This window comes from Streptomyces sp. NPDC058674 (assembly GCF_042716505.1).
Taxonomy (GTDB): domain Bacteria; phylum Actinomycetota; class Actinomycetes; order Streptomycetales; family Streptomycetaceae; genus Streptomyces.
On the sequence record NZ_JBHXSC010000020.1, the window covers coordinates 1 to 55649 of the forward strand.

Below are 55649 nucleotides of genomic sequence, written 5' to 3' on the forward strand. Positions count from 1 at the left end.
TCCCCCGCAGTGCGGGGGACGCGGCCTTCGCCGTTCACCGGCCCCGAGGGGCCGGGCGGTGACCCCGGCCGTCGGGGCCGGGCCACCGCCGGTGCGCCTAGTACTGCGGGCGGTTGAAGTACTGGCTGGCGTCGCTCTTCGCGAGGAAGACGATGATGAGGATGCCGAGCACCAGGCTGACGAGCGCGAAGACGTTCGCACCCAGCAGGCTGATGAGGCTGAAGAGCGTGATGACCGAGCCGTAGACGATGCCCGAGATGCGGATGCCGTTGCGGCCCTTCGGCAGCTTGACGGCGGTGAGGATGCCCCACAGCGCGAAGAGCAGGATGAGCACGCCCACGCCGATCATGACACCGGCGCCGAGGGCGGCGGCCTTGTCGGTGTCGGCGCTGCTGAGCGAGCCCGAGGTGTCGGCGCCCGAGATCATGTCGGCGACCCACGCGGAGGCGATGATGGCGAAGAGCGCACCCACGGCCTGCAGGCCGCCCAGGATGTAGAGCATGATGCGGGCGCCCTTGACGCCGCCCGGCATCTCGACGGGCGCGCCCGGGAAGCCGCCGGGGCCGGCCGGGTAGCCGGCGGGGGCGCCCTGCTGCGGGTAGCCGTAGCCGCCCTGCGGCGGGACGCCCTGGGGGGCCTGCTGGGGGTAGCCGTAGCCGGGCTGGCCCTGCGGGGCCTGGGGCTGCTGTCCGTACGGGTTGTTCGGGTCGCCGAAGCTCATCTTGGGGTGTTCCTCCGTGGAAGTGCGGGGACGCACGGCATACGCACGGAGGAATACGGGATGTTGCGGTCCGCCCCCCGGCCCTGCCCGCGGCACTCATTAGGCTGCATCGTCGTCGGCCGGAAGACGACTTGTCCAGCCGGTTCCCGCCCGCCCCGTGACTTGTTGTGCAAGTGCAATGAACCGTGCGCGCCGGTGGACGCCTTGAGTGGAACCGGGACCGCTCCATCCGGGAGTATGGGTTCATGACTGCCCAGATTCTCGATGGCAAGGCCACCGCCGCCGCGATCAAGTCCGAACTGACCGGCCGCGTGGCGGCACTGAAGGCCCGGGGCGTCACGCCCGGCCTCGGCACCCTGCTGGTCGGTGACGATCCGGGCAGCCGCTGGTACGTCAACGGCAAGCACAAGGACTGCGCCGAGGTCGGCATCGCCTCCATCCAGCGCGAACTGCCCGCGACGGCCTCCCAGGAGGACATCGAGGCCGTGGTGCGCGAGCTCAACGCGAACCCGGACTGCACGGGCTACATCGTCCAACTCCCGCTCCCCAAGGGCATCGACACCAACCGGGTGCTGGAGCTGATGGATCCGGCCAAGGACGCCGACGGCCTGCACCCCATGTCGCTGGGCCGGCTGGTCCTGAACGAGCCCGGACCGCTGCCCTGCACCCCGTACGGGATCGTCGAACTGCTGCGCCACCACGGAGTCGAGATCAACGGCGCGCACGTCGTCGTCCTGGGACGCGGCATCACCGTCGGCCGCTCCATCGGGCTGCTGCTCACCCGCAAGTCCGAGAACGCGACCGTGACCCTCTGCCACACCGGCACCCGGGACCTCCCCGGCCTGCTGCGCCGGGCCGACATCGTGGTGGCGGCGGCCGGAGTCCCGCACCTGGTCAAGCCGCAGGACGTGAAGCCGGGCGCGGCCGTGCTCGACGTCGGCGTCAGCCGCGACGAGAACGGCAAGATCGTCGGTGACGTGCACCCCGGTGTCGCCGACGTGGCCGGCTGGATCTCCCCGAACCCGGGCGGCGTCGGCCCCATGACCCGCGCACAGCTGCTGGTCAACGTCGTCGAGGCGGCGGAGCGGACCACCGATGAAGGCTGATCGCGGAACGGACCCCTCGGCCGGGCCGGAGCCGACCCCGGAGCCGACCCCGGAGCCGGGGCCGGCTACCGCTCCGGCCCTGGAGCCCAGGCCGGAGCCCGCCCCGGCGCCCGCGGCGGAGCCCGCGCCGGCCCCGGCCGCCGCGCCCGCCCCCACGTCCGCCGCCGCGCCCGCGTCCGTGACGGCGCCCACGCACGCCCGTGCCTCCGCGTCCCGGCCCGCGCCCGCGCCCGCCCGGTCCCGCCGGTTCCCGTCCGTCACCCGGGACACCGCGCGCCCCGAGGGCAGCGGCCGGGCCGTCCCCGGGGCCGTCTCCGCACCCGCCCGCCAGTGGCCGATGCTCGCCGTGCTCGCCGCCACCGCGACCGGCCTGCTGGGCACGGCGATGGGTCACCCGCGGGTCGGCTGCCTGATGATCGGCGCCGCACTGATCGCCGCCGCGGTGCTGCGGCGGGTCCTGCCGTCGGTGGGGATGCTCGCGGTCCGCTCCCGCTTCACCGACATGATCACGTACGGGCTGCTGGGCGTGGCGATCACGCTGCTCGCGCTGGTGATCGCCACGCCCAGGCCGTGGCTGGAAGTCCCCTTCCTGGAGACCGCCGTCCGGTTCACCGTCCGCTGACGACGTCCCCCGGCGCCGCGAGCGTCGCCGCGACCGCCGGCCGGGCCGCGATCCCCGCCCGGACCCCAGGGCCCGGGGCATCGCCGGGCGCAGCGGGTCGGCGAAGAGCGGCGCCGCGGCCGTCCCGGGCGCCGGCGTGCGCCCCGAGCAGCGGGTACGCGTACGTGACCACCGGGTCCAGGCGCCGCCGGCGCAGCAGCGGCACCGCCTCCTCCGGGCCCGCCCGCACGGACGGCATGGGCCGGGCGTGACGATCGCTGTGGCCGAAGCTGCTGGACTGCACGGTCCGGCGACGCGATGCTCGGACCATGAACGCGAAGAAGAAGGTCGTACTCGTCGGAGCCCGCGGCACCCTCGGCCGGGCGGTCCACAGCGCCCTGCGCGAGCGCGGCCACGAGGTCCTCACCGCCTCCCGCAAGGACGCCGACGTCCTCCTCGACATCACCGACCCCGAGTCGATCCGGGCGATGTACGAGACGGTGGGCGAGGTCGACGCGGTGGCCTGCGCCGCGGGCAGCGTCCCGTGGCGGCCGCTGGCCGAACTCACCACCGCGGACGTCCGCGCCGGGCTCGAAGGCAAGGCCGTCAGCCAGATCGAGCTGGTCCGCCAGGGCGCCCTGCACCTGCCCGCGCACGCCTCCTACACCCTGATCACCGGAATCCTGGCCCGCGAGCCGCTGCTCACGGGCTCGGTCGCCGCCCTCGTCAACGGCGCGGTCGAGGCCTTCGTCAAGGCCGCCGCCATCGAACTCCCCGGCCGCCAGCGGGTCAACGCCGTCAGCCCCACCGTCTTCGAGGAGTCCCTCGACGCCTACGGGGACACTTTCGCGGGATTCGACGCCGTACCGGTGGCCCGCGCGGCCCACGCCTACGTCAAGTCCGTCGAGGGCCACCAGACGGGTCAGGTATTCGCCGTCTGACGGCCCCGCCGACGGCGGCCCGAACACCCGCCGCGAGGCCCGGAATCCGGGGTGTGGCGCCCTCTTCGGCCTTCGAACCCCCGGTTCGTGTGCCACGGACCACAGGGACCGGGGGGTCGACCCCCTCCCGGGTCGGATAGCCTGACGGCGGATGTCTCTTCACGTCAAGATTCACAGGGCCGGGGAGCGGCGTCCTCCCAGCACATGGGGCAGGGACGCCCCACCGCCAGCTGTCTAACGGAGAAGGCCATGACCCGCACTCCCGTGAATGTCACCGTCACCGGCGCCGCCGGCCAGATCGGCTACGCGCTGCTCTTCCGCATCGCGTCCGGTCACCTGCTCGGCGCGGACGTGCCGGTCAAGCTCCGCCTCCTGGAGATTCCCCAGGGCATGAAGGCGGCCGAGGGCACCGCCATGGAGCTCGACGACTGCGCCTTCCCGCTCCTCAAGGGCATCGACATCTTCGACGACCCGAACCAGGGCTTCGAGGGTGCGAACGTCGCCCTGCTCGTGGGCGCCCGCCCGCGCACCAAGGGCATGGAGCGCGGCGACCTGCTCTCCGCCAACGGCGGCATCTTCAAGCCGCAGGGCAAGGCCATCAACGACCACGCCGCGGACGACATCAAGGTCCTCGTCGTCGGCAACCCGGCCAACACCAACGCGCTCATCGCGCAGGCCGCGGCTCCGGACGTACCGGCCGAGCGCTTCACCGCGATGACCCGCCTGGACCACAACCGGGCGATCTCGCAGCTCGCCAAGAAGACCGGCGCCGACGTCACCGACATCAAGCGCCTGACCATCTGGGGCAACCACTCGGCCACCCAGTACCCGGACGTCTTCCACGCGGAGATCGCCGGCAAGAACGCCGCCGAGGTCGTCAGCGACGAGCTGTGGCTGGCCGACACCTTCATCCCGACCGTCGCCAAGCGCGGCGCCGCGATCATCGAGGCCCGTGGCGCGTCCTCGGCCGCCTCCGCCGCGAACGCCGCCATCGACCACGTCCACACCTGGGTCAACGGCACCGCCGCGGGCGACTGGACGTCCATGGGCATCCCGTCGGACGGCTCCTACGGCGTCCCCGAGGGCATCATCTCCTCCTTCCCCGTCACCACCAAGGACGGGAAGTACGAGATCGTCCAGGGGCTGGACATCAACGAGTTCTCCCGTGCGCGCATCGACGCGTCCGTGCAGGAGCTCGTCGAGGAGCGCGACGCGGTCCGCGAGCTCGGCCTGATCTGACGGCCCCGCTCCACCGCTGAACCGCTCCACCGCTCCACCCGCTCCTTCCGAAAGGCCCCGGCGCTCGCGCGCCGGGGCTTTTTTGGCTCGATACCGCCTGGTGTGACACCGCGCGGTCACCTACCGTTACCCTCCGCACACCGCAGGGGGATTCGGTGACCACCAGCACGACCACGGGGACGGGCTCGACCTCGGACGACCGGCCACCGGTGCATCCGTCGCTCAGCGAGGCAGGACGCCTGCTGTGCGCCGGCACCTACCTCGACTCGGCCTACCGCGACCGCGTGATCGAGGAGCTGTACGTCCACGAAGAGCGCATCGTCGCGCCCTCCTACGGCTTCGACGCCGCCCGTGTCCTCGCCCACGCCCTGCGCGCCCGCCGCGCCGAGCTGGGCTGGGCCGCCGGCGTGGTCTTCACCTGGTTCGCGGGCACCCTGCTCACCGGCGGAGCGCTCCTCGTCGTGGCGGTGCCGTTCCTGCTGCTCGGCATCGCCGCCTGGCTCGCCTCGCGCGGCCGGGGCGCCGTCGGCGTCCTGAGCCGCGTCCTCGCCGCGCTGATCCGGCTGTGGGCCGGGCTGCTGCTGCTCACCCTGGCCGTCGTCGCCCTCGGCAGCGGCATCCAGATCCTGTCCTTCCTGCGCCCGCTGTTCGAGCTGCTGAGCATGCTGGGCCTCGACCCGTTCCTCTTCGCGAGCGGCGGCGGCCTGCGGGAAGGCGGGGCCGTCCTGTGGGTGTTGGCGGCGCTCGCCGCCGTGGTCACCGTCGTCGGCCTCCAGCGCGGCCACGTCGCCCGGGTGATCCTGCACGACCTCAACCGGGAGGCGTACGCCCGCCCGGAGGCCGACCCCGCCGAACAGGCGGCCGGCGTCCGCTTCGCCGTTGCCCGGGAGCGCATCCGGCGCGAACAGCACGCCCAGCTGATCATGTACGGCGTCGACGACCCCTTCTGCGGGGCGGGCCTGGCCTACCGGCCCTGGCACCTGGCCGTGGAGCTGCGCCCGCGCGGCGACCGAGCCGCCGCCGAGCCGCCGGAGCTCATCAACAACGCGCAGATCCTGGAACGGATCCGGCCGAGGCTCGAGGCCCTGCGGGTGCCGACGCCGCACGGGTCCCCGCAGGCGCAGGCCTCCGTACGGGACCGGCTGCGCGAACTCGTCATCGACGAGTGCGTGTTCCTGCCGGCCGTCGGACTCCCCGGACGGATTCCGCAGCTGTTCGGGCCCGACGTGTACGAGGAGCAGCGCGCGGACGCCGTCGAGGAGGGCGGCGAGCACCGGCGCCACTTCCTGCGCATCCGGGTCGGCGGCTGGGACGAGAACCTCGTCGTCACCGTGTTCGTACGCGTCCACACGCAGGGGCGGATGCTGATGCTGGAGGTGGCACCGCACGTGCTGCTGCCGGTCAGCGAGCGGTTCCAGGGAGCCGACGACTTCGCCCACCGCCACCGGAACAACAACCGCTTCGCCAAGGCGGTCTCGGCCGTGGGGCGCACGCCCCGCTCGCTCGGCTCCTCGCTGGCGACCCTGTTCGGCGGCGCGGCCAGCGTGTGGCGCGTGGCCACGGCCGGCCACCGGGGCGCGCTGCCGGCCGGGCCGGGGCTGTCCGTACGGGAGATCGCCGCACAGTCCGACGGGTCCCTGTTCCACCTCATGGACCTCGACCGGTACCTGAAGACCATCCAGGAGCGCGTGGTGGTCGGGGTCAAGGAGACCCTGCACGAAGCGGGCTGGCACACCGACGAGTTCGACCAGCGCATGGTCCACGTCGCGGAGGGCGGGGTGTTCATCCAGTCGATGAACCATAGCGCCTTCAGCGTCGGCGGCAGCGGGAACAGCAACCGCGTCAGCCATCACACGAACGGGAGCAACGGCAGTGGCAGATGAGGCAACCGGCGCGACGGCCGGCGACACCGGCTCCGGCTCCGGCTCCGGCCAGGTCCGCATCGGCACCGTGCAGAGCAGCAGCTTCAGCATCGGCGGAAGCAACAACACCAACACCGTCCACACCGGCGGTACGGGGGCGGACACCCCGGGCGCGGAGGAGTTGCTGGAGGCCGTACGGGAGCTGCGCGCCGCCCTCGTGCGCCTGCCCCGCGGCGCCGACCGCACGGCGCTCGACGCCGAGCTCGACGAGGCGGCCGGGGAGCTGGAGGAGACCGGGGAGATCCGTCCCGGCCTGCCCGCCCGGCTGCGCGGCACGCTGGAGCGCTGGGCCCCGCTCGTGGAGTCGGTGAACGCGGCCGCCGCCCTCGGCGGACTGCTCGCCTCGCTGGGGGGCTGACCGGTGGCCTCGGGCGGCGCGCGCTGGAATGCGGAGGCCCAGCGGTGGGAGTGGACGCAGGAGTCCCCGGCGTCCCCTCCGCCCCCGCCTCCGCTTCCGCCCTCCCTCCCGCCGCGATGGCCGCCGGACGGCCCCTTCCAGGACGGCCCCTTCCAGGACGGCCCCTTCCAGGACGGTCCCGTCCTGGACGGCGCGGGCGGTTCCGGCGGCCCCGGACCCCGCCCGTACCGGCCGTGGCGCACCCCGCTGCTGGTGGCCCTCGGGTCCGCGCTGGTGGGCGCTTCGGCCGTGGCGGGCTGGCTCGCCCTCGACAAGGGCGACCCGAAGGCCCCGGCGCCGCCCCCGACGGCGTCCGGTGCCACCGACGCGCAGCCCGGTCCGACCGGCGCGTCGGCGAGCCCGTCCGGGAGTTCTGGTCCGAGCCCGTCGCCGACCGCCGCCCCGGCGACCGGCACGCCGGACCCGGCCTACACGGTGCTCCACAACGAGAAGGGCTTCTCGGTCGCCGTGCCCGCGGGCTGGCGGGCCAGTACCGACGAGACCGGCAGCGGCTCCTTCTACCGGCCGCCCGGCGACCGCACCGCGCTGCTCCAGGTCTTCCGGGTCACCGAGCCCGACAGCAGCGGCGCGTGCGAGCTGCTGCGGCTCTCCTCGCGCGGCCTGGACGACGGCAACCCCGGCTACCGGGAGCTCTCCGTCGACCCGCTGCCGGCCGGCGCCTGCGAGCTGGTCTACGAGTACGACAGCGCGGAGGCGGGGGGCCGTCGCCGGGGCATCGAGCGGATCGTCGTCGCCCCGGACGGCCGGCGCTGGGCGCTGCTGGCGGCCGGCCCGGCCGCCGATCCCGCGGCGGTCCGCGCGCGCCTGACGGCCGCCCTGGATTCCTTCAGGACCGACTGATCAGCCCTTGGTGCTGTACATGCCCGGCGTGTAGTGGCCCGGCACCATGCGGGTGGTGACGGCGAAGCGGTTCCAGACGTTGATCGTCGTGATGACGGCGATCAGCTGGGCGAGCTCCCGCTCCTCGAACAGCTTCGCCGCCCTCCCGTACACCTCGTCCGGCACGAAGCCGTCGGTGAGGACCGTGACCGCCTCCGTCAGCTCGATCGCGGCGAGCTCTCGCTCCGTGTAGAAGTGCTTCGACTCCTCCCAGGCGCTGAGCTGGACGATCCGCTCGACGCTCTCGCCGGCCGCGAGGGCGTCCTTGGTGTGCATGTCGAGGCAGAAAGCGCAGTGGTTGAGCTGCGAGGCACGAATTTTGACGAGCTCGACGAGGACCGGGTCCAGGCCCTTCTTCGAGGCGATCTCCAGAGCGGCGACCGCCTTGTAGACCTCCGGGGCGAGCTTCGCCCACGGGAGGCGGGGGGTGTGCTCGGGGGCGTGGTCGTGGGCGTGGTCGCGGGGGTGCGGGTGTTCCGCCGTGGTTGCCATGCGCTTCAGCCTAGGAGCCCAGTAGCCCACCGATATGGTCCATGTCCATGACGAAATCGTGGGCCACTTTCGGCGCGGACCTCCATGTGGACCTCGCCTCCGGGCGCGGTCTGCGGGCCGGCCTCACCGAGGCGCTGCGCGAGGCCGCGCGCAGCGGGCGGCTCCCGGCCGGGACCCGGCTGCCGTCGTCGCGCTCGTTCGCCGCCGACCTCGGGGTCGCGCGGAACACGGTGGCGCAGGCGTACGCCGAACTCGTCGCCGAGGGCTGGCTGACGGCCCGGCAGGGCTCCGGGACCCGGGTGGCCGAACGGGCCCGGCCGCTGCGCCCCGCTGCTGCGCCCCGCGTACGGCACCCCGCGCGGCGGGGGCTCGCCTACAGCCTGCTGCCCGGCTCCCCGGACGTGGGCGGCTTCCCCCGCACGGCCTGGTTGGCGGCGGCCCGGCGGGCGCTGACCGAGGCGCCGGGCGAGGCCTTCGGCTACGGCGACGGGCGCGGCCGGATCGAACTGCGGGAGGCGCTGGCCGGTTACCTGGCCCGGGCGCGCGGTGTGTACGCGGACCCGGAGCGGATCGTGCTGTGCGGGGGCTTCGCGCACGCCCTGGCGCTGCTCGCGCGCGTGTTGCCGGCGCGGCGCGTGCGGGAGGTGGCGGTCGAGGGGTACGGCCTGGACATCCACCGGGGCCTGCTGGAACGGGCGGGCCTGCGGACGCGGCCGCTGGGGGTGGACGGCGAAGGGGCCCGCACGGGCGAGCTGGCCGCGGGGCCCGGCGCGGTGCTGCTCACCCCGGCGCACCAGTTCCCCACCGGGGCGGCCCTGACCCCGGCCCGGCGGGCGGCGGCGGTCGACTGGGCCCGGTCCACGGGCGGGCTGGTCCTGGAGGACGACTACGACGGGGAGTTCCGCTACGACCGCCAGCAGGTGGGGGCGCTCCAGGGGCTGGACCCCGACCGGGTGGTGTACCTCGGCACGGCCAGCAAGTCCCTCGCCCCGGGGCTGCGGATGGGCTGGATGGTGCTCCCGCCGGGACTGCTGGACGAGGTGCTGGCGGTACGGGGCCCGGGCGACGGGACCTCCAGCGCGCTGGACCAGCTCACGCTGGCCCAGTTCATCACCTCGGGCGCGTACGACCGGCACGTGCGCGGGATGCGGCTGCGCTACCGGCGCCGCCGCGACGAGCTCGTCGCGGCCGTGGCCGGCCGGGTCGGGGTCTCCGGCATCGCGGCGGGGCTGCACGCGGTGCTGGACCTCCCGGAGGGGACGGAGCGTGCGGTGGTCCGGTCCGCGGCGTGGCAGGACCTGGCCGTGGAGGGTCTCGCCTCGTTCCGGCACCCGCAGGCGGAGTTGCCGGCGCGCGACGCGCTGGTCGTCAGCTACGGCAGCCCGGCCGCGAGCGCGTGGTCCCCGACCCTGGAGGCGCTCACGGCCGCACTGCCGTAGCGGCCGCCCGGGTGGCCACTTCCGCCCACACGGTCTTGCCGACGACCCGGCCGGAGACGCCCCAGGCGACGCACAGCGCCTCGACGATCCGCATGCCGTGGCCGTGCTCGGCGGGGTGGTCCGGCACCCCCGGACGCACCCGGGGCCCCTCCCCGGCCCGCGCGTCGGAGACCTCCACCCGCAGGACGCCGCCCAGTTCCCGCAGCCCGAGCTCGAAGTCCCGCCCGGGCACGCAGCCGTGTGCCACGGCGTTGGCCGCCAGCTCGGCGACGACCTGCGCGACCCGCTCGCTGTCGCCCGTGCCCAACGGGTAGCCCCACCGGGCCAGTTCCAGCAGCGCCAGCTCCCGCGCCAACCGCGCGCCCCGCCGGGTACTGCTGAACCGCTGCCGCCATTCGTTGCACGCGTGGGGCATGGCGCCGCTCCTCTGTGTAGTCGTTCCGCTACCGGGGAGGTTCAGCGTGGCCGCACGCAGGGAAGCATTCAACGTGTCAGGGGAGGACGAAAGGTTGGTGCGACCCGCGTGAACGTCAAGGAGTTGAATCCGGAGAGCTCTCCGCAGGCCGCGTTCGGCGCCCGCCTGCGCAGCTCGCGCAAGGCGCAGGGGTGGACCCAGGACGAGCTGGGCGAGCGGATGGGGTATTCGAGCACGCACATCTCGTCGGTGGAAACTGGTCGGAAGGTGCCGACCTTGCCGTTTTCGCGCAGTGCCGACCGGGCCTTCGCGACCGGAGACGCGTTCGAGCGCGAGTGGCGCGAGATCCGGCACGGCAGCCTGTTGGAGGGCTTCCCGGAGTTCCTGGGACACGAGGGCCGGGCAGCGGAGATCAGACTGTACGAGGTGGGCGTCATGCCCGGCCTGTTGCAGACCCAGGAGTACGCGTCCGTACTCGCCGAGTCCGCCGTCAGGCGCGGGGCGATCACGCCCGGCCAGGCGAACGAGCGGGTCTCGCTGGTGGCGGAGCGGCAGGCATCGCTGATCCGGCTGTCCAGCCCCTTGGTCTTCGTGGTGCTGGACGAGAGCTGCATTCGCAGGCCCATCGGCGGACCCGGCGTCATGGACGCGCAGTTGGAGCGCCTGGAAGAGTTCGCCGAGCTGCCGAACACCGTGCTTCAGATTGCGGAATTCGCCTTGGGGGAGCGCCGTCCATTCGACCTGCCCATCACTCTCCTCACTCTGCCGGACCGCTCACTTATGTCGTATGCCGAGTCTGCCCAGCGGGGCTATCTTGAGCGGGAAAGTACAGCCGTCCTACCGGCTTTGACGGCCTACCATCAGCTACAGGCCGAAGCGCTCTCCCAGGCGGCATCCGTGGCCATGATCCGTACGTTGCGAAAGGGCACCCCGTGACGACCACGACCGAATCCCCCCGCTGGTTCACGTCCTCGTACAGCAACAACGGCGGTCAATGCGTCGAGGTCGCCACCAATCTGGTGGCCTCGCGCGGGGTCGTGCCCGTGCGGGACTCCAAGGACCCCGGCGGGCCCGTGCTGGACTTCACCGCCGGGGCGTTCGCGGCGTTCGTCGTGGGTATCAAGGCGGAGTAGGTACGTACTCTCCGGCTGCGAAAGGGCACCCCGTGACGACCGAATCCCCCCGCTGGTTCACGTCCTCTTATAGCGAGAACGGTGGCGCGTGCGTCGAGGTTGCCACCAACCTCGCAGCCTCGCGCGGGGTGGTTCCCGTGCGGGACTCCAAGAACCCCGGCGGACCCGTGCTGGACTTCGCCGCCGGGGCGTTCGCCGCGTTCGTGGAGGGGGTCAGGGCCGGGTAGGGCCCGGCTCCGGGGCCGGTTCGCCGAAGCGGCCGAGCGCAAGCGCGCCCGCCACCGCCACCGTGAAGCCCAGGACGGCGAGCCAGGCCAGACCCTCCCGGGTGCGGTCGCCCAGCCACACCACCCCCACCACCGCCGGGCCGATCGTCTCGCCCAGCACCAGGCCGGCCGTCGCCGCCGTCACCGAGCCGCGCTGGAGCGCCGAGGTCAGCAGCAGGAAGGCCGCGGCGCCGCCCAGCAGGAGGGCGTGCAGCGCCGGGTTGAGGAGTTCCCGCCACGAGAAGCCGTCGATCAGGCGGACGGCGACCTCCACCACCCCGAAGCCGGTGCCGGCCGCGAGGCCGAGCACCAGCGCCCGCGGACCGTCCGGCAGCCGTCCGGCCACCGCGCCGACGAGCAGCACCAGCACCGCCACCCCGAGCAGCCCGTACTTCAGCGCGAGCGACCCGGTGCCCGAACCCTCCTCGCCGGAGGCCAGCCCCAGCATCAGCAGGCCCGCGCACACCACCCCGACCGCGACCCATTCGGTGCGGGTCAGCCGTACCCCCATCAGCCGCGCCGCGACCAACGCCGTCACCGCCAGGCTGGCGGCCAGCGCCGCGCCCACCGCGTAGATCGGGACGTGCCGCAGCGCGATGATCTGGAGGACGAAGCCGACGCCGTCCAGTCCCAGCCCGGCCAGGTACCGCCACTGCCGTACGGCCCGCAGGAACAGCGCCGGGTCCACCCCCGAGCCGGTCCCGGGCTCCGCCGCCCGCGCCGCGACCGCCTGTAGGACCGACGCCGTACCGAAGCACAGGGCCGCACCGAGCGCGCAAACCATCCCAATGAGCACGAACCGACTCTAGGTCACGGATCTCACGACGGCCGGATTCCATCGCACGGGGGGCCCGCTCTAGTCTGTCGGCAGTACGTCACCCAGGGGGAGCAGCCAGATGGACAGCAGCAGCACCAACCAGCGCCGCATGCGCTCCGGCGTCGTCGCCCTCGGCGGGATGGGCCTGCTCGCGGCCACGCTCGTGGCCTGCGGCAGCAGCGACGAGCCCGACAAGCGCTGCGCCTCGCGCTCCACGATGGAGAAGCTGAAGGACAAGGACTGCAAGAGCGGCGGCCGCGGCGCCTACTACTACGGCGGTAGCGTCGTGAACGGCAAGGTCTCCGGCGGCAGCTTCGACAAGTCCGCCGTCACCCGCGGCGGCATCGGCGGCAGCAAGTCCGGCTCCAGCGGCGGCTGAGGACCCATGAAGCGGCACACCATCGAACCCCGCCCCGACTGGCAGAAGACCGTCGAGGAGCAGGGCCTGATCTACCCCCTCACCCGCTACCCCGACGACTCCCTGCGGCCCTACTGGGACGAGAGCGCCTACTACTCCTTCACGCTCCCCGAGGTCGAGGCCCTGGAGAACGTCGTCGAGGAGCTGCACGCCATGTGCCTGGCCGCCGCCGCGCACATCGTCGAGCAGGACCGTTTCGCCGACCTCGGGATCACCGACCCGCGGCTGGCCGCCCAGATCGCCGAGTCCTGGCGGCGCCGCGCCGAGCAGCCCTCCCTCTACGGCCGCTTCGACCTGCGCTACGACGGCGCGGGCGGCCCGGCCAAGATGCTGGAGTACAACGCCGACACCCCCACATCCCTGGTGGAGGCGGCCAGCCCGCAGTGGTTCTGGATGGAGGAGCGCTTCCCGGGCGCCGACCAGTGGAACTCCCTGCACGAGCGGCTCGTCGACGCCTGGCGCCGACAGGCCGAGCTGCTGCCCGCCGGCCCGCTGCACTTCGCGCACTCCGAGACCGACGAGCTCGGCGAGGACCTGATGACGGTCGCCTACCTCCAGGAGACCGCCGAGCAGGCCGGCATCGCCACCGTCGGCCTGGCCGTCGAGCAGATCGGCTGGGACAGCCTGTCCGGCCGGTTCGTGGACGAGAAGCTGCGCTTCATCCGCAGCTGCTTCAAGCTCTACCCGTGGGAGTGGCTGGCCGCCGACGAGTTCGGCCCGCAGGTCCTCGGCACCTACGACCACGGCGGCGGCTCCGGCAGCACCTGCTGGATCGAGCCGCTGTGGAAGATGCTGCTCTCCAACAAGGCGCTCCTCGCGATCCTGTGGGAGCTCTTCCCCGAGCACCCGAACCTGCTGCCCGCCTACCTCGACGGCCCCCGCGAGCTGGCGGAGCCCGGCTCCGCCGGATACGCGGCCAAGCCGCTGCTGGGCCGCGAGGGCGCCGGGGTCACCCTCCACGAGAGCGGCGGGGACGGCGAGCCGTTCACCCCGCAGGAGGGGGAGCGGTACTGCTTCCAGGGCCTGGCCCCGCTGCCCGACTTCGACGGCAACCGGGTGGTGCTCGGCGCGTGGGTCGTCGAGGACGAGGCGGCGGGACTCGGCATCCGGGAATCCGCGGGGCCCGTCACGGACGAGTACGCCCGCTTCCTGCCCCACGTGATCCTCTGAGCCCCGCCGGCCGGTCCCGCTAGCCGGCGAGGACCGCCCGGAGCTGCTCCAGACCCCAGTCCAGGTCCTCCTTGGAGATCACCAGCGGCGGGGCGATGCGCAGGGTGGAGCCGTGGGTGTCCTTCACGAGCACCCCGCGCTCCATCAGCTTCTCGGAGATCTCCCGGCCCGTCCCGCGCGCCGGGTCGACGTCGACGCCCGCCCACAGCCCGCGCCCCCGCACGGCGGTCACCGCGCCCCCGCCGACCATGACGTTCAGCTCCCGGTGCAGGTGGTCGCCGAGCTCGGTGGCACGCTGCTGGTACTCACCGGTCCGCAGCATCGCGACCACCTCCAGGGCCACCGCGCAGGCCAGCGGATTGCCGCCGAAGGTGGAGCCGTGCTCCCCGGGCCGGAACACCCCGAGCACGTCCCGGTCGGCGACGACGGCCGACACCGGCACCACACCGCCGCCGAGCGCCTTGCCGAGGAGGTACACGTCCGGGACGACCCCCTCGTGCTCGCACGCGAAGGTCTTCCCGGTCCGGCCGAGGCCCGACTGGATCTCGTCCGCGATGAACAGCACGTTCCGCTCGCGCGTCAGCTCCCGTACGCCCCGCAGGTATCCGGCGGGCGGCACCAGCACCCCGGCCTCGCCCTGGATCGGCTCCAGCAGCACCGCCACGGTGTTCTCGGTGACCGCCGCGGCGAGCGCGGTGAGGTCCCCGTACGGCACGATCTCGAAACCCGGGGTGTAGGGGCCGAAGTGGTCGCGCGCCTCGTGGTCCGTGGAGAAGGACACCACCGTCGTGGTCCGCCCGTGGAAGTTGCCGGCCGCGACCACGATCTTGGCGTGCCCGTCCGGGACGCCCTTGACCTCGTACCCCCACTTGCGGGCGGTCTTCACCGCCGTCTCCACCGCCTCCGCGCCCGTGTTCATGGGCAGCACCGCCTCCTTGCCGCACAGCGCGGCCAGCTCGGTACAGAAGTCGGCGAAGCGGTCGTGGTGGAAGGCGCGCGAGGTCAGCGTGACCCGTTCCAGCTGCGCACGGGCCGCGTCGAGGAGACGGCGGTTGCCGTGCCCGAAGTTGAGCGCCGAGTAGCCGGCGAGCATGTCCAGATAGCGGCGGCCCTCCACGTCGGTCATCCACGCGCCCTCCGCGGTGGCGATGACGACGGGCAGCGGGTGGTAGGTGTGCGCGCTGTGCGCGTCGGCGGAGCGGATGGCATCAGCAGTTGTCGACACGGGGTCTCCGATCGTCCGTCTTGCCGGGTGGGCCGGTGACGAGGGTGGCGTCACAGTCTTATCGTCGGTCGGATCCCGGACGCGGAAACCTCCCGCGCGGCGCGCCCCCCGGTCACGGCGCTAGGGTGAGCGGTACGCACGGCGACTGGCGCACGGAGAAACGACTCCGGGGGAGCCGTGCGCGCACGACCGCACACAGGGCCGCTCGCCTGGGCCTCGCGGGGTACCGATCCCCATCGACCCCGGAGGAGCCCGCATGTCCGCGAGCCGCCATCCCGCCCTGTCCGCGACCGACCCCGAACTGGCGTCCTTCGTCGCGGCGGAGGAAGTGCTCCAGGCGCAGACCCTGCGCCTGATCCCCAGTGAGAACTACGTGTCCGCGGCCGTCCTGGAAGCCTCCGGGACCGTCCTGCAGAACAAGTACAGCGAGGGCTACCCCGGCCGCCGCTACTACGAGGGCCAGCAGAACATCGACCGGGTCGAGGCGCTCGCCGTCGAGCGGGCGAAGGGCCTCTTCGGCGTCGACCACGCCAACGTGCAGCCGTACTCCGGCTCCCCGGCGAACCTGGCCGTGTACCTGGCCTTCGCGAAGCCCGGCGACACGGTCATGGGCATGGCGCTGCCGATGGGCGGGCACCTCACCCACGGCTGGGGCGTCTCGGCGACGGGCTCGTGGTTCCGCGGCGTGCAGTACGGCGTCCGCGCCGACACCGGGCTGATCGACTACGACGCCGTACGGGAGCTGGCGCTCGCCGAGCGCCCCAAGCTGATCTTCTGCGGCGGCACCGCGCTGCCCCGCACCATCGACTTCGCCGCCTTCGCGTCCATCGCCGAGGAGGCGGGCTCGGTCCTGGTCGCGGACGTCGCGCACATCGCCGGCCTGATCGCGGGCGGCGCGCACCCCTCCCCGGCCGGCCACGTGGACGTGATCTCCACGACGACGCACAAGACGCTGAGGGGTCCGCGCGGCGCGATGCTGATGTGCCGCGAGGAGCACGCGAAGGCCATCGACAAGGCGGTCTTCCCCGGCCTCCAGGGCGGGCCGCACAACCAGACGACGGCCGGCATCGCGGTGGCCCTGCACGAGGCGGCGCAGCCGTCCTTCACCTCCTACGCGCACGCCGTCGTCGCCAACGCGAAGGCGCTGGCCGCAGCCCTGCTGGAGCGGGGCTTCGACCTGGTCTCGGGCGGCACGGACAACCACCTGATCCTGCTGGACCTGACCTCGCGGGGGGTCCCCGGAAAGGTCGCGGCCAAGGCGCTCGACCGGGCGGGCATCGTCGTCAACTACAACACCGTGCCCTTCGACCCGCGCAAGCCCTTCGACCCCTCGGGCATCCGGATCGGCACGCCGTCGCTGACCTCCCGCGGCCTGACCGCCGCGCACATGCCGACGGTGGCGGACTGGATCGCCCGCGCGGTGGACGCCGCCGCCAAGGGCGACGAGCCGGCGCTCGGCGCGGTCCGCGCGGAGGTCGCGTCGCTGATGGCGGAGTTCCCGGCCCCGGGCCTGCCGTTGTCCTGACCTGCGGGGCCGTTGCCGGGGCGCTGCCCCGGACCCCGCGCCGCACCCGCCGGCGGGGCTGGAACCAGCCCCGCCGGGTCCCGGGAATCGGTCGCCCGGCCGGGGCTGGATCCGGCCGCCCCGCTACCGCCCGGTACCCGTACGGGGCACGGGCGGGGCCGGGGCGACCCGGAAGGTTCCGGCCAGCGGGGGGCCGGAGCCGGCTCCGGCACCTGAGAGAATGGGGCCATGGCTTCTGATCGTCCTCGCGCGCTCTCCGGCATCCAGCCCACCTCCGGTTCGTTCCACCTCGGGAACTACCTCGGAGCCATCCGCCAGTACGTCGCCCTGCAGGAGACGCACGACGCCTTCTACATGGTCGTCGACCTGCACGCGATCACCATGCCGCAGGATCCGAAGGACCTCCGCGCGAACACCCGCCTCTCCGCCGCGCAGCTGCTCGCCGCCGGGCTGGACCCCGAGCGCTGCACGCTCTTCGTCCAGAGCCACGTGCCCGAGCACGCCCAGCTCGGCTGGGTCATGAACTGCATCACCGGCTTCGGCGAGGCCAGCCGGATGACCCAGTTCAAGGACAAGTCCGCCAAGCAGGGGACGAACAACGCCACCGTCGGCCTGTTCACGTACCCGATCCTCCAGGTCGCCGACATCCTCCTCTACCAGGCGAACGCCGTCCCGGTCGGCGAGGACCAGCGCCAGCACATCGAGCTGACGCGCGACCTGGCCGAACGCTTCAACCAGCGCTTCGGCGAGACCTTCACCCTCCCCGCCGCGCACATCGTCAAGGAGGTCGCGAAGATCTACGACCTCCAGGACCCGACGGTCAAGATGTCCAAGTCCGCCTCGTCCCCCAAGGGCCTGGTCAACCTCCTCGACGAGCCCAAGGCCACCGAGAAGAAGATCAAGAGCGCGGTGACGGACACCGAGGCCGAGATCCGCTTCGACGCGGAGAAGAAGCCCGGCGTCAGCAACCTCCTCACGATCTACTCCACCCTCACGGGCGAGACGATCCCCGCCCTGGAGGAGAAGTACCAGGGCAAGGGCTACGGCGCGCTGAAGACCGACCTGGCCGCTGTGATGGTCGACTTCGTCACGCCCTTCAAGCAGCGCACCCAGGAGTACCTGGACGACCCGGAGACGCTGGACTCGATCCTGGCCAAGGGCGCGGAGAAGGCCCGCGCGGTCGCCGCCGAGACCCTCGCGCAGGCGTACGACCGCCTCGGTCTGCTGCCCGCCAAGCACTGACCGGCCGGAGGGACCTGGCGAGATCGGGGGTGCTGCCGCCACACTGGGCGGCAGCAGTCCATCCAGACACACGGAGGAGAGACACGTGGGGACCGTAACGCTCGGCGTTTCGATCGCGGTCCCGGAGCCGTACGGCAGCCAGCTCCAGCAGCTGCGCGCCGGCTTCGGGGACGCCGCCGCGCACGGCATCCCCACGCACGTCACCCTCGTGCCGCCGACCGAGGTGGAGGCGGACCGGCTGCCGGCGATCCGGGCGCACCTGGCCGCGGTCGCGGCCGCCTCTCGCGCCTTCGCGATGCGGCTGTCCGGGACGGGGACCTTCCGCCCGCTCTCCCCGGTGGTCTTCGTCCGGATCGCCGAGGGCGCCCCGGGCTGCACCCGCCTCCAGGGCGAGGTCCGCGACCCCCGGGGGCCGCTCAGCCGCGAGCTGGCCTTCCCGTACCACCCCCACGTGACGGTCGCCCACGGGATCTCCGAGGAGGCGATGGACGTGGCGTTCGCGGCCCTCGCCGACTACGAGGCCGCGTGGCTCTGCGAGGGCTTCGCGCTCTACGAACAGGGCTCGGACGGCGTCTGGCGCAAGCTGCGCGAGTACCCCTTCGGCGCCGGCCCGGCCGGCGTCCCGGCGCAGTTCGGCTCGCCGGCCGGCGAGGCGGCCGAGACGACGGCACGGCCCTCCTGACGGAGCGGCCTCAGGGCCCGGTGCGTGCGGAACCTGATCCTGCGCAGGACCAGGGCGTGGAACGGACGGGGCGCGGGGCGAAAAGTCACAATCGCCGACCGTAGTCCCCGAAAGCGACAATCCCAGCTATTTCCGGCCGCTGAATTACGGTGACTTCATGGACTGGCTGACGAAACTCCCGGTGATCGGGCCGCTGGTGGCCCGTCTCATGCGGACGCACGCCTGGCGCTCGTACGAACGCCTCGACCGCGTGCACTGGACCAGGCTCGCCGCCGCGATCACCTTCATCAGCTTCCTCGCGCTCTTCCCGCTGATCACGGTGGCCGCGGCCGTCGGCGCCGCGCTGCTGAGCACGGAACAGCTCGACACGCTCCAGAAGAACCTCGCCGAGCAGGTCCCCGGCATCTCCGACCAGCTCGACCTCGAAGCACTCGTCGCGAACGCGGGCACCGTCGGCCTCGTGGCCGGCGCGCTGCTGCTGTTCACCGGCATCGGATGGGTCGGCTCCATGCGGGACTGCCTGCGCGCCGTGTGGGAGAAGGACGACGACGACCTGGGGAACCCCTTCGCCCGCAAGGGCAAGGACGCCCTCGTGCTGCTGGGGCTCGGCGGCGTGGGCCTGGCCTCGGCCGCGGCCTCGACCCTGGGCTCCAGCGCCGTCGGGAAGTCCGCCGAAGGGCTGGGCATCCCCCGTGACGGGGCGGGCGGCGCACTGCTGCGGTCCGGCGCCTTCCTGGTGGGCGTCCTGGCCGCCTTCCTGCTGCTGCTCTACGTCCTGACCCTGCTGCCCGGCGTCGAGCCGCCGCGCGGCCGCCTGCTCCAGGCGGCGCTCATCGGGGCGGCCGGCTTCGAACTGCTGAAGCTGCTGCTCAGCGGCTACATGCGCGGGGTGGCGGCCAAGAGCATGTACGGGGCCTTCGGCGTGCCGATCGCCCTGCTGCTGTGGATCAACTTCACGGCGAAGCTGCTGCTGTTCATCGCGGCCTGGACGGCGACCCGCGACGACGCCGACGGGGACGGCCAGGAGGACCCGGAACCGGGGACGGAACCGGAACGGGACCGGGACCCGGAGCCCGCACGGCCCTGAACCGTCCCGCGGGCCCCGGGCCGGACGCCGCGGCGGCCCCGGGGCCTCACCGCCTCGGGTGCCTCAGCCGCCCGCGGTACCTCAGCCGCCCCCGGAGCCTCAGCCGCCCCCGGGGCCGCGACGCCCCCGGGGCCAGCGGCGGTTGACCGCGAAGACGCCGCCGGCGAGCGCGGCCAGCGCCCCGCCCGCGATGCCGAGGGCGGTGCCCGCACCGCCGCCCGCGCCCGGCGAGGCCGCGGTGCGGCCGCCCTCGTGGGACTTGGCGGGCGAGCCCAGCGAGGTGGTGTCCTCGCTCTTCGGCGGCACCAGCTCGCCCACCGGCTTGACCTTGCCGGCCGCCGCGAAGCCCCAGTCGAAGAGCGCGGAAGTCTCCTCGTAGACGGCGTTGCCGCTGCCGGAGCTCGGGTTCATCACCGTGACCAGCAGCTTCCGGTCGCCCTGCTGGGCGACGCCCGTGAAGGTCGACCCGGCCATCGTGGTGTTGCCGTTCTTGACGCCCGCGATGCCCTTGTACGGGGCCACGCCGTGCGCACCGGTCATCAGCCGGTTGGTGTTCTGGATGCCGAAGGAGTCGCGCGGCTTGCCGGGCTCCTGCCGGCCGGGGAACTCCGCGTTCGCCGTGCCGCAGTACTCCCGGAAGTCCTGCTTGCGCAGCCCGGAGCGGGCGATCAGGGTCAGGTCGTACGCGCTCGACACCTGCTCCGGGGAGTCGTAGCCGTCGGGGGACACCACATGGGTGTCCAGGGCCTGGAGCTCCTCGGCGTGCGCCTGCATGTCCTTGACGGTCTTCTCGACGCCGCCGTTCATGGCCGACAACACGTGCACGGCGTCGTTGCCGGACATCAGGAAGACCCCGAGCCACAGGTCGTGGACCGAGTACTCGTGGTCCTCCTTGACCCCGACCAGGCTGCTGCCGGAGCCGACGTCCGCGAGCTCCTCCTCGGTGACCTTGTGGACCCGGTCCTTGGGGAGGGTCGGCAGGAGCGTGTCCGCGAACAGCATCTTCATGGTGGAGGCCGGGGGGAGCCGCCAGTGTGCGTTGTGCGCGGCCAGGACCTCGCCCGACTCGGCGTCGGCCACGACCCAGGACCGCCCGGACAGGCTCGTGGGGAGGGCCGGTGCGCCGGGCAGCAGATTCACCTGGGTGCCCGGCTGGCCGAGCAGGGCCCCGCCGACCGTCGACATCGACGCGGGGGGCGCGGCGGCCGCCGGCGACCTCGCGGGCCCGCCCTTTCCGTCGGCCGGCGGGCTCGGTGCGGCGTGCGCGGGAAGCACGAGCGAGGAGGGGACCAGGAGCGCGGCGGACAGGACCGTCAACGCGGTCTTCTTTACGGACACGCAGGTGAAAGTACATCCCGATGGGATGGATGCCCCTGTGGACCGGCCCATTCGAGGCAACCACTGCCGGGACAGCCCACCCCGGCGTGTCCGCCCCGGCGGGGAATCCGATACTGGGGGCATGAAACTGAGCCGTTCCGTCTCCTGGTTCCTGCTGGCCTTCGGGGCCTGGAGCTGGTTCATCTGGGTGTCTTTCGTCCGGAACCTGTGGAAGAACGGCAGTGGCCTGGCGTTCGATGAGGCCGGCGATCCCACGTCGTACTTCTGGGTGCACCTGACGCTCGCGGTGACGTCCTTTCTCCTGGGGACGGCCGTCGGAGTGATCGGGTTGCTCGGGGTGCGGGCCCTGCGGCGCGCATCACGAACGGACACGGGCACAGGGACAGGGTCAGGGACGGGCACGGGGACGACGTCAGGGACGGGCGCGGATGCGGGTCCGGATGCGGGCGGCGCCGCATGAACGTCCTCGTCTTCGTCCTCGTCGCGCTGGGGGTCCTGACGCTCCTGGTCCTGGTGCACCGCTGGCTGTGGATCCGCCTGGTCCGCGACACCACGGTCCCCGGCGGCCTGCCCCGCCGCGTCGGTACGTCCTTGGCCATCGCCCTGCCCCTCCTCTCTGTGGCCGCCCTGACCGCCGGCCGCGCCGGGGCCCCCTTCTGGCTCCAGCAGGCGGTCGCCTGGCCGGGGTTCCTCTGGCTGGCGCTGCTCCTGTACCTGACCCTGACGATGCTGGTAGCGGAGCCGATACGCGCGCTGTTGCTCCGCCGTCTGGCCCACCGGCCGTCCCCCGAAGGGGTAACCGCGCCCGCCGGGGCACCCGTCCCCGCGCCCGCCGGAGCGGCCGCGTCCTCGGACGTGCCCGCGCCCTCGGAAACCCCCGCGCCCGCCACCGCCGGGGCGCCGGGGGCACCTGAGGCGCCCGCGGCACCCGCGGCCGTGCCCGCCGTCCGGGGGCCGAGCCGTAGGACGCTCGCGCGCGCCGTCGGCGGCGCCGCGGCGGCCGCGGCCGTAGCCACCGTCGCGAACGGAGCCCACGGGGTGCTGCGCGGCCCGACGGTCAAGCGGGTCCACGTCCCGCTGGCCAAGCTGCCGCGGGCGGCGCACGGGTTCCGGATCGCCGTCGTCAGCGACGTCCACCTCGGCCCCGTCCTCGGCCGAGCCCACACGCGGCGCATCGTCGACACCGTCAACCGCACGCAGCCCGACCTCATCGCCATCGTCGGCGACCTCGTCGACGGCAGCGTGCACGACCTCGGCCCGGCCGCCGAGCCGCTGCGCGAGCTCCGGGCCCGCCACGGCGCGTACTTCGTCACCGGCAACCACGAGTACTTCTCCGGCGCCGCACAGTGGGTGGAGCACGTCCGCGAGCTGGGCCTGACCCCGCTGGAGAACGCCCGGCGCGAGCTGCCGTACTTCGACCTCGCCGGCGTGAACGACATCGCGGGCGAGAGCGAGGGGCAGGGCCCCGACTTCGCCGCCGCCCTCGACGACCGCGACCGGGCCCGCGCCGCCGTCCTCCTCGCGCACCAGCCCGTCGTCATCCACGACGCGGTCCGGTACGGGGTGGACCTCCAGCTCTCCGGGCACACCCACGGCGGCCAGCTCTGGCCCGGGAAGTACCTGGCCGATCTCGCCAACCCCACCGTGGCCGGCCTGGAGCGCTACGGCGACACCCAGCTCTACGTGTCCCGCGGTGCGGGCGCGTGGGGGCCCCCGGTCCGGGTGGGAGCACCGTCCGACATCACGGTCGTGGAACTCGCCTCACCTCAGGCCTGACCACCGCTGTCGCCCTGTACGGCCCGTACGGCCGACACGCCGGCAGGCCGGTAGGCCGGTCTCAGTCCTCGGCCGGGCCGCTGTCCGGGTCCGAGGCCCGCTTGCGGGACACCGCCGTCTGCGCCATCCCCGGCAGGAAGTCCGCGAACAGCTCGTGGACCTCCCGCACCAGCGGCCGCAGCACCCGGAACCGGGCCAGGACGATGCCCCGCGTCGTCAGCTGCGCGCCGCGCTCGGCCAGAGCCCGGGTCTTGCGGCTGTCCGGTGAGCGGTCGAAGACCCAGTACAGGACCAGCCCCATCTGCGAGAGCCACATCAGTTCCGGCAGCACGTCGGCCAGTTCGGCCGGCACCTTGGTCTTCGCGCCCGCCAGCACCTCCCGGTGCATGTCGATCGCCGCCCTGCGGGCCGGCTCCGACTCCGGCGAGAAGGGGCTCAGGGGACTCTCCGGGTCCGCCGCGTTCTTGAAGAACTGCGAGGCGAACTCGTGGTACGGAGCCGCGATGTCCAGCCAGCTGACCAGTACTCCGGCGAGCCGCTTCTGCAGATCCGTCTCGTTGTCCAGGATCGGCCGCACCGCCGCCTGGTGAGCCGCGCAGATCCGGTCGTAGAAGCCCTGGACCAGGTGTTCCTTCGACTCGAAGTAGTAATAGGCGTTGCCGACCGAGACACCGGCCTCCTTGGCGATGCCCCGCATGGTCGTCTTGTCGAAGCCGCGCTCCTGGAAGAGCCGGAGCGCGGTTTCGAGGATGAGCGTGCGGGTCTGCTCGCTCTTGGGAGCCTTCTGATCAGTCACGGTGCACGAGCCTATCGGGGGACGGAGCACTGGTCGTCACAGGCCGCTTCCTGAGCTCCGGCCACGGTCGGAACCGGCGTTCCCGGGGTCCGCACCGCCTCGCGCCACTTGGACGCCGAGTACATGAAGGCGCGGGCGAAGGGCCGCCCCGCCGGGGTGGCCAGCCAGTACGCCCTTGCCCGGTGGTCGGTCAGCGCCCACAGGCACACGATGAAGGCGTCGGTCCCCCGCCACACCTGCCCCGCGTCCCCGACGACGGTGATCTCCTTCAGCGTCGAGGCGTGGTCGAGGTGCGGGAACCGCCGCTGCGCCTCGTAGGACGCGGCGGGCACCAGGGCGATCGGGACGAGCGAGTGCTGCGCCAGCAGCCAGTGCCGGATGTGCACGCAGAGCGGGCAGCCGGCGTCGTAGAGCACGGTCAGCGCGCGGACCGGAGCGGGCGGGGGAGCGGGAGCCTGAGCCGGCGCCTGAGCTGGTGCGGGAGCCGGCGCCTGAGCCGGTGCGGTGGCCGGTTCCGTGGCCGCCGCCTGCGCCCGGCCCTTGGGCTGGGGCGTCACGGTCTCAGGCCCCGGCCGGAGCGGTCCACCCCTGGGGGGCGACCGGCGGAGTCTGCTGGCGCTCCATGATGCCGCGCCGGCGCATCTTGTTCAGGACCCATACGTTGCCGAGGTGCATGACGCCGAGGACGAGCAGCACGACACCGAGCTTGACCGACAGCGCCTCGAAGAGGTCGCGGGCCCTGAGGACGTCCTGGCCCTGGCGCAGGTAGAGGGTCACGAAGCCGATGTTCACGAGGTAGAACCCGACGACCAGGAGCTGGTTGACGGCGTCGGCGAGCTTCTCGTTCCCCGCGAGGACGTCGCCGATGAAGACACGGCCGTTGCGGCTGAGCGTACGGGCCACCCAGACGGTGAGGCCGATGCTGATGAACAGGTAGATGACGTACGCGACCACAGTGAGGTCCATTGCCCTCAGCCCCTTTGAACGTGTTCAATTGCTTGGCAGGACTGACTGTAGGGCTTTTTTTGAACAGGTTCAAGCGGGGGGTGGGGCTGTGGCGGGGCGGGGGCTTTGAGGGTGGGGCGGGGGTGGTGGGGGGCGGGGGCTTCGGCGGGGCGGGAGGGGAGGGGTTTGGGGGTTTCCCGTCAGTCTCATCGTCTCTCCGGGTCGGGCCGGTCCCTCAAGGGCGCTCCCTTCGGTCGCGTCGCTTCGCGATGGCCTTCGGCCACCCTTGACCGACCGTCCCGCCCCGGACATACGAAGACTGTCGGGAACCCCCCAAAGGAACGGGCCGGGGGGAGCAATCCACATCGGCCCTGGCCAGGGAAGGGCGGGTCGGCTTCGGGGCGCGTCAGATCGCTACGCGCTTCTCTCGGCATAGCGGCTGCGGTCCGTCTGGGGCTGGACATAGGCCGCCCACGAATCGTGGCGGGGGGCGCTGTGACGGCGTCTGCGGGCCGCTCGGGAGGTAAACGATCAGATCGTGGAGCGTGAGGTCGGATTCATCAACCTCACACTCCAACACAGCCCATTCCGACCCCCATCGGACAGATGACCCGCTGACGGGGTCTTGAGTGGGGGGACGGCGGTCGGACGCTAAACCGAGGGAAGCGCGTAGCGATCTGACGCGTGACGCCTGACTCGGACTGCCGTGAGGGTCATCTCTGCGCTGTTTGGCGCAGGTACCCGGCTGCCGGGCCCGGAAAGGGCTGCCCTGGGCCCCGTCTGGACTGCGTGCCCGCTACATGAGCCCCAGACGGACCGCAGCCGCCAAGCAAAGAGAAGCGCGTAGCGATCTGATGCGCCCCGAAGCCGGCCCGCCCTTCCCTGGCCGCCGGGAAGGGGATATGTCCCCCGGCCCGTTCCTTTGGGGGGTTCCCGACAGTCTTCGTATGTCCGGGGCGGGACGGTCGGTCAAGGGTGGCCGAAGGCCATCGCGAAGCGACGCGACGACGGAGGAGGAGCGCCCTTGAGGGACCGGCCCGACCCGGAGAGACGATGAGACTGACGGGAAACCCCCAAACCCGTCCACTCCCGCCCCCCCGAAGCCCCCACCCCCTCAGAAGCTCAGCGACCGCGCGTAGTTCACCTGGTTCATCACCCACGCGTACGCGTGGGCGTCCGAGGCGGGGATCATCGTGGAGTGGTGGCGGCCGCCGCTGGTGACCGTGACCTGGATGTAGCCCGTGGTGACCTTTTCCTTCATCAGGAGGAAGAGCAGGCCGAGGAGGCAGAACACCGCGAAGACGACCGCCAGGACGATCGCGTGGGTCGGGATCTTCTCCTCGGTGCGCGAGAAGTCCGTCGCGTTCCACATCGAGCCCCGGAGCGGCATCTGGCCCGACGGGGTGATGATCTGGTCGCCGACGATGCTGATGTCCCCCAGCGACAGCATCGCGCCGCCACCGCCCGTACCCGGGCCGTAGGCCGGTACGGGGAAGCCCGCGCCGCCCATGGTCGGCTGGTAGGCGGGGTTCGCCGGGTAGGGCTGCGGATAGCCGTAGCTGGCCTCGCCGGGACCCCATCTGTAGTCGCCCTGGCCGGACTGGCCGCCCTGACTGGGGTCGCTCGCGTAGGGGTTCGGCTGCTGGTCGCTCATGCGGCCGATCCTTCCACAGCGACACGGCGCTCCGTACCCCGATCCGCCGGGCGCGATCCGGGTACGCGTGAGGCCCGCACCCCGGGTGGGGTACGGGCCTCACGTCTCAGCGGATCAGAAGCGGCGCGTGATCAGGGCGCGCTTGACTTCCTGGATCGCCTTCGTGACCTCGATGCCGCGGGGGCACGCGTCGGTGCAGTTGAAGGTCGTGCGGCAACGCCACACGCCGTCCTTGTCGTTCAGGATCTCCAGCCGCTGCTCGCCGGCCTCGTCGCGCGAGTCGAAGATGAAGCGGTGGGCGTTGACGATCGCCGCCGGGCCGAAGTACTGGCCGTCGTTCCAGAACACCGGGCACGAGGACGTGCACGCGGCGCACAGGATGCACTTGGTGGTGTCGTCGAAGCGCTCGCGGTCCTCGGCGCTCTGCAGGCGCTCGCGCGTCGGCTCGTTGCCCGTGGTGACCAGGAACGGCATGACGTCGCGGTAGGCCTGGAAGAAGGGCTCCATGTCGACCACGAGGTCCTTCATCACCGTGAGGCCCTTGATGGCTTCGACGGTGATCGGCTTCTCCGGGTTGATGTCCTTGATCAGCGTCTTGCAGGCGAGCCTGTTCTTGCCGTTGATCCGCATCGCGTCGGAGCCGCAGATGCCGTGCGCGCACGAGCGGCGGAAGGTCAGCGTGCCGTCGAGCTCCCACTTGATCTTGTGGAGTCCGTCGAGCACGCGCTCCTTCGGGTCGATCTCGACCTGGAAGTCCTGCCAGGTCGACTCTTCCGAGATCTCCGGGTTGAAGCGGCGGATCCGGAAGGTGACCGTGATGAAGGGCGAGGCGGCCGCCGCGGCCTCCATCTGGTCCGTCTTGGACAGGGTCGGGGTGGCCATCAGTACTTACGCTCCATCGGCTGGTAGCGGGTGACGACGACGGGCTTGTAGTCCAGCCGGACGGAATCCTTGCCGTCGGCGCCGACCTCGCGGTACGCCATGGTGTGGCGCATGAAGTTGACGTCGTCGCGGTTCGGGTAGTCCTCGCGGTAGTGGCCGCCGCGGGACTCCTTGCGCGCCAGCGCGGACACGGCCATGACCTCGGCCAGGTCGAGCAGGTTGCCCAGCTCGATGGCCTCCAGCAGGTCCGTGTTGAAGCGCTTGCCCTTGTCCTGGACGGACACGTTCTTGTAGCGCTCGCGCAGCTCCGCGATCTTCTCGACCGCGGTCTTGATGGTCTGCTCCGTACGGAACACCATCACGCACGCGTCCATCGTCTCCTGGAGCTCCAGACGCAGGTCGGCGACCCGCTCGTTGCCCGTGGAGTTGCGCAGGTGCTCGACGAGGTCGATGACCTGCTGCGCCGGGTTCTCCGGCAGCTCGACGTAGTCGTGCGCGTGGGCGTACTCGGCGGCGGCGATGCCCGAGCGCTTGCCGAAGACGTTGATGTCCAGCAGCGAGTTGGTGCCCAGGCGGTTCGCGCCGTGCACCGACACGCAGGCGACCTCGCCGGCCGCGTACAGGCCCGGGACGACGGTGGTGTTGTCGCTGAGGACCTCACCCTCGACGTTGGTCGGGATGCCGCCCATGGCGTAGTGCGCGGTGGGCTGGATCGGGATCGGGTCCGTGTAGGGCTCGATGCCGAGGTAGGTGCGCGCGAACTCGGTGATGTCCGGGAGCTTCGCGTCGAGCTGCTCCGGCGGGAGGTGCGTCAGGTCCAGGTACACGTGGTCGCCGGCGGGGCCGCAGCCGCGGCCCTCCCGGATCTCCGTGTAGATGGAGCGCGAGACGACGTCACGGGACGCGAGGTCCTTCATGACCGGCGCGTACTTCTCCATGAAGCGCTCGCCGTCCTTGTTGCGGAGGATGCCGCCCTCACCGCGGGCGCCCTCCGTCAGCAGGATGCCCATGCGCCAGATGCCCGTCGGGTGGAACTGGAAGAACTCCATGTCCTCCAGCGGCAGACCGCGCCGGTAGCAGGCCGCCTGGCCGTCGCCGGTGAGGGTGTGCGCGTTGGAGGTCACCTTGAAGAACTTGCCGGTGCCGCCGGAGGCGTAGATGACGGACTTCGCGTGGAAGACGTGGATCTCGCCGGTGGCGAGCTCGTACGCGACCACGCCGGCCGACTTCTTGACGCCGTCCTCCTCGACCAGGAGCTGGTCCAGGACGTAGAACTCGTTGAAGAACTCCACGCCCTCCTTGACACAGTTCTGGTAGAGGGTCTGGAGGATCATGTGGCCGGTGCGGTCCGCGGCGTAGCAGGACCGGCGGACCGGCGCCTCGCCGTGGTTGCGCGAGTGTCCGCCGAAGCGGCGCTGGTCGATGGTGCCGTCCGGGGTGCGGTTGAACGGCAGGCCCATCTTCTCCAGGTCGAGGACGGCGTCGATGGCCTCCTTCGCCAGGATCTCGGCGGCGTCCTGGTCGACCAGGTAGTCACCGCCCTTGACCGTGTCGAAGGTGTGCCACTCCCAGTTGTCCTCCTCCACGTTGGCGAGCGCGGCGGCCATGCCGCCCTGCGCGGCGCCCGTGTGGGAGCGGGTGGGGTAGAGCTTCGTCAGCACGGCGGTGCGGCTGCGCTTCGTCGACTCGATGGCGGCGCGCATGCCTGCGCCGCCCGCCCCGACGATGACGGTGTCGTACTTGTGGATCTTCATTGGTTTCGCCTCAGCCCCGTTGCCTAGCGGATGTTCGGGTCGAAGGTGAAGATCACCAGCGTGCCCAGAAGGATGGTGAACACCGTGGCGGTGTAGAGCAGGCCCTTCAGCCACAGCCGCGTGTTGGCCCGCTCCGCGTAGTCGTTGACGACGGTGCGCAGACCGTTGGAGCCGTGCAGCATGGCCAGCCACAGCATCAGCAGGTCCCAGACCTGCCAGAACGGGGACGCCCAGCGGCCCGCCACGAAGGCGAAACCGATCTTGGAGACGCCGCCGTCCAGCACCAGCTGGATCAGGAGGTGGCCGATGACGAGCACGACCAGGACGATGCCCGAGAGGCGCATGAAGAGCCATGCGGCCATCTCGAAGTTGCCGCGGGTGGATCGAGGGGTCTTGCCGGTCCGCTTGCGCGGGGCCTCGATGTACGGCGCCGGGTTCTCGACGTCGTAGAGGGAAGCACCCTCCACGTCGCCGATGGCCTTGGGGGAAGAAGTGTCGAAGGACATGCGCGTCACTTCCCGAACAGTTCGAGGTAGGCGTGGCCCAGCACGGGGTAGAGCGCCCCGATCATGAGCAGGACCCAGATGCCCACGACGGTCCAGAGCATCTGCTTCTGGTAGCGCGGGCCCTTGGACCAGAAGTCCACGGCGATGACGCGGAGACCGTTGAGCGCGTGGAACAGGATTGCGGCGACGAGGCCGTACTCCAGCAGCGCGACGATCGGAGTCTTGTAGGTAGCCACCACGTCGTCGTACGCCTCGGGGGAGACGCGGACGAGTGCGGTGTCGAGGACGTGTACGAACAGGAAGAAGAAGATGAGGACGCCGGTGACTCGATGAGCCACCCAGGACCACATTCCTTCCCGGCCGCGGTACAACGTTCCAGCCGGCACGGAAAACCCTCCGGAAGCGGGGCGGGGGCCAGCCGGCTTCTTTGTCGGTCGGGCCCGGCCGGGTACGGTCCTCCGGCCCCGGACATCGTAGCGACGCTTTGTCGGTTCCCTTGCGCGGGGGTCATCGGTGTGATCAAACAGGCACGGACGGACTATCCCACAGGGGCAAATAGCCCGAATTCCTCCGCAGTCAGGCCATCGGCCGACGTGAGCCAGCGTGTCAGGTCCAGCAGCCGGGTCCGGGAGACACGGCGGAGCTCGTCGGCGGAGATCGAGCGCTCCTCGTCCTCCTCGTGGCCCATCCGGCGCCGGATCGCCGCCAGGAGCTGGTCCGACTGCTCCGCCGGGGGGTGCCCGTCGAGGCAGATCACGAAAGCGTGGCCGAACTTGCGTTCGTACTCCGCGTGGGCCGCGTCGAGGGCCAGCAGGGCGGCGTAGGAGGCGCCGTGGTCCAGTTCCGCCGAGGACTCCGCGGCCAGCGCCTCCGTCAGGTCCGCCTGTGAGAGGTCGTACGAGGCCTCGTCGGCGGCGGCGAGCAGGGCCTCGGGGTCGGGGTACGGGCGGTGCGCGGCCACCCGGTGGGCCCAGCGGCGGCTACCGCAGCAGTGCAGCAGGGCGGCTCGCGCCGTCTCGGGTGGCAGGGTGTTGAACCGCGTCAGCCCGGAGCCGTGGGAGGGGTCGGAGCCGCCACGGGCCTGTGCCGGAAGATGGCTGGACAGCGGGGGGCTCCTCGTGGCGCGGCGCGGGTGTACGGCCACGCTATCGACGTGCGGCCGCGTGTGTCGTACTCATGGGGGGAAATCACCCGGAAGTGAGCCGAAAGGATGACGCGGAGACCTGGTGGCGGGGGCGGAGCGGGCGCGGCGAAGCGGAGGGCGCGTGGAGGTCGGGGCGGAGCACGGCGCGCGGAGCGGTGCGCGGAGCTGTGCGCGGCCCGGTGTGAGGGGCGCCGCGCAGGGGAAGACGACCGAGGCCGCCACCCCCCACAGGAGAGGCCCCGGTCGCCGTCCGTCACGGGCTCGTGCGACAAGCCCGTACCCCTGTCAGCGCCCCGAGTGCGTTTTGTGTCACACCCCGCTCCGCGCAGGGTTGGTTGCTGGTTGTACAACACGTGGACGAGAGGTACTTGAAAGCCGTAACGTGCTGATTTGCGCCACACGTACAGGACAGTGAACGGGTTGGGGACTTTGCTGGGGGACGACGCGGAGCTGACCGCCGCGGTGCTCGCGGCACAGGACGGCGGGGAGGACGCGTTCCGTACTGTGTACCGCGCCGTGCACCCGCGCCTGCTCGGATACGTACGCACGCTCGTCGGCGACGGCGACGCGGAGGACGTGACCTCCGAGGCCTGGCTGCAGATCGCCCGCGACCTCGACTCCTTCACCGGTGACGCCGACCGCTTCCGCGGCTGGGCCGCCCGGATCGCGCGCAACCGCGCCCTGGACCACATCCGGATGCGCGGACGCCGGCCCGCCATCGGCGGCGACGACACCGAGCTCACCGGCTGGGCCGCCGAGTGCGACACGGCGGGCGCGGCCATGGAATCCCTGTCCACCGGCCTGACCATGGCCCTCATCGCCCAGCTTCCGCAGGACCAGGCGGAGGCCGTCGTCCTGCGGGTCGTGGTCGGCCTCGACGCCAAGAGCGCGGCCGAGACCCTCGGCAAGCGGCCGGGCGCCGTACGGACCGCGGCGCACCGGGGACTGAAGAGACTGGCGGAGCTGCTGGGCGCGGAGGGTGTGACGGGATCGACGGGCGATTTCGGGCCGGGGCCGGGAGCGGAGGGGGATCCGGACTCGGACGCGCCGCCTCCGGTCGGCCATAATGCCGGTGGCCAGGCACGGGGCGGCGGGGGCGGGAGGGATCTCGACGCCGTACCCGCCCAGCGCGGCCGTGGCGGGGGCCTCGTAGAACAAACCGGTGTGACGCATTCACGTTGGCGGACGCAGAAGGACATGTGATGGCCGACGAGCGCGACAGGTGGCTGGACAGAGCCGCGGCGGACAGACTGCTGCGCGGAGAACCCGTCGAACCTGTGGGACCGGCCGCCTCTCCCCGCGCCCGTGCCGAGGCCGCCCGCCTCCGCGCCGCCCTCGACATCCTCGCCGAGCCGCCCCCCGGCGGCGGCGAACTGCCCGGCGAGGCCGCGGCGCTGGCCGCCTTCCGCGCGGCCCGGGCGGCGCGCGTGCCGCAGGGTCCCCCCGCCGCCGGCCGTGAGGCCTCCGGCTCCGGCGTGCCCGTGCTCGACCTCGGCCGCCTGACCCCCGTCGCCGCGCCCCGCCCCCGGCGGCACGTGCGCTTCGGCCTCGCGGCCGCCCTGGCCGGCGTGGCGGTGGGCGGGCTGGCCGCCGCGGCCGGAGCCGGGCTGCTGGACCAGAACCGCCACGACAGCGCGGGCCCCGGGCCGGCGACCTCCGTCAGCGCCGAGGGCGACCGGACCCCCGAGGCCGACGGCGCGCCGCCCACCGCCGTCCCCCCGCTGCTCCCCACCCCGCTGCGCGGCGGTACGGCCCCGGCGCCCGGTACCGGCGGCGCGGCCCCCGAGCCGGGCGGGGACGGCCGTACGGAGCCCGGCGGGGAAACCGGCGGGGGAACCGGCGGAGCCTCCTCGGACACCGCCGGGGCGGGCGGCGCGGACGAGGACGCCCGGGCGGACCAGGGCGACCCGGGCGGATCGGCCGAGGGCGACGTCGGCGGCAAGGACGCCGCGGGCGGCTCGGACGGCAACCGGGACACCTTCGCCAACGGCGGGAGCAAGGAGCTCGACCTCGAACGCGACCGGGAGAACCGCCAGTGGGCGGCGTCCCTCTGCGCGGACTACCGGGCCGGACGCCTCGACAAGGACCGCCGGGAGAAGCTCTCGAACCTGGCCCGGGGCCTCACCCGTATCGAGCGCTACTGCGGGGCGGTGCTGGACGGGGGCGCCATGGGCGGGATGCGCGGGGGCGCCCCCGGCGCACCGGGAAGCGCGGGCGACGGCGACGGCGTCTTCCGGGCCCCGACGCTCACCCCGGCCCTGCCGGGCGGTTCGGGCGGGCACGACCGCCGCTGAGGCACGCGCTGACCCGCCTGTAACACTTTTCGAACGCGCGGCGCAGTACATATCGAGCCGACTGGTCATCGGCCGCGCATGAGCCGGGGTTCCCCCCGTACCCCTGGGCTCTGCGCAACCGGCGCGGGCGGGGCACGTTCCCCCGGCCCCGCCCGCGCCTCTCACCTTCCGACCGGTCCCGCCGCCGGGACGGCTGCCGCCGAGGCGGCAGCCGCCGGGCCCGCCGCCGGGGGCGGGCGCCCGGGTGGACGGCGGGATCACCAGTAGACGACGACCTTGTCGCCGACCTGCACCGCGTCGAACAGCGCCGACAGCTTGCCCTTGTCCCGGACGTTGACGCAGCCGTGTGAGGCGCCGGCGTAACCGCGGGCCGCGAAGTCGGCCGAGTAGTGCACCGCCTGGCCGCCGCTGAAGAACATCGCGTACGGCATCGGCGTGTGGTAGAGCGTCGAGGTCCAGTCCTTGGCCTTCCAGCCGACGTTGAACGCGCCCTCGCGGGTCGGGGTGTTCTCCGAACCGAAGCGGACGTCCATCGTCGAGACGACCTTGCCGTCGATCATCCAGGCGAGGGTGCGGCTCTCCTTGCTGATGCACATGACCCGCCCCGTCATGCACTGCGGGTCGGGGGCGTCGACCTCGTTGACGGTCGGCGGGCGCAGCTCCTCCTCGGTCGGCTTCCTCGTGGCGTCCTGGATCCCCTTCCAGGTGGCCTCGTCGACCGAACCGGTGGCGGGCAGGGCGTTCTTCGACTGGAAGGTCCTGACCGCGGAGGTCGTCTTCGAACCGTAGAAGCCGGTGGGCGCGACCGACATCAGCTTGAGCTGCCGCAAGCGGGCCTGGAGGTCGCGCACGAGGTCGCTGTCGTCACCGTTCGCCATGACCTGCTTCACCGTCGGGGAGGGCGAGGAGGAGGCGGAGGCCGGCGCGGACGCCTTGGCCGAGGCCGAGGGCGAGGCAGAGGACGACGGCGAGGCCCCGCCCGGCTTGTCGTCGGCGGTCGGGGAGGCTTCGGGGGAGGCGCCCGCCGTGGGCGTGGCGGAGGCCGGCGAAGGGGAGCCCGCGGCCCCCGGCTTCTGCGGTCCGCAGGCGGTCGCCGCAAGTGCGACGGCGGTGGCCAACCCGAGCGTGCGGATTATGACTCTCTGGCGCTGCATTGCAGTCCCCCGGTTTCTACGTCGTGTAAGTAGGTGATGCCTCGGGTGCGTGGACAGTTGCACAGGGTCCCGGGATGTTGCGCCATCGTGACCGGGCGGCCCGCGGCCGTGGGAGGGGCATTCGCGGAGTCAGGCCTCCAGCGGCAGCTGGGGGAGGTTGTATCAGTTCCGGGACCGGTCGCTCTACGGAGGAACGGCCGATGTCGTGCACGGAGAGCGGAATTCCCACGAACCGGTCTACGGGCCACGGGACCTGACGGATCGGGATTCATCCGTCCAACTGGGCGATCCGGGTGGATTTCCGTACACGCGCGCGCATCGAGGGCGTCGGCACCGGGCGGGCGGCCGGGGCGAAAACACGGGGCAGGGCGGGCGCGACCCTATGGGACACTCCTGCCCATGCTGGGTGTGACAGATCTTCCGACCTATCTCGCCGGCCTGGTGCTGATCGTCCTGCTGCCGGGCCCGAACTCGCTCTACGTGCTGTCCGTCGCGGCGCGGGGCGGCGTGAAGGAGGGCTACAAGGCGGCCTCCGGAGTGTTCACCGGCGACACGGTGCTGATGGTGCTGACCGCCGCCGGGGCGGGCGCGCTGCTCAAGGCGAGCCCGCTGCTCTTCACGGTGGTCAAGTTCCTGGGCGCCGGCTACCTGGCGTGGCTGGCGGTGGGGATGATGCGGGCCGCCTGGACCGTGTGGCGCGACCGCAGGGACCGGCAGGAGGCCCTGCTGGGCGGCCGGGAGCCGGAGGGCGGCACGGAGCGGCCCTACCGGCGGGCGCTGCTGGTGAGCCTGGTCAACCCGAAGGCCATCCTGTTCCTGCTGTCCTTCTTCGTGCAGTTCGTCGACCCGGGATACGCCTACCCGGCGCTGTCGTTCCTGCTGCTCGGCGCGGTGTCGCAGCTGGTGAGCCTGCTCTACCTGTCGACGCTGATCCTCACCGGGACCCGGCTGTCCGCCGCCTTCCGCCGCCGCAAGCGGCTGGCGGCCGGGGCGACCTCGGCGGCGGGCGTGCTCTTCCTGGGCTTCGCGGCCAAGCTCGCCGTCAGCTGAGGGAGCGGCGGGCCCGTCCCGTACGGCGCAGCCGTGCGAGGCGGCGCACCGTCCGGCGGACCGCGGGGCTGCGGGGCAGGAACGACAGCCGGGCCGGGAGGCCGCCCGGCAGGCCCAGCGCGGACAGCCGGCGGCGGGTGACGTACCGCAGCGCGGCGGGGGCGGGCCCCGCGCGCAGGTGGGCCTCGGCCTCCGCCCGCCGGGACGCCAGGATGCGCGGCTGCATGGTGAAGCCGACCGCGGTGAGCAGCCCGGAGAGCTCGGACCGGACCCGGTCGGGGCGCGGCGGAGTCCAGGCGCGGACCGCGTCCGCGTCGGCCAGGTCGGGGAGCAGGGCGTCGACCAGGGCCAGCGGTACGCGGTTGCTGTTCGGGTACGGGGTCAGGCGGGCCAGCACCGCGTCCGTACCGGTCCGGGCCACCGGGAGGCCGTACAGCGTGGCCGCGGTCAGCAGTCCGGTGGAGAAGCAGCCGACGACGAGGGCGGGGCGCAGCCGCTGGTAGAGCGTCTCGGCCAGCACCGGAGCGGCGGCCACGGTCAGCCGGGCGCCGAGCCGCTCGGCCTCCTGCTCCGCGCCGCGGGAATAGGCGGCCGGGGCGCTGGGGTGCGGTTTGAAGACCAGCTCGCGGTGGCCGAGGGCGTGCGCGCCGCGGACCATCGCGATGTGGAGCCGTTCCTCCTCGTCCGGGGTCATGAGGTCGAGCGCGGCGAGGTACTGGCCGAGGAGGAGGGCCGGGGGAGCGGCGGACGGAGCGGGCGCGACGGGACGCGGGAGGTCGGCGGCGTCGGTGACGTCGGCGAGGTCCGCGTGGTCGGCGAGTTCCGCGAGGACCTTGAGCAGCGGCTCCGCGGGCAGGGGCTCCGCCCGCACCCCGAACTCCGTCAGCAGCAGCGGCTCCAGCCCCGGCACCAGGTCCGGGTGGAGCACCCGCCGGACCCGCATCCCGAGCTGCGGGTCGAGGCGGAAGCGGGTGGGCCCGTAACTCATCAGCCCGTCGGCGTACACGTCCACCGCGGCCCCGGGGAAGAGCGTGCACAGGGTCTGGGCCGGGGGCACCTGGAGGGACTCCACGACCAGTTCGACGCGGTCGTCACCGAGCCCCCACAGGGCGCGCAACTGGCGCTCCCACAGCGGGACGTCCTCCGTGCGCGGGGCCCAGGTGCTCGGGTGCTGCGGGGCGATGACGGCGTTCCAGTCGAGTACCTCGTCGAAGCGGCCGCGCAGGGCGGTGAAGCCCGGCATGTCGGCGAGCCCGGGGGAGATCTCGGCGGTGACGGCGTGGTTGCTGGTCAGCAGGATGCGCCGGCCCGCGGGCGGGAAGGAGCCCCCGTCGATGCCGGCCGCGAGCGTGGCCGCGCCGTAGAGGGTGGAGGCCAGGAAGATCTGGGTGGGCATCAGGCGCTCGCCCCCGACGGCGCGCGCAGGCCCCGGCGGCCGAGCGGACCGAGCGGGCCCCGGCGGCCGAGCGGGCCCCGGCGGCCGAGCGGGCCCCGGCCGCGTCGCACGCGGCGCAGCAGGGTGGAGCGTTCCAGGTCCATCGTGTCCAGGACGTGGTCCAGTACGTCCTGGGGCATGCGGTCGAGCGCGGCCGCGCCCATGATGCGGAGTTTCCTGGCCACGGCCGGTTCGTACCTTTCGATCGAGCCGAAATGGTGCGCGATGATTGCGCAATACGTTCGGACGGCCTTCGGCGTCAGCCGATCCGATTCCCGGTCCGACGCGGTGTCCGAGAGGACTTGATCGAATGCGCGGATGAAATCGAGCTGCCGTTCGTCGCCGATCTGCGTCAACGAGGTGGAAACCCCGCGGCGGTAGAAGACCCCGGGCGTTCCGACGGCAGCGAAGGAGTCGGCCTCCCGGTGCAGCCGCCAGATCCACGGCCGGTCCTCCGCCGTCCGCAGCCCGTCGGTGAAGCGCAGCACCCCGCGGTCCAGCAGCCGCCGGTGGTACATGCCGGCCCAGGCGTACGGATAGTCCACCGAGGTGGCCCGGTCGGCCGGCAGGATCGCCGTGCGCGGATCGGCGACGACCGACTGCGGGCCGTACGGGACGCGCTGCACGCTCCGCTCCCGGCCGGTGCAGCGCACATGGTCGGTACGGACGAAGTCACAGGCCAGGGCCTCGATGGCGGCCAACACCCGGGCCAGGTGCCCGGGGGCCAGCCAGTCGTCCCCGTCCAGGAAGGCGAGGTACTCGCCGCGGGCCGCGTCCAGTCCCGTGTTGCGCGCCGTGGCCAGGCCGGCGTTCCGCCCGTGTCTGAGGTGCACCGCCCCGGGCAGCGTGCGCGCGGCCCGCTCCAGCAGTTCGCCGGTCCCGTCCGTCGAGCAGTCGTCGACGAGCAGGAACTCGAAATCGTCCCGGGCGTTGGCCTCGAGGCTCCGCAGGGCATCCGGTGCGTACGTCAGGACGTTGTAGAACGGCACGACAACAGAGAGCTTGGGCACCTGCGAGACATTAGGGGGCGGTGCGGCATTCACCGTGGCCCGTGTGCGGATTCCATGTGAACGACGCGGGGCGGGAGTCTTAACCCACACGCTTTCGCACTTCTCCGACCGGTTGTTAACCGGCTGTTGTGCGTTCGTTGGGCCGGTCACCGGCATCGCGGAATAGTTTCTGCCGCGTGCCAGAACGCAAGCTGCGCGTCGCCGTGCTCGCCGATTCCGATACGCGATGGAAATGGGGTGCGCTCACCGCCCGCCGTCTCGTGCCCGACCACCGGCTCACCGGATACCTGTTGCGCGGCCGGGCCACGCCCACCGCCCGCCAGCTCGGCGAGGTGGGGGTCAGTGCCGACCGGCTGACCGAGGTGACCTGTGCCGGATTCCTCGCCGAGATCGAGCGCGAGGACTACGACGTGGTCGTCCTCGCCCTGGTCGGCGGGGCGGTCCAGGCCGTCCTGCACGGGGCCCGCGCCCTGTGGCCGGCCCCGGGACGGCGGCCCGTGCTCGTCACCGGATACGTGGGCGTCGTGTACGAGAAGCTCGCCGACGGGCTGCTGCTGCGGCACGGCGCCGATCTCGTCCTCGCCAACTCCCGCCACGACGCGGAGCGGTTCCGCGCCGTGTACGAGGGGGTGGGCGCCGACGCGGGCGCCGTCACCGAGACCGCGCTGCCCTTCCTGGGCGGGGCGCCGTACGACCCCGGGGGCCGCTCCGCGCAGCGGGTGGTCTTCGCCGTCCAGCCCTCCGTGCCGGACGGCCGCGCCGACCGCGCGTACCTGCTGGAGCGGGCGGTGCGACACGCGCGGCTGCACCCCGGCCGGGAGGTGCTGATCAAGCTGCGCAGCCGTCCCGGGGAGCACACCACGCACCTGGAGGAGCAGCCCTACCAGCGGCTGGCGGAGCGAATCCCGGGCGGGCTGCCGGCCAACTGCCGCCTGGTGTACGGGAACATGGGGAAGGTGCTGGACGGCGCCGACCTGCTGGTCACCGTCTCGTCCACCGCGGCCCTGGAGTCCCTGCACCGCTCCATCCCGACGGCGGTCCTCACCGACCTCGGCGTCCGAGAGGCCCTCGGCAACCACCACTTCCTCGGCTCGGGCTGCCTGGCCTCGTGGGACCAGCTGGACGCGGGGCTGCTCCCGCAGGGCGACCCGGAGTGGCTCCACGCCCAGGGCGTCCGGCCAGAGCCGGCCGGCGCGGACTCCGAGGTCGTCCCGGCCGCCGGTTCCGGGGCGGGGCCGGTCTCCGCCGGGGCGTCCGGGTCCGTGCGGGACGCGTACGCCGCCGCCCGGGCGCGGGTCGCGGAGCTGGCGGCCGCCGGGCAGCTGCCGCCCCCGCGGCCGTACTACACGCCCACCACCGCCCCCGGTTACCTGCCGGGCATCCTGGCGCGGCACCACCTCGCACCCGACGGGACCCCGCTGCCCGGCGCCGTGCGCGACACCGCGCGGGAGTCCCGGCTGCGCCGCCGCCTGCGCGCCCACCTGCGCGAGGCCGCCCGCGGGGCGTACCGGCACGGGGTCCAGCGGGTCGCCCCCGTGATCCGCCGCCTGGGGGAGCTGTGACCGGAGCCCGGCCCTCGCCGCCCGCCCGCCCCGGGCCCGACGCGGCCCCCGCCCCCCGGCCGGCGGCGCCGCGGGTGCTCGCCGTCGTACCCGCTCGGGGCGGCTCCAAGGGGGTGCCCGGCAAGAACCTCGCCGAGGTCGCCGGGGTGCCGCTCGTGGCCCGCGCCGTCCGGGCCTGCCTGGCCGCGCCGACCGTCACCGACGTGGTGGTCTCCACCGACTCCGCCGAGATCGCCGCCGCCGCCCGCGCCGCCGGCGCGCAGGCCCTCGCCCGCCCCGCCGCCATCGCCGGCGACACCGCGAGCAGCGAGGCCGCCGTCCTGCACGCGCTCACCGCCTTCGAGGAGCTGCACCGGGCCACCGTGGACGTGGTCCTGCTCGTCCAGTGCACCAGCCCCTTCCTCACCGCCTCCGACGTGGAGTCCGTCGCCGCCGCCGTCGCCTCCGGGGAGGCCGACTCGGCGCTGGCCACGGCTCCCTTCCACGGCTTCCTCTGGCGGGAGCGCCCCGACGGCTCCGCGGCCGGGGTCAACCACGAGGAGGCGTACCGCCCCCGTCGCCAGGACCGCACGCAGGACCTGCTGGAGACCGGCGCCGCCTACGCGATGGACGCCCCGGGCTTCCGCACCGCCCGCCACCGGTTCTTCGGCCGGGTCCTGCCCGTGGCCACCGACCCCGCACGGGTCCTGGAGGTCGACGACCCGCACGACCTGGCCCGCGCCCGCCTGCTCGCCCCCCTCCTCGACCCCCTGTCCCCGCACCCCGCCGTCACCCCGCACCCCGCTGTCACCCCGCACCCCGTCCCCACCGCACCCCCCGCACCCACGCGAAGGACCGCACCTGCCATGACCGACACCGCCCGCTCCGACGCCCGCCTGCGCACCTTCGGATCGCGCACCGCCGGACCCGGCCGCCCCGTCTACGTCGTCGGCGAGATCGGCATCAACCACAACGGCGACCTGGGCACCGCCCTCGCCCTGGTCGACGCCGCCGCCGAAGCCGGCTGCGACGCCGTGAAGTTCCAGAAGCGCACCCCCGAGATCTGCACCCCGCGCGACCAGTGGGACATCGAACGCGACACCCCCTGGGGCCGGATGACCTACATCGAGTACCGCCACCGCGTCGAGTTCGGCGAGGACGAGTACCGCTCCATCGACGCGCACTGCGCCCTGCGCGGCATCGACTGGTTCGCCTCCCCCTGGGACACCGAGGCCGTCGCCTTCCTGGAGAAGTTCGACGTCCCCGCCCACAAGGTGGCCTCCGCCTCCCTCACCGACGACGAGCTGCTGCGCGCCCTGCGCGCCACCGGCCGCACCGTCGTCCTGTCCACCGGCATGTCCACCCCGAAGCAGATCCGCCACGCGGTGGAGGTGCTGGGCAGCGACAACATCCTTCTCTGCCACGCCACTTCCACCTACCCGGCCAAGGCGGAGGAGCTCAACCTGCGGGTGATCAACACCCTGCAGGACGAGTACCCCAACGTCCCGATCGGCTACTCCGGCCACGAGACCGGCCTGCAGACCACCCTGGCCGCCGTCGCCCTGGGCGCCTCCTTCGTCGAGCGGCACATCACCCTCGACCGCGCGATGTGGGGCTCGGACCAGGCCGCCTCCGTCGAGCCGGGCGGACTGGCCCGCCTGGTCCGCGACATCCGCACCATCGAGACCGCGCTCGGCGACGGCGTCAAGCGGGTCTACGCCTCCGAGCTCGGCCCCATGAAGAAGCTCCGCCGCGTGCAGGGCGAGCAGCCGGCAGCCCCGGGCGCGCCCGCCGCCGTCTGACCGCCCACCGGTCGCGGCGCCCGGTTCCGGCCCGGTCCGGCGCGTACGAGTTCCGCCCCCAGACGAGGAGTACGTGGTGTCCCCTTCCGTCCCCGCCCTGGCGTTCGTCGAGAGCCCGGTCCAACTCCTGAACGTCCTGGAGTGGGCACACGCCCGGTCCGCCGCCGCGGCGGGCCCAGGCCGGCTGCTCGGCGCCATCCCGCGCCAGGCCCGCGACTGCGGCACGTCCGTCCCCGCCCCGGCTCCCGAGGGCCCGGCACCCGAGGGCACGCCGGCCGTGGGCGCGGCGCCCCGGTGCGCCGCCGATGCGCTGCGGATCGTCGTACTGCCCCCCACCGACCCCATGTCCCGCGGCCAACTGCGCCGGATGGCCGCGCTGGCCCGGGACGAGGGCCACGAGGTCCGCTGGCAGGAGGCCCGCGGCGGCCGGCTCGCCCCGCTCAAGGCCCTCGCCGCGCTGGTCGGCGACGTGCGCGCGGCGCACACCGTCGTCGTCGGCGACCCCTTCTCCCGCTACGTGCAGCTGCTGCTCACCCTGGTGCGCGCCGAGCGGCTGGTCGTGGTCGACGACGGGACCGCCACCATGGAGTTCGTCGCCCGGACGGCCCGCGGCGAGCGCCTCGTACGCTGGCACCGGGCCGGCGGCGGGGGCCTGCCCGGCCGCGTCCGGGAGCTGGCGTACGCGCCCGTCTCGACCACCGCGCGGCGCCGCTTCACGCCGCGCGAGGGCCGCGGCCGCAGCGTGGAGCTGTTCAGCTCGATGCCGGTGACCGTCCACGGCGCCATGACGATGCGGGTCAACGACTTCGCCTGGACCCGGGCCCGCTTCGGACCGCCCCGTCTGACCAGGGGCACCGACCTGGTCGGCACCTCGCTCGTGGAGACCGGGGTGGTCGATCCCGACCGCTACCTGGACGCGGTGCGCCATCTGGCCGTCGAGCACGGGGCCGCCCGCTACTTCGCGCACCGCCGGGAGTCCCCCGAGAAGCTGCGCGCGCTCAGCGAGGCCACCGGGCTGGAGATCGTCCGCCCGGACCTGCCGCTGGAGCTGATCGCCCGGCGCGGACCGGTGGGCCGCACCATCGTCAGCTTTCCGTCCACGGTCGTCCACACCCTGCCCTACGCACTGAGCGGTACCGGCGTCACCGTCGCCGTATGCGATGTCGAGCCGTCCTGGCTCGCCGGGTCCGCGTCGCCGCGCGCCCGCGGCTTCCTCGCGGGGGTCTCCGACAGCGCCCGCGATGTGCGCAGACTCCCTGCCCAGACGGCTCCGGCAGCCGGATGAGCGCGCGAGTTTACCCCCGTGCGCGTCCGGTCATGCGTCCGGCCGCCGGGTTTCTTTCCCCTAACGGCATGAACTTTTTGTGATCTCCAGCCAGTTGGCCTGTCCGTGCGCATACCCTTCAACGGGTGAACCAGTTGATGTCCCGCGAGTCCCAGACCGCCCAGCCCGCCGCGTCCGACCGGCCCGAGCTGCCCGGCCAGCTTCCGGACCACCTGCGTGCCGAACTGATCGCCTTCCGCCGGGATCTGCACATGCACCCCGAGCTCGGGCACCAGGAGTTCCGTACCACGGCCGCCATCAGGGCCCGGCTGGAGCAGGCCGGCCTGCGACCACGGGTGCTGAAGTCCGGAACCGGCCTCATCTGTGACGTGGGCACCTGGGACGGGGTACGCCCCATGCTGGCGCTCCGCGCGGACATCGACGCCCTGCCCATTCCGGACGCCAAGACGCACGTCGCGTACCGCTCGACCTTCCCGGACCGGGCCCACGCCTGCGGCCACGACGTGCACACCACCGTGGTCCTCGGCGCCGGGCTGGTCCTCGCCGAGCTCGACCGCCAGGGCCTGCTGCCCCACCCCGTGCGGCTGCTGTTCCAGCCCGCCGAGGAAGTGCTCCCGGGCGGGGCCACCGAGGCCATCGAGGCGGGGGTCCTGGACGGCGTCGGCAAGATCGTCGCACTGCACTGCGACCCCCGGGTCGACGCGGGGCGGATCGGGCTGCGGGCCGGCGCCATCACCTCGGCCTGCGACCGGTTGGAGGTCAGCCTCTCCGGCCCCGGCGGGCACACCGCGCGACCGCACCTGACCACCGACCTGGTGACCGCGGCCGCCCGGGTGGCCCTGGACGTCCCGGCGGTGCTGTCGCGCCGGATGGACGCCCGCTCGGGCATGTCGGTCACCTGGGGCCGGATCGAGGCCGGGCACGCCTGCAACGTCATCCCGATGCACGCCGAGCTCTCCGGCACCGTGCGGTGCCTGGACCTGGGCGCCTGGCACGAGGCCCCCGACATGATCCACGCGGCGATCGACGAGGTCGCGACGATGCACGGGGCCAAGTTCGAGATCAACCACGTCCGCGGCGTGCCCCCGGTGGTGAACGACCCGGCGGTCACCGAGCTGCTCCGCGAGGCGATGGGCGTGCGCCGCGGGGCGGAGGCGGTCGAGGACACCGAGCAGAGCCTGGGCGGGGAGGACTTCTCCTGGTACCTGGAGCACGTCCCGGGCGCGATGGCCCGGCTGGGCGTCCGCACCCCCGGCGACACCGCCAAGAGGGACCTGCACCGGGGCGATTTCGACGTCGACGAGTCCGCGATCCAGGTCGGCGTGGAGTTCTTCACGGCCGCGGTCCTGCTCGACGGCCGCCGCGCCCGGCCCACCGCATAGGGGCTCGGGGCAGAGCTCCGGGCAAGCTCCGTACAACATCCGCCGAACGCGCGGCGGAGGTGTCCGGCCCTTGGTACACAAGGGCTGGGCACGGTGGGAGTCACCAATCGGTCACTGTCCGGTTCGCGACGATCCGATAACGACTCATGAACGGGCCTTTAACTGACATCTACGCGCGTTACGATCGCCGCGAAACCAGCGCCGGTCGTGGCGCTTCGGTCAGGTTTTGAAGGAGCCTCCCCTTGCGCCGGATCACCAGGATCGCCACCGTGGGCCTCGCGTCCACGGCGCTGGCCCTCTCGGCCACCGCCTGCGGTGGTAAGAAGTCGTCGGACACCGGATCGACGGACTCGAAGGAAGCCACCGCCGCCATCGCGTACGACATCGGCGGCCGCGGCGACCAGTCGTTCAACGACGCCGCCTACGCCGGCCTGCAGAAGGCCGAGACCGACCTCAAGGTCAAGGGCGCCGAGGCGGAGCCCACCGACGGCGAGGGCGAGGCCGACAAGGTCCAGCGCCTCACCGAGCTCGCCCGCAAGGGCAACAACCCGGTCATCGGCGTCGGCTTCGCCTACGCCCCGGCCGTCGCGAAGGTCGCGAAGAAGTTCCCGAACACCACCTTCGGGCTCATCGACGACCTCTCGGTGACCGACAAGAACATCGCCAACCTGGTCTTCAACGAGGAGCAGGGCTCCTACCTGGCCGGCGTCGCCGCCGCCAAGGTGACCAAGACCGGCACGGTCGGCTTCATCGGCGGTGTCGAGACCCCGCTGATCAAGAAGTTCGAGGCGGGCTTCACCCAGGGCGTCCAGGACACCAACCCGAGCGCCAAGGTACTCACCCAGTACCTGACCCAGCCGCCGGACTTCACCGGTTTCGCCAAGCCCGACCTCGGCAAGGCGACCGCGCAGGGCCAGCTCGCCAAGGGCGCGGACGTCATCTACGCCGCCGCGGGCGGCGCCGGTGCCGGTTCCATCGAGGCCGCGGCCACCGCGGGCAAGTGGGCCATCGGCGTCGACTCGGACCAGTACAACCAGGCCGGTCTGTCGAAGTACAAGGAAAAGATCCTGACGTCGGTCACCAAGGACGTCTCGGACTCCGTCTACAACCTGATCAAGTCGGTCCAGGACGGCAAGCCGCAGAACGGTGAAGTCCGTTACGGCCTGGACGTGGACGGTGTCGGCCTGGCCGACTCCAACCCGGAGTTCAAGAAGATGACCGAGGTCACCGCCGCGGTCGAGAAGGCGAAGGCCGACATCATCGCCAAGAAGATCACCGTCAAGACCGCACCGTAAGGTCGTCTGCGACGTGTAGTCGTGGTCTCCGGGGTCCGGAAGGCGGTCTCTGCCGCTGCCGGGCCCCGAGCCGCGTCTCGTGACGTCATGGTCCGTGTCACCCGTGGCCAGTCGGCCGCAAGTTTTCACTTTCGACAGTGCTACGCGCGTAGAGGCATGGTGGACGCGATACCGTCCTGCTCCCGCCCCCCGCACGGCCGATCCGCCCTGTCTTCCCCCCTGCCTCCACTCCTTCCGTGCCAAGGAGAGTGCGTCATCAACGCGTCCAGCCCGCCCCTCGCCGTCGAACTGCACGGCATCACCAAGCGCTTCCCCGGCGTCGTCGCCAACAAGGACATCGCGATCACCGTCCGCAAGGGCACGGTCCACGCCCTCGTCGGTGAGAACGGCGCCGGCAAGTCGACCCTGATGAAGATCCTCTACGGCATGCAGAAGCCGGACGAGGGCACCATCGCCATCGACGGCGAGCAGGTCTCCTTCACCAGCCCCGGCGATGCCATCGCCCGCGGCATCGGCATGGTGCACCAGCACTTCATGCTCGCCGACAACCTCACCGTCCTGGAGAACGTGGTTCTCGGCGGCGAGAAGCTGTACGGCATCGGCGCCAAGGCCCGCAAGAAGATCAAGGAGATCTCGGACGCGTACGGCCTCGGCGTGCGTCCCGACGCCCTGGTCGAGGACCTCGGCGTGGCCGACCGCCAGCGCGTGGAGATCCTCAAGGTCCTCTACCGCGGCGCGAAGATCCTCATCCTCGACGAGCCGACCGCCGTGCTCGTGCCGCAGGAGGTGGACGCCCTCTTCGACAACCTGCGCGAGCTCAAGTCCGAGGGCCTGACCGTCATCTTCATCTCGCACAAGCTGGGCGAGGTCCTGAAGGTCGCGGACGACATCACCGTCATCCGCCGCGGCACCACGGTGGGCACCGCCGATCCGCGCAGCACGACGCCCAAGCAGCTCGCCGAGCTGATGGTCGGCGCCGAGCTGCCCTCCCCGGAGACCCGCGAGTCGACCGTGACGGACGTCCCGATGCTGACGGTCGAGCGCCTGACCGTCGCCGAGGGCAACGCCCCCGTCGTCGCCGAGGACACCGCGCGCTCCCCGGAGCCGGTGGGCACCAACGTCCGCGAAGCGGCCCCGGCCGGCCGCCTGCTGCTGGACGACATCAGCTTCACGATCCACAAGGGCGAGATCCTCGGCATCGCCGGTGTCGAGGGCAACGGCCAGACCGAGCTGATCGAAGCCCTGATGGGCATGAGCTCGGCCGACGCCGGCGTGATCACGCTCGACGGCCGGGACATCACCCGGCAGCCCGTCCGCAAGCGCCGCGAGGGAGGCATCGGGTACATCCCCGAGGACCGCCACCGCCACGGCCTGCTGCTGGAGTCCCCGCTCTGGGAGAACCGCATCCTCGGCCACGTCACCGAGGCGCCCAACTCCAGGCGCGGCATCCTCGACCCGAAGGCGGCCCGCAAGGACACCGAGCGGATCGTGCGCGAGTACGACGTCCGCACGCCCGGCATCGAGGCCACCGCGGCCTCGCTCTCCGGCGGCAACCAGCAGAAGCTGATCGTCGGCCGTGAGATGAGCCACAACCCGAAGTTCCTCATCGCCGCCCACCCCACCCGCGGTGTGGACGTCGGCGCGCAGGCGCAGATCTGGGACGCGATCCGCGAGGCCCGCCGCGACGGACTCGCCGTGCTGCTGATCTCCGCCGACCTGGACGAGCTGATCGGCCTGTCCGACACCCTGCGCGTGATCTACCGCGGCCGCCTGGTCGCGGACGCCGACCCCGCGACCGTCACCCCGGAGGAGCTCGGCACCGCCATGACGGGCGCCGCCTCCGGGCACCTGGAAGCCACCGACAACCACTCCGACGGCACCGACGCCGGTGCCGATGCCCCGGAGGACGAGGCCCGATGAAGAAATTCGACAAGGACCGGCTGCTCCTCGGCATCGCCGGACCCGCGCTCGCCCTGGTCACCGCGTTCCTGCTGACCATGATCGTGCTCGCGGCGACGGGCGTGGACCCGATCGACCCGCTGCGGATCATGGTGGAGAACGCGGGCTACGAGGACGTACAGGTCCTCATCGTGAACCAGGCCGGCACGTACTACCTGGCCGCCCTGGCCGTGGCCATCGGCTTCCGGATGAACCTCTTCAACATCGGCGTCGACGGCCAGTACCGTCTCGCGGCGATGCTGTCGGCGGTCGTCGGCGCGGCCGTGACGCTGCCCGGCCCGCTGCACATCCTGCTGATCGTGCTCGTCGCGATGATGGTCGGCGCCTTCTGGTCCGGCATCGCCGGTGTGCTGAAGGCCAAGCGCGGCGTCAGCGAGGTCGTCTCCACGATCATGCTGAACGCCATCGCGACCAGCCTGATCGCCTGGATGATCCTGCCCAAGAACCTCGGCGTGCAGCCGGAGGGCTCCAACGACCTCACCACGGGCGCCATCGCGGAGTCGGGCTGGTTCCCGGCCCTGACCATCGGTGACGGCCTGGAGATCTACGGCTTCACCTTCGTCGCCTTCGCCCTCGGCGTCGTCTACTGGTTCGTCCTCAACCGCACCCGCTTCGGCTTCGACCTGCGCGCCACCGGCGCCAGCGAGACCGCCGCCCAGGCCTCCGGTGTGGACGCCAAGAAGATGATCATCACCTCGATGCTCATCTCCGGCGCCGTCGCCGGCCTCGCGGGCATGCCCGTGCTGCTCGGCGAGAGCCACACGTACAGCCTGTCCTTCCCGGTCGGCGTCGGCTTCACCGGCATCACCATCGCGCTCCTGGGCCGCAACAGCCCGGTCGGCATCCTCCTGGCCGCGTTCCTGATGGCCTTCATCGACAAGGCCTCGGCCTCGCTCGACACGGAGGGGTACGCCAAGGAGATCGGCACGATCATGAAGGGCCTGATCGTGATCGCGGTCGTCGTCTCCTACGAACTCGTCCGCCGCTACGGGATCCGCCGCCAGCAGCAGAAGGTCGGCGAGGAACTCGCCGCCGGCGGCGCCATCAAGACCGACAAGGAGGTCGCGGCGTGAGCACCAGCACCGTTTCCGCGACGCACGCCGCCCCGAAGAAGGCGGACGGCCGCAAGAAGCTCACCCTGCCGTGGATCATGCTGATCATCGCGGGCGGCCTCGCGCTGGTCTCGCTGGTCCGCGTGATCAGCGGCGCCGACGACCTGACCTCGGTCGGCCAGGTCTCCGGAGCCCTCCAGCTCGCCGTGCCGATCGGCCTCGCCGGACTCGGCGGCCTGTGGGCGGAGCGGGCCGGCGTCGTCAACATCGGCCTCGAAGGCATGATGATCCTCGGCACCTGGTTCGGTGCCTGGGCGGGCTACCAGTGGGGTCCCTGGACCGGCGTCCTCGTCGGCATCCTCGGCGGCGTCATCGGCGGCCTGCTGCACGCGATCATCACCGTGACGTTCAACGTCAACCACATCGTCTCCGGCGTCGCCATCAACATCCTGGCGCTGGGCTTCACCCAGTACCTGTCGAACTTCACGTTCGCCGAGGCGCCCGGCGGCTCCTCCAAGCAGTCGCCGCGCATCGAGGACATCGCCAGGATCAACCTCGGCGGCCTCTCCGACTGGCTCGCCACCGTCCAGGGCAAGCACTGGTTCTTCGTCTCGGACCTCGCGGGCGTCCTCGGCGGCCTGGTCACCAACCTCTCGCCGCTGACCCTCATCGCCGTGCTGCTGATCCCGGGCACCTGGTGGGTGCTGTGGCGGACCGCCTTCGGCCTGCGGCTGCGCTCCTGCGGCGAGAACCCGGTCGCCGCGGAGTCGCTGGGCGTGAACGTCTACAAGTACAAGTACATCGCGGTGCTCGTCTCGGGCGGGCTGGCCGGCTTCGGCGGCGCCATCCTCGCGATCACCACGGGCATCTACCAGGAGGGCCAGACCGGCGGCCGCGGCTACATCGGCCTCGCCGCGATGATCTTCGGTAACTGGCTGCCCGGCGGCACGGCACTGGGCGCGGGCCTCTTCGGCTTCATCGACAGCCTCAAGCTCCGCGGCGGCGCCGAGAACGTCCACGCCATGCTGCTGCTGATCGCGATCCTGCTGGTCCTGGTCACCGCCTGGCAGCTGTACCGGAAGAAGTACCTCCAGGCGGGCGTCGCGGCGCTCTTCGCGGCGCTGCTCTTCGTCTGGTACGCGACGACCGACGGCGTGCCGAGCCAGTTCGTGGACGCCGCTCCGTACGTGACCACCCTGCTGGTGCTCGCCCTGTCGGCGCAGCGGCTGCGGATGCCGAAGGCGGACGGCCTGCCGTACCGCAAGGGCCAGGGCAAGTGACGGCCCCGTCGGCCGGACCGGCTCCGGCCGTGGACTGGGAGGCCCTGCGGGTCGCCGCCCGGGACGCGATGTCCCGCGCGTACGCGCCCTACTCGGGCTTCCCGGTCGGGGTCGCCGCCCGGGTGGACGACGGCCGGGTCGTGACCGGCTGCAACGTCGAGAACGCCAGTTACGGGCTGGGCCTGTGCGCCGAGTGCGGGCTGGTCTCCTCCCTCCATGCCACCGGCGGCGGCCGGCTCACGCACTTCACGTGCGTGGACGGCAAGGGCGACATCCTCGTCCCCTGTGGCCGCTGCCGGCAGCTGCTGTACGAGTTCGGCGGCCCCGAGCTCCTGGTGGAGACCCCGGACGGCATCCTGCCGCTGGCTGCGATGCTGCCGCAGGCCTTCGGGCCCGACCACCTGAGATAGCCGTGCGACGGCCCTCCCCCCCTCCCGGGCGGAGGGCCGTCGTCTTCCTCTCCTCCTCACCCCCTCTCTCTATGCGCGTAGAAGGAAGCACCTCATGGACGTCATCTCCGTCATCCGGACCAAGCGGGACCGCGGTGAGCTGAGCCCCGAGCAGATCGACTGGGTCATCGACGCGTACACGCGCGGTGTCGTCGCCGACGAGCAGATGTCGGCGCTGGCGATGGCCATCCTGCTCAACGGCATGAACCGCACCGAGATCGCCCGCTGGACCGCGGCGATGATCGCCTCCGGCGAGCGGATGAACTTCGACTCGCTGTCCCGGCCCACCGCCGACAAGCACTCCACCGGCGGCGTCGGCGACAAGATCACCCTCCCGCTGGCGCCGCTCGTCGCCGCCTGCGGCGCGGCCGTGCCGCAGCTGTCGGGCCGCGGCCTCGGCCACACCGGCGGCACCCTCGACAAGCTGGAGTCCATCCCGGGCTGGCGCGCGCTGCTCTCCAACGAGGAGATGCTGCACGTCCTGGACACCACCGGCGCGGTCATCTGCGCGGCCGGCGACGGCCTCGCCCCCGCCGACAAGAAGCTCTACGCCCTGCGCGACGTGACCGGCACCGTCGAGGCCATCCCGCTGATCGCCTCCTCGATCATGTCCAAGAAGATCGCCGAGGGCACGGGCTCCCTCGTCCTCGACGTGAAGGTCGGCACCGGCGCCTTCATGAAGAACATCGAGGACGCCCGCGAGCTCGCCTCGACCATGGTCGCCCTCGGCACCGACAGCGGCGTCAAGACGATCGCCCTGCTCACCGACATGTCCACCCCGCTCGGCCTGACCGCGGGCAACGCCCTGGAGATCCGCGAGTCCGTGGAGGTCCTGGCGGGCGGCGGTCCCTCCGACGTCGTGGAGCTGACCCTGGCCCTGGCCCGGGAGATGCTGGACGCGGCGGGCATCAAGGACGCCGACCCGGCCAAGGCCCTGGCCGACGGCTCCGCGATGGACGTCTGGCGCCGGATGATCGCGGCCCAGGGCGGCGACCCGGACGCGGCCCTGCCGGTCGCCCGCGAGCACCACGTGGTCACCGCCCCGTCCTCGGGCGTCCTGACCCGCCTCGACGCGTACGCGGTGGGCGTCGGCGCCTGGCGCCTGGGCGCCGGCCGCGCCCGCAAGGAGGACCCGGTCCAGGCGGGCGCGGGCATCGAGCTGCACGCCAAGCCGGGCGAGCCCGTGACCGCCGGGCAGCCGCTGATGACGCTGCACACGGACACCTCGGAGAAGTTCGCGTACGCCCTGTCCGCGCTGGAGGGCTCCTTCGACATCGCCCCGGCCGGCACGGCCTTCTCCGCCACTCCGATCGTGCTGGACCGCATCGCCTGACCCGCCGCGCCTGAACCGCGGCGGCTGACCCGCCGCGCCTGACTCGCGGCGGCCGGCCGCGGCGGCCCCCACGGAGACCGGGCCGGCGGACCCCCGCCGGCCCGGTCCGCTCTCCGCGTGTCCGGCGCCGTCCCGCCCGGGCGCCCGCCGATGAGTTCGGGGCGCCGGGGCAGTCACCCCGTCGTGGAGATCACGCGACTCGTGCTGCCCGGACCGACCCCCACGGCCCGGGACGCCGCACGCCTGTGCGCCCGCCTCGCCCTGCTCTACGAGGCCGGGGCCACCGGGGTCGTCTGCGACGCCGCCGCGGTCACCACCCCGGACCTGGGCGCCGTGGAGGCCCTCGCCCGGCTCCGGCTGGCCGCGCGGGGCCGCGGGACCCTCACCGTCACCGGGGCCGGACCCGCCCTACGGGGCCTCCTGCACCTCGTCGGACTCGCCGAGCTCCTCGGGGAGCCCGAAGAGCGGGAACCACCGGGCGGTGTCCAGGAAGGCGTTGAGGCCGACGATCCTGCCGTCTGAGACCTCCAGGACCTGCAGTGCCCACGGCGTGTGACTCCTCCCGGACTCCGCCGGCCGGTACTGCCCGAAGGCGGGCATGCCGTTCGCCGTCGTCGGGACGAGCCGGGAGCCCTTGCAGCCGATGCCCTGGTTCAGGTGCCAGGCGGCGATGTCCTCGCGCCCCTGGAGCCACAGGTCGAACGGCGGCATCGACAGCACCGCGTCCTCGTGCAGCAGGGCGGTGAGCCGCGTGATGTCGTACGCCTCGAAGGCCGCGAGGTACTGCTCCAGCAGCTTCGTCTGCGCGGCGTCCAGCGGATCCGCCGGGTCGCTCCGGCGCAGCCCCTGCCCGGCGAGCGTCGCCCGCGCGCGCTGGAGGGCGCTGTTGACCGACGCCGTCGTGGTGTCCAGGAGCTGCGCGACCTCGTCGGCCTTCCAGGCCAGCACCTCGCGCAGGATGAGCACCGCCCGCTGCTTCGCCGGCAGGTGCTGCAGAGCGGCGACGAACGCCAGCCGCACGGACTCCCTGGCCAGCGCCATCTCGGCGGGATCGGCGGTCTGCGGCAGCACCCGGCCGTCCGGTACGGGCTCCAGCCAGGTCACCTCCGACCGCTCGTTCAGCACGGCCGAGGCCTGGTGCTGCGGGGCGGTGAGGTCCATGGGGCGGGCCCGCTTGTTCCCGGCCTTCAGCAGGTCCAGGCAGACGTTGGTGGCGATCCGGTACAGCCACGAGCGCAGCGACGACCGGCCCTCGAACGTGTGGTGGCTGCGCCAGGCCCGGACGTACGTGTCCTGCACCGCGTCCTCGGCGTCGAAGGCGGAGCCGAGCATGCGGTAGCAGTAACCGGTGAGCTCGATGCGGTACCGGTCCATGGCGGTGTCCAGATCCGGTTCCGGCGGTGTCGTCGCGAGGTCGCTCATGGCTGTCGTTCCCCCAGGTCGCTTCCGATACTCCGGAAACTACCCGAGGGGTCCGACAACGGCAGCCGGAGGCGTCACGTGCCGGGCTTGCGCCCGTAGACGTAGACGGAGTTCCCGTTGCCCAGCATGTTCCAGTACGCCTTGGCGTCGGCGGTCCGCATGTTCACGCAGCCCCCCGAGCCCGGCGGGTTCCACATGCTCTTGGTGGTCGAGTGGAAGGCGATCCCGCCGTCGAAGAACTGCGAGTACGGCATCGAGACGTTGTAGATCGTCGACCAGTGGTTGATGCTCCGGTAGTAGATCGTCTTCAGGCCGGTCCGGGTCTCGGTGCCGTCCTTGCCGGTGCGCACGGGCACCGGGGCGTACGTAACGGTGGAGCCGTCCTGTATCCAGCTGATCTGCCGCGTCAGGTCGACGCAGGCGATCCGCCCCCGGTTCGTCGGACAGCTGCCGTCCTTGTTCGGATTGGGTCCGACCGACCACTGGGTCAGGATCAGGCTCATCGTCTGCCAGGTCAGCGGCCCGGCGTACCCCTGCGTCGGGGTTATCCCGTGGGTGGCCTGGAACGCCTTGATGGCATTGCAGTCGGCCGCCGACTGGCTCCCGTCCACCGGCCGCCCCAGGAACTGCTCCACCTGCCGCTGGTACGGCCCGGTCGTCAGGTTGCACGAGGCGGCCTGCGCCGCGCCGCCCCCCGCGACCACCACCGGTACGGCCATCGCCGCCGCCGCCGCGAACACCACCGCCGCCCGCCGCCTCGCGCGCATGCGCTTCGCCCCCATCAGGTCCTCCCCTTGTCCTCGGACTGCTGTCCTACCGGTTCAATGCCCGGAAAACAACCACGGGTTACCTGGAGGGGGTGCGTAGATTCCCTCAGCGCGCGACGGCCGCCGCCGTCATCGTCCGGCGCTCCGCGCGGGCCGCGTGCGACCCGTACAGCGTGATCGAGACGACGCCCAGCACGGCCAGCAGCGCGATGCCCACCGTGGCCGCCCACCCGGCCCCGTGGTAGGCGAGCGCGCCCAGGGTGCCGCCGGCGCTGGAGCCCAGGTAGTACGCCGACTGGTAGAGGGCGGAGGCCTGCGCGCGGCCGGTCTTCGCCGTACGGCTCACCGCGGCGGACGCCACCGCGTGCCCCGCGAAGAACCCGGCCGTGATCAGGACCAGTCCGGCCAGGATCGCGGGCAGGGAGTCGGACAGGGACAGCAGCAGGCCGAGCGCGGTCGTGGTCACCGCCAGGTAGAGCGCCCCGCGGCGCCCCGCGCGGGCCACGAGCCGGCCCGCGGCGGCGGAGGACACCGTACCGACCAGGTAGATCAGGAAGATCGAGCCGATCACGCCCTGCCCCAGCGAGAACGGCTCCTCGACGAGGCGGTAGCCGATCACCGTGTAGACCGCGCCGAAGACGGTCATGAACAGGGCGCCGATCCCGTACAGCCGCAGCAGCAGCGGGTCGCGCAGGTGGCCGCGGACGGTACGGCCCACCGCCCGCGGGTTCAGCGACGCGGGCCGGAAGAACCGGGCCCGGGGGAGCAGCACCCGGAAGGCCACCGCGCACAGCAGCGACAGCAGCCCCACGGTGAGCAGGCCCAGCCGCCAGCCGCCGAGCTGCGCCGCCCAGCCCGTGACCAGGCGACCGCTCATGCCGCCGATGGAGTTGCCCGCCACGAACAGTCCGATCGCCCCGACCAGCGCCTTCGGCTTGACCTCCTCCGCGAGGTACGCCATCGCGGAGGCCGGGATGCCGGCGATCGCCGCGCCCTGGACGGCGCGCAGCGCCACCAGCCACTCCAGGCTCGGCGCGAAGGGCACCAACAGGCCCACGCCCACGGCCACGGCCATCGACCAGGTCATCATCCGGGTGCGGCCGAAGCGCTCGGAGAGCGCACTGAGCGGCAGTACGAAGAGCGCGAGCGCGCCGGTGGCCGCGGACACCGTCCAGCTGGCCTGACCCGCCGTCACCCCGAAGCCCTCGGAGATCGCGGGCAGCAGTGCCTGGGTGGAGTAGAGGAGGGCGAAGGTGGCGAGTCCGGCGGCGAAGAGCGCGAGGCTCAGACGGCGGTAGCCGGGACGGCCGGGCTCGCGGGCCTCGGGCGCGGGGGCGTTCGCGGGCACGGGCGCGGCGGCGGACCTGGACGCGGGCGCGGGGGAGGAGGCGGGGAACGACGAGGGGGAGGCACCCGCGATGACGGGTGCCCCGGTATGAGCGGGAGGCATGTGTCGAAGGTAGGCCCGTGTTTTTCATGCGTCCAATGCACGGATTCGCCATAATCGATCCACTCATGCATCAGCCCAGCTCAGGAGGGGACATGTCGATGAACCGTTACGAAGAAGACATGGCGGTGACACGTCTGCTGGCCCCGCGCCTCGCGTACTTCGCGGCCGTCGCCCGGCACGAGCACGTCACCCGCGCCGCGCACGAGCTGGGCGTCCCCCAGTCCACCCTCTCGCGGGCCATGGTCCGCCTCGAACAGGACCTGGGCGTCACGCTGTTCGCCCGCAAGGGCCGCACCGTCGCCCTCACCACCGCCGGCCGCACCTTCCTCGCCTCCGCCGAGCAGGCCCTCACCGAGATCGCCCGCGCCGCCGAATCGGTCCAGCAGGACGCCGATCCGACCGCGGGCAAGGTCGCCTTCGGCTTCCTGCACACCCTGGGATCCGAGACCGTGCCCGGCCTGATCCGGGCCTTCCGCGCCGACCACCCCCGCATCCGCTTCTCCCTCGTCCAGAACTACGGCGAGGCCATGCTGGAGCGGCTGCGCACCGGCGAGCTCGACCTCTGCCTCACCTCGCCCCTGCCCGACGCCCCCGACCTCGTCGCCCGCCGCCTCGACGAGCAGCGGCTGCGCCTGGTCGTCCCCGACGACCACCGCCTCGCCGGCCGCAAGCGCATCCGCCTGGCCGAGGCCGCCGAGGAGACCTTCGTGACCCTGGAGCCCGGCTACGGCCTGCGCCGCATCACCGACGACCTCTGCGCCGAGGCCGGCTTCACCCCCCGGGTCGCCTTCGAGGGAGAGGAGGCCGAGACCCTGCGCGGCCTCGTCGCCGCCGGGCTCGGCGTGGCCCTGCTGCCGCCCCCCGCGGTGGCCCGCCCCGGCGTGGTCGAGCTGACGGTCACCGCGCCGCGCGCCGTCCGCGAGATCGGCGTCGCCTGGCTCGACGGCCACCCCGACACCCCGCCCGTGGCCGAGTTCAAGCGCTTCCTGCTCTCCCGCCGCGGCCGCCTGATCCCGGAACTGGAGACGACCTAGTGCTGTGACCGGAAAGATTCACCGGGTCGCGGCGCCCGGCACGGCACCTCGCCGCGTTGTCGGACCCCGCGAGTACGTCCAGTACGAGCCGGGGCCCTCCGCCTTGCGATCCACCGCACCGG

56 protein-coding genes and 1 pseudogene are annotated in these 55649 nt (G+C 72.5%); 35 read left to right on the top strand and 22 right to left on the bottom strand.

What is annotated here, in order from left to right; genetic code table 11:
* Positions 1–97: 97 nt before the first annotated feature.
* Positions 98–721 (bottom strand): hypothetical protein, encoded by a 624-nt coding sequence (locus ACFWU6_RS13110; RefSeq protein ID WP_383980825.1) that lies wholly within the window; start codon positions 719–721, stop codon positions 98–100.
* Positions 722–966: 245 nt separating this feature from the next.
* Between ACFWU6_RS13110 and ACFWU6_RS13115 the strand changes: the two genes are divergently transcribed.
* Positions 967–1827, top strand: a complete 861-nt coding sequence (locus ACFWU6_RS13115; protein ID WP_383980827.1) for a bifunctional methylenetetrahydrofolate dehydrogenase/methenyltetrahydrofolate cyclohydrolase — start codon at positions 967–969, stop codon at positions 1825–1827.
* Complete coding sequence (locus tag ACFWU6_RS13120; protein ID WP_383980829.1) at positions 1817–2449, top strand: DUF3017 domain-containing protein; 633 nt, start codon at positions 1817–1819, stop codon at positions 2447–2449. Before ACFWU6_RS13115 ends, ACFWU6_RS13120 begins: the two co-directional genes overlap by 11 nt.
* Here ACFWU6_RS13120 and ACFWU6_RS13125 read toward each other — a convergent pair.
* Positions 2436–2732 (bottom strand): hypothetical protein, encoded by a 297-nt coding sequence (locus ACFWU6_RS13125; protein WP_383980831.1) that lies wholly within the window; start codon positions 2730–2732, stop codon positions 2436–2438. The genes ACFWU6_RS13120 and ACFWU6_RS13125 overlap by 14 nt on opposite strands.
* Positions 2733–2757: 25 nt before the next feature.
* Between ACFWU6_RS13125 and ACFWU6_RS13130 the strand changes: the two genes are divergently transcribed.
* From ACFWU6_RS13130 to ACFWU6_RS13150, 5 genes are all read left to right on the top strand, one after another.
* Positions 2758–3369, top strand: coding sequence for a short chain dehydrogenase (locus ACFWU6_RS13130; protein WP_383980833.1), 612 nt, complete (start codon positions 2758–2760; stop codon positions 3367–3369).
* A 249-nt stretch (positions 3370–3618) separates the two neighbouring features.
* Complete coding sequence (locus ACFWU6_RS13135) at positions 3619–4608, top strand: malate dehydrogenase (protein WP_383812192.1); 990 nt, start codon at positions 3619–3621, stop codon at positions 4606–4608.
* 155 nt (positions 4609–4763) lie between these two features.
* Positions 4764–6491 carry a hypothetical protein gene (locus tag ACFWU6_RS13140; RefSeq protein WP_383980835.1) on the top strand — a complete coding sequence of 576 codons (1728 nt, stop codon included), beginning with the start codon at positions 4764–4766 and terminating at the stop codon, positions 6489–6491.
* The gene (locus ACFWU6_RS13145; protein ID WP_383980837.1) at positions 6481–6888 is read left to right on the top strand and encodes a hypothetical protein; all 408 of its coding nucleotides are present in this window, start codon (positions 6481–6483) and stop codon (positions 6886–6888) included. Before ACFWU6_RS13140 ends, ACFWU6_RS13145 begins: the two co-directional genes overlap by 11 nt.
* Before the next feature lie 3 nt (positions 6889–6891).
* Positions 6892–7788, top strand: coding sequence for a hypothetical protein (locus ACFWU6_RS13150; protein ID WP_383980839.1), 897 nt, complete (start codon positions 6892–6894; stop codon positions 7786–7788).
* Here the strand turns inward: ACFWU6_RS13150 and ACFWU6_RS13155 are convergent, their stop codons facing one another.
* The gene (locus tag ACFWU6_RS13155; protein WP_383812184.1) at positions 7789–8319 is read right to left on the bottom strand and encodes a carboxymuconolactone decarboxylase family protein; all 531 of its coding nucleotides are present in this window, start codon (positions 8317–8319) and stop codon (positions 7789–7791) included. It lies immediately after the preceding gene.
* Between the two features lie 47 nt (positions 8320–8366).
* On the opposite strand from ACFWU6_RS13155, the gene ACFWU6_RS13160 reads away from it, so the two are divergent.
* Positions 8367–9758: a PLP-dependent aminotransferase family protein gene (locus ACFWU6_RS13160; protein WP_383812182.1), complete on the top strand. Its 1392-nt coding sequence runs from the start codon at positions 8367–8369 to the stop codon at positions 9756–9758.
* Here ACFWU6_RS13160 and ACFWU6_RS13165 read toward each other — a convergent pair.
* Positions 9739–10173: an ATP-binding protein gene (locus ACFWU6_RS13165; RefSeq protein WP_383812180.1), complete on the bottom strand. Its 435-nt coding sequence runs from the start codon at positions 10171–10173 to the stop codon at positions 9739–9741. The two genes, ACFWU6_RS13160 and ACFWU6_RS13165, sit on opposite strands and share 20 nt — an antisense overlap.
* Positions 10174–10281: 108 nt before the next feature.
* Here ACFWU6_RS13165 and ACFWU6_RS13170 point away from each other — a divergent pair, with 108 nt between their 5' ends.
* The 3 genes from ACFWU6_RS13170 to ACFWU6_RS13180 are packed head-to-tail and all read left to right on the top strand — an operon-like array spanning position 10282 to position 11533.
* Positions 10282–11109 (top strand): helix-turn-helix domain-containing protein, encoded by an 828-nt coding sequence (locus ACFWU6_RS13170; RefSeq protein WP_383980841.1) that lies wholly within the window; start codon positions 10282–10284, stop codon positions 11107–11109.
* Positions 11106–11306, top strand: coding sequence for a DUF397 domain-containing protein (locus ACFWU6_RS13175; protein ID WP_383980843.1), 201 nt, complete (start codon positions 11106–11108; stop codon positions 11304–11306). The genes ACFWU6_RS13170 and ACFWU6_RS13175 overlap by 4 nt, the downstream gene beginning before the upstream one ends.
* Before the next feature lie 32 nt (positions 11307–11338).
* Positions 11339–11533 (top strand): DUF397 domain-containing protein, encoded by a 195-nt coding sequence (locus ACFWU6_RS13180; protein ID WP_383980845.1) that lies wholly within the window; start codon positions 11339–11341, stop codon positions 11531–11533.
* Here the strand turns inward: ACFWU6_RS13180 and ACFWU6_RS13185 are convergent.
* A complete protein-coding gene (locus ACFWU6_RS13185; protein ID WP_383980892.1) occupies positions 11520–12356 on the bottom strand; it encodes a hypothetical protein in 837 nt (278 codons plus the stop codon). The two genes, ACFWU6_RS13180 and ACFWU6_RS13185, sit on opposite strands and share 14 nt — an antisense overlap.
* Before the next feature lie 112 nt (positions 12357–12468).
* On the opposite strand from ACFWU6_RS13185, the gene ACFWU6_RS13190 reads away from it, so the two are divergent.
* Together ACFWU6_RS13190 and ACFWU6_RS13195 are read left to right on the top strand one after the other, a co-directional pair.
* Positions 12469–12768, top strand: a complete 300-nt coding sequence (locus ACFWU6_RS13190) for a hypothetical protein (RefSeq protein ID WP_383812173.1) — start codon at positions 12469–12471, stop codon at positions 12766–12768.
* A gap of 6 nt (positions 12769–12774) precedes the next feature.
* The gene (locus ACFWU6_RS13195) at positions 12775–13977 is read left to right on the top strand and encodes a glutathionylspermidine synthase family protein (protein ID WP_383812171.1); all 1203 of its coding nucleotides are present in this window, start codon (positions 12775–12777) and stop codon (positions 13975–13977) included.
* A 19-nt stretch (positions 13978–13996) separates the two neighbouring features.
* Here ACFWU6_RS13195 and rocD read toward each other — a convergent pair whose 3' ends face one another.
* A complete protein-coding gene (gene rocD, locus ACFWU6_RS13200) occupies positions 13997–15202 on the bottom strand; it encodes an ornithine--oxo-acid transaminase (RefSeq protein ID WP_383812169.1) in 1206 nt (401 codons plus the stop codon).
* 256 nt (positions 15203–15458) lie between these two features.
* Between rocD and glyA the strand changes: the two genes are divergently transcribed.
* From glyA to ACFWU6_RS13220, 4 genes are all read left to right on the top strand, one after another.
* Positions 15459–16727, top strand: coding sequence for a serine hydroxymethyltransferase (gene glyA / locus ACFWU6_RS13205; protein ID WP_383812167.1), 1269 nt, complete (start codon positions 15459–15461; stop codon positions 16725–16727).
* Between the two features lie 228 nt (positions 16728–16955).
* Positions 16956–17969: a tryptophan--tRNA ligase gene (trpS, locus tag ACFWU6_RS13210; protein WP_383812886.1), complete on the top strand. Its 1014-nt coding sequence runs from the start codon at positions 16956–16958 to the stop codon at positions 17967–17969.
* 85 nt (positions 17970–18054) lie between these two features.
* Entirely contained in the window at positions 18055–18651 is a 597-nt protein-coding gene (locus ACFWU6_RS13215) for a 2'-5' RNA ligase family protein (RefSeq protein WP_383812888.1), read from the top strand.
* Between the two features lie 157 nt (positions 18652–18808).
* Positions 18809–19738, top strand: coding sequence for a YihY/virulence factor BrkB family protein (locus ACFWU6_RS13220; RefSeq protein ID WP_383980847.1), 930 nt, complete (start codon positions 18809–18811; stop codon positions 19736–19738).
* 99 nt (positions 19739–19837) lie between these two features.
* On the opposite strand, the gene ACFWU6_RS13225 is transcribed toward ACFWU6_RS13220, so the two are convergent.
* Positions 19838–21076, bottom strand: coding sequence for a D-alanyl-D-alanine carboxypeptidase family protein (locus tag ACFWU6_RS13225; RefSeq protein ID WP_383980849.1), 1239 nt, complete (start codon positions 21074–21076; stop codon positions 19838–19840).
* A 121-nt stretch (positions 21077–21197) separates the two neighbouring features.
* Here ACFWU6_RS13225 and ACFWU6_RS13230 point away from each other — a divergent pair, with 121 nt between their 5' ends.
* Positions 21198–21536: an SCO4848 family membrane protein gene (locus ACFWU6_RS13230; protein WP_383812894.1), complete on the top strand. Its 339-nt coding sequence runs from the start codon at positions 21198–21200 to the stop codon at positions 21534–21536.
* Positions 21533–22852: a metallophosphoesterase gene (locus tag ACFWU6_RS13235; RefSeq protein ID WP_383812895.1), complete on the top strand. Its 1320-nt coding sequence runs from the start codon at positions 21533–21535 to the stop codon at positions 22850–22852. Before ACFWU6_RS13230 ends, ACFWU6_RS13235 begins: the two co-directional genes overlap by 4 nt.
* Positions 22853–22913: 61 nt before the next feature.
* Here the strand turns inward: ACFWU6_RS13235 and ACFWU6_RS13240 are convergent, their stop codons facing one another.
* The 9 genes from ACFWU6_RS13240 to ACFWU6_RS13280 form a co-directional block, all read right to left on the bottom strand.
* Positions 22914–23648, bottom strand: a complete 735-nt coding sequence (locus ACFWU6_RS13240) for a TetR family transcriptional regulator (RefSeq protein WP_383812897.1) — start codon at positions 23646–23648, stop codon at positions 22914–22916.
* A gap of 11 nt (positions 23649–23659) precedes the next feature.
* Positions 23660–24205: a thiol-disulfide oxidoreductase DCC family protein gene (locus tag ACFWU6_RS13245; RefSeq protein WP_383812899.1), complete on the bottom strand. Its 546-nt coding sequence runs from the start codon at positions 24203–24205 to the stop codon at positions 23660–23662.
* 4 nt (positions 24206–24209) lie between these two features.
* Positions 24210–24614: a hypothetical protein gene (locus tag ACFWU6_RS13250; protein ID WP_383812901.1), complete on the bottom strand. Its 405-nt coding sequence runs from the start codon at positions 24612–24614 to the stop codon at positions 24210–24212.
* Between the two features lie 1093 nt (positions 24615–25707).
* Entirely contained in the window at positions 25708–26247 is a 540-nt protein-coding gene (locus ACFWU6_RS13255; RefSeq protein ID WP_383813009.1) for a hypothetical protein, read from the bottom strand.
* 114 nt (positions 26248–26361) lie between these two features.
* Positions 26362–27129 (bottom strand): succinate dehydrogenase iron-sulfur subunit, encoded by a 768-nt coding sequence (locus tag ACFWU6_RS13260; RefSeq protein ID WP_383813007.1) that lies wholly within the window; start codon positions 27127–27129, stop codon positions 26362–26364.
* Positions 27129–28883 carry a succinate dehydrogenase flavoprotein subunit gene (gene sdhA / locus ACFWU6_RS13265; protein ID WP_383813005.1) on the bottom strand — a complete coding sequence of 585 codons (1755 nt, stop codon included), beginning with the start codon at positions 28881–28883 and terminating at the stop codon, positions 27129–27131. The genes ACFWU6_RS13260 and sdhA overlap by 1 nt, the downstream gene beginning before the upstream one ends.
* Positions 28884–28906: 23 nt before the next feature.
* Positions 28907–29389: a succinate dehydrogenase hydrophobic membrane anchor subunit gene (locus ACFWU6_RS13270; protein WP_383813003.1), complete on the bottom strand. Its 483-nt coding sequence runs from the start codon at positions 29387–29389 to the stop codon at positions 28907–28909.
* Positions 29390–29394: 5 nt separating this feature from the next.
* The gene (gene sdhC / locus ACFWU6_RS13275; protein WP_383813001.1) at positions 29395–29775 is read right to left on the bottom strand and encodes a succinate dehydrogenase, cytochrome b556 subunit; all 381 of its coding nucleotides are present in this window, start codon (positions 29773–29775) and stop codon (positions 29395–29397) included.
* Between the two features lie 152 nt (positions 29776–29927).
* Positions 29928–30533 (bottom strand): 2-oxo-4-hydroxy-4-carboxy-5-ureidoimidazoline decarboxylase, encoded by a 606-nt coding sequence (locus ACFWU6_RS13280; protein WP_383980851.1) that lies wholly within the window; start codon positions 30531–30533, stop codon positions 29928–29930.
* A gap of 429 nt (positions 30534–30962) precedes the next feature.
* Here ACFWU6_RS13280 and ACFWU6_RS13285 point away from each other — a divergent pair, with 429 nt between their 5' ends.
* Together ACFWU6_RS13285 and ACFWU6_RS13290 are read left to right on the top strand one after the other, a co-directional pair.
* Entirely contained in the window at positions 30963–31736 is a 774-nt protein-coding gene (locus tag ACFWU6_RS13285; protein WP_383980894.1) for an RNA polymerase sigma factor, read from the top strand.
* Complete coding sequence (locus ACFWU6_RS13290; RefSeq protein WP_383980853.1) at positions 31736–32827, top strand: hypothetical protein; 1092 nt, start codon at positions 31736–31738, stop codon at positions 32825–32827. The genes ACFWU6_RS13285 and ACFWU6_RS13290 overlap by 1 nt, the downstream gene beginning before the upstream one ends.
* A 257-nt stretch (positions 32828–33084) precedes the next feature.
* On the opposite strand, the gene ACFWU6_RS13295 is transcribed toward ACFWU6_RS13290, so the two are convergent.
* Positions 33085–33981 (bottom strand): L,D-transpeptidase family protein, encoded by an 897-nt coding sequence (locus ACFWU6_RS13295; RefSeq protein WP_383807374.1) that lies wholly within the window; start codon positions 33979–33981, stop codon positions 33085–33087.
* Positions 33982–34380: 399 nt separating this feature from the next.
* Between ACFWU6_RS13295 and leuE the strand changes: the two genes are divergently transcribed.
* Positions 34381–35031 carry a leucine efflux protein LeuE gene (gene leuE / locus ACFWU6_RS13300; protein ID WP_383807372.1) on the top strand — a complete coding sequence of 217 codons (651 nt, stop codon included), beginning with the start codon at positions 34381–34383 and terminating at the stop codon, positions 35029–35031.
* Here leuE and ACFWU6_RS13305 read toward each other — a convergent pair.
* A complete protein-coding gene (locus tag ACFWU6_RS13305) occupies positions 35024–36427 on the bottom strand; it encodes a polysialyltransferase family glycosyltransferase (RefSeq protein WP_383807369.1) in 1404 nt (467 codons plus the stop codon). The two genes, leuE and ACFWU6_RS13305, sit on opposite strands and share 8 nt — an antisense overlap.
* Positions 36427–37476, bottom strand: a complete 1050-nt coding sequence (locus ACFWU6_RS13310) for a glycosyltransferase family 2 protein (RefSeq protein WP_383980855.1) — start codon at positions 37474–37476, stop codon at positions 36427–36429. Before ACFWU6_RS13310 ends, ACFWU6_RS13305 begins: the two co-directional genes overlap by 1 nt.
* A gap of 176 nt (positions 37477–37652) precedes the next feature.
* On the opposite strand from ACFWU6_RS13310, the gene ACFWU6_RS13315 reads away from it, so the two are divergent.
* The 12 genes and pseudogenes from ACFWU6_RS13315 (at position 37653) to ACFWU6_RS13370 (ending at position 51376) form a co-directional block, all read left to right on the top strand.
* The gene (locus ACFWU6_RS13315; RefSeq protein ID WP_383980857.1) at positions 37653–39038 is read left to right on the top strand and encodes a DUF6716 putative glycosyltransferase; all 1386 of its coding nucleotides are present in this window, start codon (positions 37653–37655) and stop codon (positions 39036–39038) included.
* Between the two features lie 74 nt (positions 39039–39112).
* Positions 39113–39478, top strand: a pseudogene (locus ACFWU6_RS13320) (cytidylyltransferase domain-containing protein); the annotation flags it as partial.
* Between the two features lie 405 nt (positions 39479–39883).
* Positions 39884–40819 carry an N-acetylneuraminate synthase family protein gene (locus ACFWU6_RS13325; protein ID WP_383980896.1) on the top strand — a complete coding sequence of 312 codons (936 nt, stop codon included), beginning with the start codon at positions 39884–39886 and terminating at the stop codon, positions 40817–40819.
* Positions 40820–40895: 76 nt separating this feature from the next.
* Positions 40896–42104, top strand: a complete 1209-nt coding sequence (locus tag ACFWU6_RS13330) for a hypothetical protein (RefSeq protein ID WP_383980859.1) — start codon at positions 40896–40898, stop codon at positions 42102–42104.
* 137 nt (positions 42105–42241) lie between these two features.
* Positions 42242–43486, top strand: coding sequence for an amidohydrolase (locus tag ACFWU6_RS13335; RefSeq protein ID WP_383807390.1), 1245 nt, complete (start codon positions 42242–42244; stop codon positions 43484–43486).
* A gap of 242 nt (positions 43487–43728) precedes the next feature.
* Positions 43729–44781 carry a BMP family protein gene (locus ACFWU6_RS13340; RefSeq protein ID WP_383807359.1) on the top strand — a complete coding sequence of 351 codons (1053 nt, stop codon included), beginning with the start codon at positions 43729–43731 and terminating at the stop codon, positions 44779–44781.
* 156 nt (positions 44782–44937) lie between these two features.
* Entirely contained in the window at positions 44938–46701 is a 1764-nt protein-coding gene (locus ACFWU6_RS13345; RefSeq protein WP_383807356.1) for an ABC transporter ATP-binding protein, read from the top strand.
* Complete coding sequence (locus ACFWU6_RS13350) at positions 46698–47813, top strand: ABC transporter permease (RefSeq protein WP_383807353.1); 1116 nt, start codon at positions 46698–46700, stop codon at positions 47811–47813. The genes ACFWU6_RS13345 and ACFWU6_RS13350 overlap by 4 nt, the downstream gene beginning before the upstream one ends.
* Positions 47810–49072, top strand: a complete 1263-nt coding sequence (locus ACFWU6_RS13355; protein WP_383807350.1) for an ABC transporter permease — start codon at positions 47810–47812, stop codon at positions 49070–49072. Before ACFWU6_RS13350 ends, ACFWU6_RS13355 begins: the two co-directional genes overlap by 4 nt.
* A complete protein-coding gene (locus ACFWU6_RS13360; RefSeq protein ID WP_383807347.1) occupies positions 49069–49482 on the top strand; it encodes a cytidine deaminase in 414 nt (137 codons plus the stop codon). Before ACFWU6_RS13355 ends, ACFWU6_RS13360 begins: the two co-directional genes overlap by 4 nt.
* 94 nt (positions 49483–49576) lie before the next feature.
* Positions 49577–50854 (top strand): thymidine phosphorylase, encoded by a 1278-nt coding sequence (locus ACFWU6_RS13365; protein WP_383980861.1) that lies wholly within the window; start codon positions 49577–49579, stop codon positions 50852–50854.
* Positions 50855–51037: 183 nt separating this feature from the next.
* Positions 51038–51376 carry an STAS domain-containing protein gene (locus tag ACFWU6_RS13370; protein ID WP_383807341.1) on the top strand — a complete coding sequence of 113 codons (339 nt, stop codon included), beginning with the start codon at positions 51038–51040 and terminating at the stop codon, positions 51374–51376.
* Here ACFWU6_RS13370 and ACFWU6_RS13375 read toward each other — a convergent pair.
* The 3 genes from ACFWU6_RS13375 to ACFWU6_RS13385 all read right to left on the bottom strand — a co-directional run bounded on the left by ACFWU6_RS13375 (position 51263) and on the right by ACFWU6_RS13385 (position 54493).
* Positions 51263–52276: a sigma-70 family RNA polymerase sigma factor gene (locus ACFWU6_RS13375; RefSeq protein ID WP_383807339.1), complete on the bottom strand. Its 1014-nt coding sequence runs from the start codon at positions 52274–52276 to the stop codon at positions 51263–51265. The two genes, ACFWU6_RS13370 and ACFWU6_RS13375, sit on opposite strands and share 114 nt — an antisense overlap.
* A gap of 74 nt (positions 52277–52350) precedes the next feature.
* Positions 52351–53043, bottom strand: a complete 693-nt coding sequence (locus ACFWU6_RS13380; protein ID WP_383980898.1) for a L,D-transpeptidase family protein — start codon at positions 53041–53043, stop codon at positions 52351–52353.
* Positions 53044–53149: 106 nt separating this feature from the next.
* A complete protein-coding gene (locus ACFWU6_RS13385) occupies positions 53150–54493 on the bottom strand; it encodes an MFS transporter (RefSeq protein ID WP_383980863.1) in 1344 nt (447 codons plus the stop codon).
* Positions 54494–54591: 98 nt separating this feature from the next.
* Between ACFWU6_RS13385 and ACFWU6_RS13390 the strand changes: the two genes are divergently transcribed.
* Positions 54592–55527, top strand: a complete 936-nt coding sequence (locus ACFWU6_RS13390; RefSeq protein ID WP_383807385.1) for a LysR family transcriptional regulator — start codon at positions 54592–54594, stop codon at positions 55525–55527.
* Positions 55528–55649 lie beyond the last annotated feature (122 nt).

Excerpts from the sequence above, each read along its gene's own strand:
- ACFWU6_RS13325 (WP_383980896.1), top strand. The coding sequence starts at position 39,884 with ATGACCGACACCGCCCGCTCCGACGCCCGCCTGCGCACCTTCGGATCG.
- ACFWU6_RS13160 (WP_383812182.1), top strand. The coding sequence starts at position 8,367 with ATGACGAAATCGTGGGCCACTTTCGGCGCGGACCTCCATGTGGACCTC.
- ACFWU6_RS13305 (WP_383807369.1), bottom strand. The coding sequence starts at position 36,427 with ATGCCCACCCAGATCTTCCTGGCCTCCACCCTCTACGGCGCGGCCACG.
- ACFWU6_RS13260 (WP_383813007.1), bottom strand. The coding sequence starts at position 27,129 with ATGGCCACCCCGACCCTGTCCAAGACGGACCAGATGGAGGCCGCGGCG.
- ACFWU6_RS13110 (WP_383980825.1), bottom strand. The coding sequence starts at position 721 with ATGAGCTTCGGCGACCCGAACAACCCGTACGGACAGCAGCCCCAGGCC.
- ACFWU6_RS13335 (WP_383807390.1), top strand. The coding sequence starts at position 42,242 with ATGTCCCGCGAGTCCCAGACCGCCCAGCCCGCCGCGTCCGACCGGCCC.
- glyA (WP_383812167.1), top strand. The coding sequence starts at position 15,459 with ATGTCCGCGAGCCGCCATCCCGCCCTGTCCGCGACCGACCCCGAACTG.
- trpS (WP_383812886.1), top strand. The coding sequence starts at position 16,956 with ATGGCTTCTGATCGTCCTCGCGCGCTCTCCGGCATCCAGCCCACCTCC.
- sdhA (WP_383813005.1), bottom strand. The coding sequence starts at position 28,883 with ATGAAGATCCACAAGTACGACACCGTCATCGTCGGGGCGGGCGGCGCA.
- ACFWU6_RS13345 (WP_383807356.1), top strand. The coding sequence starts at position 44,938 with ATGGTGGACGCGATACCGTCCTGCTCCCGCCCCCCGCACGGCCGATCC.
- ACFWU6_RS13115 (WP_383980827.1), top strand. The coding sequence starts at position 967 with ATGACTGCCCAGATTCTCGATGGCAAGGCCACCGCCGCCGCGATCAAG.
- ACFWU6_RS13120 (WP_383980829.1), top strand. The coding sequence starts at position 1,817 with ATGAAGGCTGATCGCGGAACGGACCCCTCGGCCGGGCCGGAGCCGACC.
- ACFWU6_RS13190 (WP_383812173.1), top strand. The coding sequence starts at position 12,469 with ATGGACAGCAGCAGCACCAACCAGCGCCGCATGCGCTCCGGCGTCGTC.
- ACFWU6_RS13250 (WP_383812901.1), bottom strand. The coding sequence starts at position 24,614 with ATGGACCTCACTGTGGTCGCGTACGTCATCTACCTGTTCATCAGCATC.
- ACFWU6_RS13165 (WP_383812180.1), bottom strand. The coding sequence starts at position 10,173 with ATGCCCCACGCGTGCAACGAATGGCGGCAGCGGTTCAGCAGTACCCGG.
- ACFWU6_RS13195 (WP_383812171.1), top strand. The coding sequence starts at position 12,775 with ATGAAGCGGCACACCATCGAACCCCGCCCCGACTGGCAGAAGACCGTC.
- ACFWU6_RS13385 (WP_383980863.1), bottom strand. The coding sequence starts at position 54,493 with ATGCCTCCCGCTCATACCGGGGCACCCGTCATCGCGGGTGCCTCCCCC.
- ACFWU6_RS13230 (WP_383812894.1), top strand. The coding sequence starts at position 21,198 with ATGAAACTGAGCCGTTCCGTCTCCTGGTTCCTGCTGGCCTTCGGGGCC.
- ACFWU6_RS13380 (WP_383980898.1), bottom strand. The coding sequence starts at position 53,043 with ATGCGCGCGAGGCGGCGGGCGGCGGTGGTGTTCGCGGCGGCGGCGGCG.
- leuE (WP_383807372.1), top strand. The coding sequence starts at position 34,381 with ATGCTGGGTGTGACAGATCTTCCGACCTATCTCGCCGGCCTGGTGCTG.
- ACFWU6_RS13290 (WP_383980853.1), top strand. The coding sequence starts at position 31,736 with ATGGCCGACGAGCGCGACAGGTGGCTGGACAGAGCCGCGGCGGACAGA.
- ACFWU6_RS13135 (WP_383812192.1), top strand. The coding sequence starts at position 3,619 with ATGACCCGCACTCCCGTGAATGTCACCGTCACCGGCGCCGCCGGCCAG.
- ACFWU6_RS13220 (WP_383980847.1), top strand. The coding sequence starts at position 18,809 with ATGGACTGGCTGACGAAACTCCCGGTGATCGGGCCGCTGGTGGCCCGT.
- ACFWU6_RS13375 (WP_383807339.1), bottom strand. The coding sequence starts at position 52,276 with ATGAGCGACCTCGCGACGACACCGCCGGAACCGGATCTGGACACCGCC.
- ACFWU6_RS13185 (WP_383980892.1), bottom strand. The coding sequence starts at position 12,356 with ATGGTTTGCGCGCTCGGTGCGGCCCTGTGCTTCGGTACGGCGTCGGTC.
- ACFWU6_RS13235 (WP_383812895.1), top strand. The coding sequence starts at position 21,533 with ATGAACGTCCTCGTCTTCGTCCTCGTCGCGCTGGGGGTCCTGACGCTC.
- ACFWU6_RS13130 (WP_383980833.1), top strand. The coding sequence starts at position 2,758 with ATGAACGCGAAGAAGAAGGTCGTACTCGTCGGAGCCCGCGGCACCCTC.
- ACFWU6_RS13295 (WP_383807374.1), bottom strand. The coding sequence starts at position 33,981 with ATGCAGCGCCAGAGAGTCATAATCCGCACGCTCGGGTTGGCCACCGCC.
- ACFWU6_RS13365 (WP_383980861.1), top strand. The coding sequence starts at position 49,577 with ATGGACGTCATCTCCGTCATCCGGACCAAGCGGGACCGCGGTGAGCTG.
- ACFWU6_RS13350 (WP_383807353.1), top strand. The coding sequence starts at position 46,698 with ATGAAGAAATTCGACAAGGACCGGCTGCTCCTCGGCATCGCCGGACCC.
- ACFWU6_RS13270 (WP_383813003.1), bottom strand. The coding sequence starts at position 29,389 with ATGTCCTTCGACACTTCTTCCCCCAAGGCCATCGGCGACGTGGAGGGT.
- ACFWU6_RS13255 (WP_383813009.1), bottom strand. The coding sequence starts at position 26,247 with ATGAGCGACCAGCAGCCGAACCCCTACGCGAGCGACCCCAGTCAGGGC.
- ACFWU6_RS13390 (WP_383807385.1), top strand. The coding sequence starts at position 54,592 with ATGAACCGTTACGAAGAAGACATGGCGGTGACACGTCTGCTGGCCCCG.
- ACFWU6_RS13155 (WP_383812184.1), bottom strand. The coding sequence starts at position 8,319 with ATGGCAACCACGGCGGAACACCCGCACCCCCGCGACCACGCCCACGAC.